Raw genomic sequence first — 56,484 nt, 5'->3', positions numbered from 1 at the left:
CTTCCTTCGAACCGATGGTGACGATGGCTTCGCTTTCCGGGTCGATGTCGACCTCGTAGCGGTCCTTGTACCAGCGCGAAATCGCCCGGCGCAGGCGCGGGATGCCCTTGGAGGTGGAATAACCATGGGTGTCTTCGCGCTGGGCGACGGTGACCATTTTTTCAACGATGTGCGGCGGGGTCGGGCCGTCGGGGTTGCCCATGCTCAAGTCGATGATGTCTTCGCCACGACGACGGGCGGCCATCTTCAGCTCGGCAGTGATATTGAATACGTAAGGGGGGAGTCGATCTATGCGCGCAAAGCGGCGCGGCGAACCTTGGTCGGCCATTGTTGCCTCGAATAACGTGAGCGCCCGGAACCGTCCGAGCGACGTTGGCCACTGCGGTGGCCTGCGGCGAAAGATAAAGGCGCGGATGACCGGTTGTCCAGTAGCGGCGTTCAACTATTTTCGACGACACTCAGCGTTTTACCTCGCCGATTTTGTCGCGTCGCCTGTGTGCGCACGCTTTTTGCTTGGGTCGGCGCTCACTCGAACGCGCGCCCTCAAACAGGATGAACCATGGAGTTTTCCAGCGGATTTTTGCTGAGCCTTTCACTGTGCCTGGACATCGGTGTGGCCAACATCGCGATGATTACCCTGGCCATGCAACGCGGCTACTTTCAGGGCTTCGCATTGGGACTTGGCACCTGCGTCGGGGACCTGGTTTACGCGGTGCTGGCGCTGGCAGGCATGACGGTGTTGTTGCAGTACTCGGCGGTGCGTTGGGTGCTGTGGGTGGGCGGCTCGGTGTTGTTGCTGTACTTCGCCGCGAAGATGATCTACTCGGCGATCCATCACAGTGCTGTGCTGGCTGAGGCCGGTGAGGTGAAGGGCGGTTCTCATCGCCGGGAGTTTTTTCGTGGGATTTTCCTGGCGATGTCGTCACCCAGTGCCATTTTGTGGTTCGCGGCGGTGGGCGGGACGCTGATCGCCCGCTCCGGTGGCGGCAGCCTGGCCAGCGCCGGGCTGTTTCTGGCAGGGTTCTTTTGCGCCGGGCTGCTGTGGTGTGTGGCACTGTGCCTGGCGGCGACCCAGGGCGGCAAGTTGCTGGGCGACAAGCTCCTACGCTACTCTTATCTGGTATCTGCAGCGATCTTCTGCTATTTCGCGGTGTACGTGATCATTAGCGGTTATCAGGAGTTTGTCGGAACGAGCGGTATGGTTGAACTTCCCGGTCTTTGACTGGGGGAATCCGGTTTGGCTTCTATACTCCCAGCCGAACCCTCTTTACTGTTGCAGGAGTTTATTCATGGATGAGCATAAAAAGGGCGCCGTCGCCGCGCCTCGCTTCGAAACAGGGCATTTTTTGCTGATCGCAGGCCTGGGCGGGCGGTTCAGTACCACGCAAGACATTCCCAAGCTCTGGGATAAATTCATCCCGCACATCGGCAAGGTGCCTGGGCAAAAAGGCGATGTGACCTACGGCATCTGCTGCAACCCTGATGGCAAGGGCGAGTTCGAGTACATCGCGGGTGTTGAAATCAGCAAGCTCGATGACCTGCCCGAACTTTACCGCTGGATCGAGGTGCAACCCCAGCACTACGCGGTGTTCACGCACCAGGGCTCGCTGGATAACCTGCCGCAGACCTTTCAGTACATCTGGAAAACCTGGTTGCCGGCGTCTGGTCATGAAGCGGCCGATGCACCGGAGTTCGAACGCTACAGCGAGGACTTCAACCCGCAAACCGGCGCTGGCGTGCTGGAAATCTGGCTGCCACTCAAGGAACGTTGATCGGCCGCAGTGGCGGGATTGGCTTATGCTACCCGCCCTTTGACCGTCGAGACGCCCAGCCATGATTACCCGCTGCACTCACCTCCAACAGACCGGTTGGCTGACGTTGCGTCAGGCGCTATGGTCCGACTGTTCCCAGGACAATCACCTTGGGGAAATGGCGAGCATTGTGTCCAGCCCCCAACGTTACATCGCCCTGACCTTCAGTGATCAGGCCGGACAGGTGCTGGGTTTCGCCGAAGCGTCGATTCGCAGTGAGTACGTTAACGGCACGCAGACGTCTCCGGTGGGGTTCCTGGAGGGGCTGTTCGTGACGCCGGCCAGCCGCGGGCAAGGTATCGCCCGTGCGCTGGTGGCGGCGGTGGAGCAGTGGTCGCAGGCGTTGGGCTGTACGGAGCTGGCCTCCGATGCCGCGCTGGACAATCAGGCCAGCCATGCCATGCACCAGGCGCTGGGGTTTGCAGAAACCGAGCGTGTGGTCTATTTCCGCAAGGCCATTGACTGAGCGTCGGGCTTTTTGCCTTTGTTCAATCGTCGTGCGCGCAGCAGGTCGACCGACAGGGTGATGAAGCCAAAGGCACTGATGGTGAACAACATAAGAAGGCCGATCTGAACGCTACTCATGATGAGTTTCCCTATTCATGGAAAAAGACAGGGAAACAAATAGTACGAACCGACGGCCAATGACAGCGCCTATACGCAAGCTTTACGCGGTGGGGGGTGATCGATATGCAGGCCTTATTCCTCTATCATCATGCCCCCTTTTACTCGCCGAACGTGCCTGCCATGAACTCATCCACGACCGTCATTCGCCAGGTGCTGCCCGCTGACCTGGACCGTTGTTTCGCCATCGAAACCCTGGCCTACGAAGGTGATGAAGCGGCGACGCGGGAAAAGATCGCCACGCGCATCGCCACCTGGCCTCAGGGCTTTATCGTTGCCGAGGTGGACGGGGTGGTTGCCGGGTTTATCAATTCCGGTGCGGCGTTTGTGGTGGAAATGGCCGATGAAGCCTTCAAGGAGTTGATCGGCCACGACCCGCAAGGCCCGCATGTGGTCATCATGTCGGTGGTGGTGCACCCGGACTTTCAAGGCCAGGGCCTGGCCAGGCGCCTGATGCACGCGTTCATCGCCCGGATGCGCGAGCAGGGCAAGGCGAGCATCCATTTGATGTGCAAGGAGCGGCATGTGACGCTCTACGCCGGGTTTGGTTTCGTCTACCTCAAGGCCTCGGATTCCGACCATGGCGGCATGGCCTGGCACGAAATGGCACTGACGCTCTGAACCAGGACAAGGGCTGCTTTGGCAGCCCTTTTTATTGCGCGCTCAATAGAGGCTGTTCAGTGCCCGGATCGGGGCTTCCCGGTCGTAGGCTTCGGCATCGAACTGGCCATCGTTCAGGCGTTTGTGAAAGGCCCCGGCCGTTGGCAGGGCGGACCGGTCCAGGTGTTTTTCCGGGTTCCACAAGTCTGAGCGGACGATGGCTTTGGAGCAGTGGAAATACGCCGCTTGCACGGTCACCAGAATCACCGTGCGTGCCGGTTTGCCGTTGACGGCAAAGCTCTCCAGCAGCTCGGGGTCATCGCTGATGGTCGCAGTGCCGTTGACTCGCAAGGTTTCGCCAATCCCCGGAATGATGAATAACAGCCCCACCCGCGAATCGACAATGAGGTTGCGCAGGGTGTCGATGCGGTTGTTGCCGGGGCGGTCCGGGATCGCCAGGGTCTGGTCGTCGATGATCCGCACAAAACCCGGAGCATCGCCCCGTGGCGATGCATCCATGCCCTCGGGGCTGACCGAACTCACAATCACCAGGGGCGAGGCGCGCACCATGGCCTGGTAGTCCTGGTTCAAAAAGGGGATTTGCTTGCGTACCGCGCGGTCGTGGGGCAGGCCGTAGATCGTTTCAAGTTGCTCAATGGTTGTCAGCATTGTTCACTTCATCCGTAAAGGTCGCTGTGGGTTCAGAAGGCCAGGGCCATGCGTCGCTCGTAGCCGATCCGGCCCTTGTAGGCTTCGCCGCGGTCGACCCAGCCTTGCTTGAGGTACAGCCCCAATGCCGATTCGTTGTGGGCATCCACCGACAATTCCAGCCCCTTGATCTGCGGCCAGGCCTGGCGGGCCACTCCGGGCAGGGCTTGCAGGCAGGCTTTGCCCAGGCCCTTGCCTTGCAGGCGATGGTCGACTTGCAGGGCATGCAGGGTGGCGGTGTCTTCGCTGGCCCAGTCCGGCAGGAACGGCGGACGCTTGAGCAGCAGAAACGCGACGGGAACGTCTTCGCGAAGGAGCGCGAAGCCCTTGATGCTGTCAGTGGGCGTGCCGCCCAGTGAGTGCAGGGCGCCGTGGATGTCACCGGAAAACTGCTTTTGTTGTGGATGGATTTCGATGGCTTCGACTTGCAGGCGCTGAACGGCGTTCAGGTGTTCGTAGGGAACGAGCTGGGTAGTCACTGGCGGTGTCCATGGTCCGACAAAGGTGAGGCCCGGATTCTAGCGAGTTTGATGCATTGAAATTTATTTTTTTGGGCTGTCGATGGGTCTGTTGGCCAGACGACTAAGGGTGTCTTCACGCTAAAACACTCGGAGTTGCATCATGAATGCACCAAGGATAAACACTGAAATCCAGGCCCTGATCGAGACCTGCCGTCAGGCGGTAATCAGCAAGGATGTGGAAAAAGTCATGGGCTTGTACGCCGACAAGCGCCGTATTGTTCGACCTGCACCCCTGATCGTCGGGATGTTCGCCAAACCTCCCATCTGCGGCCATAGTTGATCAGCCTGATCACGGAGAATTCCATGAAATACCTATGCCTGGTCTACAGCGACGAACACCTGCTGCACAGCTTGCCCGACAGCCCGAAAGACGCCGAGTGCATGGCCTATGCCGAGTCGGTCCAGGGCAGTGGACGGATGCTCGCCGCCGAGGCGCTGGAGTCGGTCCAGACGGCCACCACGGTGCGCATGCGCGGCGGCAAACTGTCGATCACCGATGGCCCGTTCGCCGAAACCAAGGAGCAGTTGGCCGGTTTCTACCTGATCGATGCCAAGGACTTGAACGAGGCGATTCAGGTGGCCGGCAAGATCCCGGCTGCCCGGGTCGGCAGTGTTGAAGTGCGCCCGGTTCGCACATTGAATCCCTGATAAAAATCATAAACAGGAGTATCGCCATGAGTCTTCCCGGAGCAGGCCACCCGCCTGCCGAGCATGAGTTGTCCATCAGCCGTTTGATTGATGCGCCGCGCCGCAAACTGTTCCGCGCCTGGACCGAGCCTGCGCTGCTCGCCCAGTGGTGGGGGCCTCACGGCATGACCACGCCGGAGTGTGAAATGGACCTGTGGGTCGGCGGTCAGTTTCGTACCCTGATGCGTGCGCCGGACGGCAGCGAGTACCCGACCTGCGGCGTCTTTCTGGAAATCGTCGCCCCGCAACGATTGGTCTTCACCGATGCGTTCACACCTGGCTGGGTTCCCTCGGGCAAGCCGTTCATGACCGCTGAAGTGACGTTTGAAGAGGTCGATGGCAAAACCCTCTACACCGCCCGCGCCATGCACTGGAGTGAAGAGGACCGCCAGGCCCACGAAGCCATGGGGTTCCATGAGGGGTGGGGGCAGAGCCTGGACCGCTTGGTGACCCTGGTGACCACAGGCATGCCGGACTGATGCCGGGCGATCCGGTCAAGGCGCTGGTCGAGGCGGTTTACCGCAACGAATCGCGGCGCATCCTGGCGACGTTGATTCGTTTGCTGGGCGATTTCGACCTCGCCGAAGAGGCCCTGCATGAAGCCTTCTTCGTTGCGGTCGAACGCTGGCAGCGCGATGGCGTGCCGGATAACCCGCGCGCCTGGCTGGTGTCCACCGGGCGCTTCAAGGCCATCGACGGTCTACGCCGTCGAGCGCGATTCACCGCCGCGCAACCGGCCCTGATCGCGCAGTTGGAGGCACTCGAGGAGACCGAGTGGAGTACCGAAGACGTGGAGGATGATCGCCTGCGGCTGATCTTTACCTGCTGCCATCCGGCGCTGGCGGCGGACGCGCAAGTGCCGTTGACGCTGCGGGAGGTCTGCGACCTGACCACCGAAGAAATCGCCCGGGCCTTTCTCTCGGCACCCGCCACCATCGCCCAGCGCATCGTGCGCGCCAAAGCCAAGATCCGCGACGCAAATATCCCTTATCAAGTACCGTCCATGGGCGAATTACCCGAGCGCCTGGACAGCGTGTTGCGGGTGATTTACCTGGTGTTCAACGAAGGCTATTCGGCGTCGGGCGGCAGTGAGTTGACCCGCGAAGACCTGACCCGCGAAGCGATTCGTCTGGGGCGACTGTTGCTGGAGTTGCTCCCCGAGCCCGAGGTGATGGGGCTGCTGGCGCTGATGCTGCTCAATGAGTCGCGGCGCCCGGCCCGGACGTCGGTCACCGGCGAGTTGATTGTGCTCGATCAGCAAGACCGTTCACTGTGGGTTGCCGAACTGATTGCCGAAGGCTGCGGGCTGCTCGAGCGGGCGTTGAGCACACGGGGTTTCGGCCCCTACTGCCTGCAAGCCGCAATCTCGGCGGTGCATGCCGAAGCGCCGAGTGCGCAGGAAACCGACTGGCCGCAAATCGTCGGGCTGTACGACGTCTTGTTACGAGCGGTGCCGTCGCCGGTGATCGAACTCAACCGCGCCGCTGCCCTGGCCCAGCGTGATGGACCGTTGGCAGGGCTACTGCTGATCGAAGGCATTCTGGCGCGGGGCGATTTGCTCGACTATCACCTGGCGCACTCGGCACGGGCCGAGTTTTGTCGACAGTTGGGGCGCACTGAAGAGGCCCGGGCGGCGTATCGGCGCGCCCTTGAGCTGACCCGGCAAGCGCCGGAGCGGCGGTTTATCGAGCGGCGGCTGAGTGAGTTGGCGTATGGCGCGAGGTTGCGACCGTGAGCGTCACTCCAGCATCTTGGCCAGCAACCAGCTCCCCGCGGGCCCCGGCGGGTGCAACCGTGACCAGAGCGCATCGACCGCCACCGGTTTCGGCCAGCCACGCACCTTGAGTTCCTGCAATGTTCCCGCACCGAAACGCCCCGCCAGCCAGCGTGGCAAGGGCGCCCAGCCGAAACCGCCCTGGGCCATTTCCAGCAGCATCAAGTAACTCGGCGCCGACCAGACTCGTCCCCGAGCGCGGGTTTCGTACGGGTTGACGATGGTCGCCAGACGCAACTCGCGGTGTTGTTGCAGGGCCTGTTGGTCGATCGTCGTCACGCTCGCCAGTGGATGTTCGCGGGAGACGAACAGCGCGATTTCCGTGCGTTCGTCGAGGGTCGCGCTGTTCAGGTCGGCGGGGTAATGGGCCTGCATTTCGGCAAAGGCAATATGCGCCCGGCCGCGCTGCACGAGCGCCACCAGGTCATCGCACTCGGCAATCAGGCATTCGAGTTCCAGATCCGGGTAACGCTGTTCGAAGGCGCTGAGTACGGATTCGAAACGGTTCGACTGATAGGTGTCGGATATCGCCACGGTCAGTTTGGGTTCGACCCCACCGGACAGTTGGGCGGCGGTCATTTCCAGGCGGCTGGTGGCGGCGAGGATGTCTTCGGCGCGTTGCAACATGACGTGGCCGGCCGGGGTCAGGCCGGGCTTGCGGCTGCTGCGGTCGAACAGCGTCACGTTCAGGTCGATTTCCAGGCTGGCAACGGCTGCGCTGATGGTCGACTGGCTTTTGCCCAGTTTGCGCGCCGCCGCTGAGAACGAGCCTTGGGTGGCTGCCTGGACGAATGCCAGCAGGACTTCATGTGAGGCCATGAACTATCGCCTTGATCGATGGTTATTGATTATGAAGTATCGGCAGGGTGACAGATGATGGCAACCACATTCACCCACGGAGCTTGATCATGAGCACCCAGAAATCTTTTTCCGAACGTGTTTTTCAGGCCATTGGTTTTGAGCTGCTGGCAGTCTTGCTGTGTACGCCGCTGCTGGCGTGGCTGATGGACAAACCGGTGGTCGACATGGGCGTTGCAACGATTGCCATTGGCTTGATCGCGCTGGCCTGGAACGTGGTGTTCAATGGTTTGTTCGACCGTCTGCTCAAACGCCTGGCCCTGGCCCCGAGTGCCTGGACGCGGGTCTTGCATGCCTTGCTGTTTGAAGGCGGGCTGGTGGCGGTCAGTGTGCCGCTGATTGCCTGGTGGTTGAACGTCAGCCTGATGCAGGCGTTGATTCTGGACATCGGCGTGCTGCTGTTTTTCCTGCCGTACACCTATGTCTATCACTGGGCGTATGACGTGCTGCGGGCGCGGATGCTGGAACGGCGGATGGCCTGAGGCGGGAGGGTTTGTACGAGGCAGGCAAGCGGAGCGGCGCCCGACCCGCTCCCATGACGGGAGGGGCGGGCGGCTCGGGTTCGATCAAACGTGGAAGTAGCCCACGCAGGAGTCGAATGGCAGGCGCTTGAGTTCGATTTTGTTCAGGTCGAACACTTCGCGCAGGGCTTTGGTTTCGCCCGGGAAGTTGCGGTACGCCACTTCGTCCAGTACCACGATGGCGCCTTTTGGCATGTACGGCAGGAAGGTTTCCAGCGCGACTTTAGTCGACTCGTACAGATCGGTGTCGAGGATCAGCATGGCCACGACCAGGTCCGGACGGGACTTGACCCACTCAGGTGCAGTCTTGCAGATGTCGCCCTTGACCAGTTCGCAACGCGGGATGCGGTTGACCGGACGCAGCAGGTCGTTGGCATCGATCATGTCCTGGATCAGCGACTGGTCGGTGTCAGAGAACATGGTCTCGTTGACGTCGGCCGGGTCTTCGTCCTTGTTGATGCTCTGGAAGCCTTCGAAGGTGTCGAAGCCGACGATCGAACGGTTGATCGCGTAGGGTTCCAGGATCATCGACAGGTGCATGTAGAGCATCAGCGAGTTGCCCTTGTACACGCCGCACTCGACGATGGCGCCCGGGATCTCGGCCACTTTCTTGAACAGTTCCATGCGCGACAGCGCGGCAGTCACGCCGATGCGGTTGGCGAACACGAAAGGCGCATCGGCCACGTACTCGGCGTCGACCCGCTTGAGAACGCCGGCGCGGGTTTCGTTGTATTGGGCCTCGGCAGGCGTAATGCGACGCTTGGTCATTATTTGATTCCTTGGAAATTCGAGAAGTCGTGGGCGTGGAAATAGTCTTTGAAACCGGCGCCGACATCCGGGCACGCGCTGTCGACGTTGATCGCGCCGCGCTTGTGCTTGAGGTCGTCCAGGTGCATCAGGCGGAAGTCCACGCTGAAGCGGGTGTTATCGGTGTAGTTGGGCACGGTGCCGTGCAGGTGCGAGCCAGAGAAAATCAGCATTTCACCGGTATTGCCGGCGATGCGGATTTCCGAGGCGCCGTTGATCTCTTCCTGAGGAACTGGATGTACCCGACGTTCTTCGGTGAGGTTGTCCTTGGCGCGATGGCGTTGAGTGTTGATCCACTCGGACAGACTCCAGTCGGCCGAGGTGTTCTTCACCGGCACGTCGAAGTACGCCGGGTTGATCATCATGGTCTGCTCGGGCTCGATGGTGTAGACCGGCATCCAGGTGTTGATCTGGCAATCGACGCTGCCGTACCAGGTGTCGCGGTGCGGTTTGTAGGCGTAACTGACACCGGCATGCAGGTAGTTGTAGTTGGGCACTACACGCACACGCGGCACGTCGAAAATGTACTCCTGGGGATCGACGCCGATTTCCAGGGTGAACGCGCGGATCAGGTCCTTGGCGCGTTGGCTGTTGGTGAACTGGCCCTTGAGACGGGTCACCAATGCAACGAATTCTTCGACCGGCATCATGCGGTGCAGGGCCTGGTGGTCGGTCTCGCCGTCAAACGCGGCGGTAATGCTCTCTTGGGCAAAGGCACAAAGCTCTTTGGCCGCGGTGAGCTGGGTGTTCAGGAAAATGTCACCGGCGTAGACGGCTTCTTTAAAGTCAGCTTTCTTCTGAAGCTGATTGATGTACAGATTCACGGTTCCCCTCCTGAGTGCATCGAGTCTTATCTAAGTCGGCATAAGGCTAACAAACTGAAGCCCGATTGCTTTTGCGTTGGGTCATTAACGGTCAGGGACAGCGAGTTTTCGATGAAAGGCCGGTTTTGGTTTTTCGAGGGTGCAAAAAAATCCCGGGGCGGTGCTCCTTCCCGGGATTTTCCAATGGTGCGCAGTTTAAAACAGTTGCGTGAACAACCAGTACAAACTTCCCGACAACACAATCGCCGCCGGCAGGGTCAGCACCCAGGCCATCAGCAGGTTGCGGATGGTCTTCATCTGCAGGCCGCCGCCGTTGGCGACCATGGTCCCGGCCACCCCCGATGAGAGCACGTGAGTGGTCGACACAGGCAAACCGAACATGTCCGCCGCGCCGATGGTCAGCATGGCCACGGTTTCCGCCGAGGCGCCCTGGGCGTAGGTCAGGTGGGTCTTGCCGATTTTCTCGCCGACCGTCACCACGATGCGTTTCCAGCCGACCATGGTGCCCAGCCCGAGCGCGATGGCCACGGCGATTTTCACCCACAGTGGAATGAAGCGCGTGGCGTTGTCGATCTGCTGCTTGAACAGTTGCAGTTTGCCGGTGGTATCGGCGTCGAAATGGCCGACCTGGTTCTTGTCCATCAACCGGATGGTTTCACTGGTCAGGTACATGTCGTTGCGCACGTTGCCCATGGCTTCGGCCGGGACCTTGGAGAGCGAACCGTAGCCCTTCACTTCGTTGCCGATGTTGCCGGTCAATGCGGCGAGGGCGGGGATCAACTGCGGCGTGGCTTCCTTGCTGCGCACGTAGTCGGACAGCACGGTGCGCGGGTCGGTCGGGGCTGGTTGCGGCGCATGCTTGACCAGCGCTTGCTGGGTCACCTCGGCCACCGCAGCGAACTGCAACGCCTGATCGGCCGGCATGGTGCGGTTCAACGCGTAGGCCATCGGCAAGGTGCCGACCAGGATCAACATGATCAGGCCCATGCCTTTCTGGCCGTCGTTGGAGCCGTGGGCGAAGGACACGCCAGTGCAGGTCAGGATCAGCATGCCGCGAATCCACCACGGCGGCGCAGTGTTGCCTTTCGGGGCTTTGTACAGGGCGCGGTTCTTGACGAAAGCACGCAATGCCAGCAACAGCAGTGCGGCAAAACCGAAGCCGATCAGCGGCGAGAGCAGCAGGGCATAACCGATCTTGGTCGCTTGCGCCCAGTCGACACCGCTGGTGCCGTCGCGCCCGTGCATCAGGGCGTTGGCCACACCGACGCCGATGATCGAACCGATCAGCGTGTGGGACGACGAGGCCGGCAAGCCCAGCCACCAGGTGCCGAGGTTCCACAGGATGGCGGCGATCAACAGGGCGAAGATCATCGCAAAACCGGCGGAGGAGCCGACTTGCAGAATCAGTTCCACCGGCAGCAGGGCGATGATGCCGAACGCCACGGCACCGCTGGACAACAGCACCCCGAGGAAGTTGAAGAACCCGGACCAGACCACCGCGAAATGCGGCGGCAGCGAATGGGTGTAAATCACCGTGGCTACCGCGTTGGCGGTGTCATGGAAGCCGTTGACGAACTCAAAGCCCAGGGCAATCAACAACGCCACGCCAAGCAGCAGAAACGGGGTCCAGGTGGTCACCGTGGTGCCGAGTTCGTGCATGTCGTGCATCAGGCTGTAGGCGGTGAACAGCAATCCCATGGCCAGTACCGCGAAAAACACCACGGTGGTGAACACACCGGTTTTTGCATCGAGTGCCGGCCGGGTGTCGCTGGCGGGGGAGGCGGCAGTCAAGGAAGGAGTAGCCATTGCCGGACAGTCCTGTGGAAGAAAGGAGTGCCCGCCATGATCGTTGCTAAATGTTACACAGAGGCTGCCTCAGATCAGGGTTTAGGTTTTTTCCGGGCCCATTGATCCGAATGCACTACCTGTGGTGAGGGAGCAAGCTCCCTCGCCACAGTGAATGGTTGGGCTGAAATGTGCTCAGTAATCCTGGCGCTTGCGAAACGCCCAGCGCCCCGCCAGCACGGTGAAAGTTGCCACCAGTGCTACCAGGATCCAGAAGCCTTGCGGGTCGCCGGAAAGCGGAATCCCGCCGACATTCATGCCGAAGAAACCGGCAATGATGTTGATCGGCAGCGCCAGTACGGTGACCACGGTCAGGGTAAACAGCGTGCGGTTGCTCTGTTCGTTGAGGTTGGCGGCGATTTCTTCCTGCAACAGCTTGATCCGCTCACCGAGGGCCGTGAGGTCGTTGATGATCAGCGCGAACTCCTCGGTGGACTTGCGCAGCTCCTTGACGTCGTCTTTCTGCAACCAGGGCGGCGGCCGGTTCAGCAGCCGCAGTAACGAACCGGGCTCCAGCGCCAGTAACCGCTGCAACCGCACCAGCACCCGGCGGTTGGCGCCCAGTTCGGCGCGGTTGGTGGACAGGCGCGAGGACAGCAACTCATCTTCGATCTGATCGACGCTCTGGCTGGTCTTGCGCACGATCTGCGTCAGCACTTCGCCCTGGTCGCGCAGCAAATGCACCAGCAATTCAAGCGGTGAGCGAAAGCACTCGCCGGCCTTGACCGAGGAACGCAGTTTGTCCACCGAGTGCAGCGGTTGCAGGCGCGCACTGACAATCAACCGACTGCGGGCGCAGACCCACAGGGTCGAGACGTCCGAGGACACCATGCTGCTGAGGTTGAACACCACATCGTTGACCACCGCGAGCAACGCGCTGTCGACGTGTTCAATGCGGGTTGAACGTGAGCCTTCGTGCAGCGCCTCGAAGAATTCGTCCGGCAGCGCCAGATGGCTTTTCATCCAGCGCTCGCACGCGGCGTGGGCCAGGTTCAAATGCAGCCAGAGGAACTGCTCGGGGTCGTCCGGTACCTGCAAATACTGCAACGCCTTGGCCGAATCGATCTCGCGGCCGCGTTCGCCGGGACGAAAGCTGAAGCCGTAGAGCAGGCCGAACAGGTCAGAATCACGGTGACGTTGGTCAATGCTGTGGTTCATTGAGTCTCGCTGGGGAGGCGCCTGTCAGAACGTTCACAGGCTCACTTGAGCCGCATCATTGCAAGGCTTTTTGACCGTTTTGTGACGATTTGACGGCGCCGGTAAATTGCCTTCGACCGGTGGTCGGATTGCCTCAAGAAAGCGCCCGTAGCGCCGATGGCATAAACGTTAACGTGCACGCTTCTGGCTGTGGGCCGAAGCGTTGCTGACAGGGATGTCCGGACACTTTGCATGCCCGTGCGGTGCGTGCCTCATCCCTGTCATGAGTATCACTCGATGTTTTTGCACAAATCCCTGAGAGCTCAAATCCTGGCACTGCTCAGCGGCAGCCTGTTTGCGATGCTGTTGATCGCATTGGCCTGCTTTCACTTCCTCTCCAACGGGGTGCAGAGCTATAGCAACCTGATCGAAGGCCCGCTGCATACCTCGCAACTGATCGATGAGGCCAACCTGCAGTTCAAGGCCCAGGTTCAGGAATGGAAAAACGTTCTGCTGCGCGGCAAGCAGCCGGCCGAGTTGGACAAGTACTGGAAACAATTTGAAGAGCGCCAGGCGGATGTCCAGAAAATCCTGGGTGAGCTGACCCACGAGCGGGGCATTGACGCTTCACTCAAGAATCGCCTGGAAAGCCTGCGTGAAGCCCATCGTGTATTGGGTGGCGCGTACCAGAAGGGCCGTGACGCTTACGTGGCCGCCGGTGCCGACGCAGCCGTCGGGGACAATGCCGTCAAAGGTGTGGACCGCGCCGCCAGTGAACAGATGAGCGAACTGGTCATCGACTTGCGCAAGCAAGGTGTCGAGCAATCGGCGCTGATCAGCGCCAGTGCCGACCGCACCGTGTTACTGGGGATCGTGGTGATGCTCGCTTCGGGTCTGTTGATTGGCTTGCTCAGCCTGTGGCTGGTCAACCGTCAATTGGTCGACCCGATTCGCAAGTTGATCGAGTACGTGGCGCAGTTGAGCCAGGGTCGTTTCTCCGAGCGCGTGAACAACGACCGTCAGGATGAACTGGGTCGGTTGGCCGTTGCGGCCAATACCTTGCGTGATTTCCTGGCAGAAACCTTCAGCCGTCTGCAACGCAGCGCCACTGACCTGAACAGCGCCAGCGGTGAACTGAACTCGATTGCCGGGCTGATGGCCAGCGGCACCAACGAGCAGTTCAACCGCACTGATCAGGTGGCCACGGCGATGAACGAGATGTCTGCCACCGCTCAGGAAGTGGCGCGGCATGCGGCCGACGCGGCGAAAGCGGCCGACGACGCCGACCAGTCGGCCCAGCAAGGCGAAAAGGTCATGCAGGGGACGATTTACACCATCACCCAGATGCGCGGCGAAATCGCCAACACCGCCACGGTCATCCGTCGTCTGGAAGCCGACAGCGGGCGCATCGGCAAGGTGTTGGAAGTGATTCGCGGCATTGCCGAGCAGACCAACTTGCTGGCACTGAACGCTGCCATCGAAGCGGCCCGGGCCGGTGAAGCCGGACGCGGGTTTGCCGTAGTGGCCGATGAAGTCCGTAGCCTGGCCCAGCGCACGGCGGCTTCGATCATCGAGATCAACCAGATCATCCAGAGCGTGCAGACCGGTGCAGTGGACGCGGCGCAGGCCATTGAAAGCGGCCAGTCGCGCAGCGAAGAAAGCGTCGAGCAGGTGACAGAGGCCGGCGCCATGCTGGAGCGCATCACCGCGTCGGTGGAAGCGATTCGCGACATGAACCGTCAGATCGCGACCGCGGCCGAAGAGCAGACCTCGGTCGCCGAAGACATTTCGCGCAACCTGACCGAGATCACCAGCATCGCCAGTACCAATATGGACAACGTGCAACGCACCGAGGCCGCCAGCCACAACCTGCAAGGGTTGTCGGGGCAGTTGAACGAAGTGACGGCGCGCCTGAGCGCCTGATTCAACCTGCCTGCCTCATCGTGTTGCGACCCGGTCACCGAGTTGCTACACGATGACTCTACAAGGGCGTAACCCTGCGGGCATTTACCGCCGAGGTGCAAAAAAGCCGCGAGACCCGAAGGTCTCGCGGCTTTTTGTTGGGTGCGTTACTTGTCTTGCTTGTTGCTCAGTACCTGGCCGGTCTTGGCGTCCAGTGTCACGTCCCACTTAACGTTCTTGGCGTCACGGATTTCGACTTCGTAAGCATAGGCGCCGGTCGTGGCATTGTGCTCAAGTTCGGTGTCGGTGATGTTTGCCGCTGTGGTGCCAGGGTGCTGGGCCAGGGCGGCCTCATTGAGCTTCTGCATGTCCATGATGGCGCCGTCCTTGAGCAGGCCCGGGATCAGGTCCGGACGCACATCCGCCATGGCGAAACCGGCGGTCAGGGTCAGGGCGGTAGCAGTGAGCAGGGTGGTCAACGTCTTCATGGGGTCAGTCCTTGTGTGAGCTGTTTAAGTGGCCTCAGGTTAGCCTGCGCAACTTAATTCATCCTTAATGGCAAACGGCTGCATGTTGCGCCGTTTGTTCAATCGTCGCACACGCCAGCGCTTCATGCTGGGGCCTGGATCAATGGAGGCCCGTATGAAACGAATGATGGCGACACTGTATGCCCCGCTGTTTCTGGGCGGCTTTTTGAGTCTCGGTGTGGGGATGGTGAGCGCGCAAGGGCTTTCTGCATGGTGGCTGTTGCCAGTGTTTCTCGGTGCATTGCTGGTGTCATTCCTGGCGGAGTGGTGGTTGCCCTATGAGCCTGCCTGGAACCAGTCTCAAGGGGATGGCCGACGCGATATCGCCCATGCGCTGGTCAACGAAACCCTGAACGCACTCGGCTTGCTGACACTGCCGGGGCTGGTGGCAGTGCTGTCGTTCGAGGGCATTTGGCCCAGTGGTTGGCCGCTATGGCTGCAACTGTCGATGGCGATCGTCATTGCCGATGCGGGCATCAGCCTGACCCACTATCTCAGTCACCAGGTGCCGTTCTTGTGGCGTTTGCACGCTGTGCATCACAGTGTCCAGCGGCTGTATGGCTTCAACGGACTCATGAAACATCCCCTGCACCAGATGTTGGAAGCGTTAGCGGGATTGCTGCCGTTGTTGCTGTTGGGGATCCCCGTGGACGTGGCGGCGTTGCTGGCGTTTGCCATCAGCATCGAGTTGCTGTTGCAGCATTCCAATGTCGACATGAAGCCTGGGTGGTTGCTGCGGGTGTTCGCCTGGGCACCGGTACACCGTTTCCATCACATGAAATACGGCGCGGCCGGCAATGTGAATTTCGGGTTGTTCTTCAATTTGTGGGACCGGTTGCTGGGCACGGCTTTTCAATGCGACAACTATCAGATCCGCCAGGGGGACCTGGGGATTGGCAGTCGACCGGACTTTCCTCAGGGTTACGTCGAGCAGTTGCTTGATCCGTTCACCCCCGAGCGATTGGTCGAGGAACCCGTTGTACCGCAGCCGTTGCGCCGCTGAGGCATCAGTCACGCAGTGCTATCTGGAGGCCGTTCAGCCCGTGGCTGGCGGTCACGCCGAAGATCTTTTTCAGTGTGCGGGACAAGTGCGCGGCATCGGCAAAACCCGCGTCATGGGCGGCTGATGTCACGTTGCTGCCGGCCAGTATCAGGGCCATGGCCAGGCGCAGGCGCCGCCAGAGCACCAGCCGCCGCACAGGCAAACCGACTTGCCGGGCGAACAGCCGTTCAAGCTGACTCAGAGAGACATGAGCTTCATTGGCCAGGCTGGCCGCCGAGACTTTATCGGTGAGCAGCCTGTCCAGGGCGGACAGTGCGCGTTCGATGCGGGGGTCATTGACGGCTCGGCGGGGGCAGAGGTTCATGGCGTGATCGATGCTGTGCAGGGACAGTTCGACGTCGGCCAGCATGCTCTGCAAGTGCGCACCATCGAAGATCAACGGTTCGGCGTAGACACTGAACACCGTGTCGGGCGCGTCGAGAATGGCGTGGCGGTGCAGCGAGGGGATAAACAGCCGATGACCCGTGCAAGGAATGCCTTCAAGGCTCACGGTGACCGGTTGCCTGGGGGCTAAAATCAGTTGATGGGCGTAATGAGCATGGGGCGCAGTGCGCCCCAGCTGACCGTGGATCAGGCCAAAATCACGCCCTAACCACAGGCGGCCTGTCCAATCAAAGGTCTTGCTCACTCAATAACCGTTCTTCTCAAGCAACTGCGCAACGCTGGCGGTGGCCGGGCGCTGGTAATACTTGAGCAACTCCGAGGCACGGTTGGTGAAGATGCCGTCGACGCCTGAGTCCATCACTTTCTTGTAATCCACGGCATCGTCGATGGTGTAGACGTGCACCAGCATGCCTTTGTCGTGGGTGTACTGGTTCATCCAGGGTTTTACCAGGTCAAAATAGCTTTGATCACCGCCATTGGTCAGCGCTGCCGAAGGACCAGTGCCGATGGCGCCCTGGGCCTTGGCGTAGTCGACCCACTGCTCGAACTCAGCCTTGTCCTTGGGTTCCTGCTTGGCGTAGTAGGCGGCTTTGTCCTTGTCGCCGGATTCGGCGAAGCTCACCTTGGACTTGGGTTCCATACCGCCTTCACCGACCCACAGCAGCAGGATTTTCGGCACTTGCGGCATTTCTTTTTGCAGCAGTTCCAGGCTGCTCTTCTCGAAGGTTTGCAGGATCACCTTGCCTTTGCCCTGGCCAACAGCCAGTTCACTCTTGGCCAGTTTGGAACCGGCCGGGCTCAGCCAGCCACGGTCCTGCAATTTGTCCTTGAGGTCACGTTCAAGACCAGGAAACTGCTTCGCTTCCTTGGTTTCGATGTACAGGCCAGGTTTGTGCTGCGGATTGCCTTGGGCGATGTCGATGATTTCGTCCAGGGTCAGGATTTGCAGGCCAACATACGCAGGGCGGGCACGGTCCGGGTGGGCGGCGTTGAACCAGCTGCCGGCGTCCAGGGTTTTGAGCTCTTTGATCGTGAACTCGTTGGCCGGGCTGTCCTTGCGCTCAGGGAATTTGGTCGCGACGTCGGTGGTGCGTTGCAGGTTGTTGTCGTGCAGGGCGAACAGCACGCCATCCTTGCTGCGTTGCAGGTCCATTTCCAGGTAATCGGCACCCAGGTCGCGAGCCAGTTTGTAGGCGGCGGCGGTGGACTCGGGGGCATCGAAGGACGCGCCACGGTGGGCAATCACCGCAGGGTGCGGGATGCCATTGAGGCTGGCCAGAGTATTCGGGGTCGGCTGGCTGGCGGCCTGTGCCTGGCCAAGGCCGAGCAACAGGCTCAGCAGCAGGGCGCTTTTGGTGTAGGTGACAGGCATGGTCGAGGTCCTTTTCTGGAGGGCGATTTTAAAGGAGTACCTTTTAACAATTGAGCGCCGCTTGTGCTATCGCCAGACCGACATAAACGTGCGTAATGCCTCTTTTTTCAGCACATTTGTGCGGTTCTTTGCAGTACTCTTGCCTCCAGCAGTTTCCCCGACAGAGGGAAACCCCAGAACAGTCGACATCCTGCCCTGCGTGTAAACCATCGATCCGCGGTCCCTTGGGACCCCACCGTGAGGTTTACCATGCGCATCACTTCCCAGCTTATCTGCCAGGCTGCCGACCAACTCAAGGGCTTCGTCGGCCTGAACCGCAAGACCGGCCAGTACATCGTACGTTTCAGCGAAGACTCCTTCGGCATGGACGTGGCCGATGACGGCATCATCCCCACCAGCGAGTTTGTCTGGGCCGCGCAGGACGGCCAGACCATGACCCTCAAGCGTGATCTGATCCAGTTGCTGCTGGATCAGAATATCGACGACCGCATCAACATCACCGAACCCTTGCGGGTGTACATGAATCGGCGGGAAGTGCCGGAGATTGCAGCGATGAGGAGTCTGGTGCAGAGCTGAATGTTCTGCGGTGCGCGTCAGGCGCTCCACACGGGTTATGGCTCAAGCCCGTTCGACCTTGCACTCGTGCGTATGGCCACGAGTGCGAGGTCGAACGTCGGCGTTCACGAATCGCGCTGTGCTCGGGAGGGTGTTTCCAGGCCAGAACCGCCGCTGTCCGGCTGTCCGAGTCACGTGGTCAAGCCTTGGGGGCATCCTTGCGTACAAAATGCTGATGCATCTCGCTTGTCAGGTTTTCGATGCGTTCGGTGAGGGTTTTGGTCATTTCGGTCAGGCGCGTATTTTGCTCAAGCAATGTCATTAGCTGCGCGGTGTTCTGCGCCGCCTGGGCCTGACGTTCGCTGTTGGCAACGGCCAGGGCTTCGCGGTGTTGCGCGTCGGCGTCGGACTGGGCTTTGTCGCGCGCGGCCTGACGGGTTTGCGCCAGTAGAATCAGTGGCGCCGCATAAGCCGATTGCAGGCTGAACGCCAGGTTGAGCAGGATGAACGGGTAAACGTCGAAGTGAGTCACGCCGAACAGGTTGAGGCAGACCCAGATCACCACGATCAGGGTTTGCGCGCCAAGAAAGGTCGGTGTGCCGAAGAACCGTGCAAACGCCTCGGCGCGCAGGGCAAACCGATCATTGCCGAAGGTCGGTGCGAGGTGGGCGTGAGGACGATGAAAGCGCAGGTGATCGACGGGGGCTGCCGGTTCGTTTTCAGGAGTGGTTGAAGTCATGGGGATCTCTGCAACAGGCTGGGACTGAACTTCACTATAGCCCTGCCAGCCTTTGCGCGACGTCGGTTCAGGCGTCGCGTGTGCGGCCCTTCAGCGCGGGGCGCGCTCGTTGGCGAACATACTGACGGCTTGCACCGCGTTGCTCGCGCCGTCACGAATCTGCACGATTACCGTTCCGGCTTTGTCCGCCAGCCTGACCCCTTCGGCGGCACGGTCGCGGGTGCTGTCCATGCTCCTGATGGCATCGCGTGTCTGGCTCTGGATCAGGCCGATCATCGTTGAGATTTCTGCCGTGGAACCACTGGTGCGTGCCGCCAGTTGCCGCACTTCATCGGCCACCACCGCGAAGCCACGTCCTTGTTCACCGGCACGCGCGGCTTCGATGGCGGCATTGAGGGCCAACAGGTTGGTCTGATCGGCAATGGCACAGATGGTGTTGACGATGGCCGTGATCTGCTCAGAGCGTTCGCCGAGTTCGGCGATCAAGGTAGAGGAGCCGTCAATGTTGGCGGCAATTTCGCGCATCTCACTGGCCGTGTTCTGAATCACTTCGGTGCCGTGCTCGGCGACTTTTCGGGTTTCAACCGAGATGTGGTACGCCTGCGTGGCACTGCGGGCGTCCTGTTCATGTTGCTCGACCATCGCGGTCACGTCAGAGGCAAACTTCACCACTTTGCACAGCCGACCGCTGGCGTCGTACACCGGGTTGTAGTTGGCTTCGAGCCACAAGGTACGGCCGTGCTTATCAATGCGCTCGAACTGGCCGTTGAAAAATTCGCCCTGATTGAGTCGGTGCCAGAAGTCCTGGTAAGCATCGCTGTTGGCCAGTTCCGGCTTACAGAACAGCCGGTGATGTTTGCCCTTGAGTTCGCTGAGGCTGTAGCCGAGGCGATTGAGGAAATTCTGATTGGCACTGATCACGCTGCCGTCGAGGTTGAATTCGATCACGGCCATCGCACGGTCAATGGCCTGGAGTTTGGCCTTGGATTCACTCTCCTGTTGCATATTGTCGGTCACGTCGAGTGCGTACTTGACCACTTTCATGACCTTGCCCGACGCATCCTTGATGGGGTTATAACTGGCTTCCAGCCAGACCGGCTGACCACTGCCGCTGACCCGTTCGAAGGTGCCCGAGACGAATTGTCCTTTTTTCAAGTCGTCCCATAGCTGTGTGTAGGCACTGCTGCGGGCAAAATCCGCTGTACAGAACCGGCGGTGGGATTGGCCGATGACCTGTTCGCGCCGAAAACCCATGGCCTTGAGAAAGTTGTCGTTGACGTGCAGCACCGTTCCATTGAGGTCGAATTCGACCACCGCCATCGAACGGTCGATGGCGTGCAGGAGGCTGGCCTGCCGGGCAACGGTGTCTTGCAGGGCTTCGATGGTTTTCTTTTGGCGGTTAAATAGCATGGTCGCGGGTGCTCTGGAGTGGGATAAACGCGGAGTCGGCTCCTGTGCCGCAGGTCGAGGGCAATCATAGCCTTCGACGATGTCTGCTTAGTGCCGGGCAACCCCTGTCTGACAGCTAACGTTCGGGGAACAAGTTCTTTATGCGGTGACCGCCAGGGTCGGCCCGGTAAATGGTTCGCTGAGTGCGATGTTGATTTTGTTGCGGCCGGAATTCTTGGCGGTGTACAGCGCCTTATCCGCCTCATTGAGCCAACTGGCGGCGTCCTTGAAGGTAGGCCGGCAGGTGGCCAGGCCTATGCTCAAACTGACTCGCAGCTGCGGCACGTCCGGGTTGCGATAGTTGCTGAACACGTGACGCAAGCGTTCCATCACGTCCCTGGCCTGTTCGAGGGGCATGTCTGGCAGGATCACGCAGAACTCATCGCCGCCGTAACGCCCGGCCAGGTCGCTTTCGCGCAGGTTGCGCTTGAGCTCGGCACTCAACTTACGCAGTACCGAGTCGCCCACGATGTGCCCGTAGGTGTCATTGATGGCTTTGAAGTGATCAATGTCGATCAGCGCGATGGTCGCTTGAATCTGTTGCTGCTGGCACAGGTGAAACTTGATGTGCAGCAGGTCTTTCCAGGAGCCGTGGTTGAGCAGGCCGGTCAGGCTGTCGGTTCGACTCAACGCACTCAGTGCCCGTTTGTGTTCCGAAAGTTTGATCGCCAGTTGATAACAGACCATGCCCACAGCCAGTGGATATAGCGTGAGCATTGGCAGGCACGCGTACACCTGAATCTGGGTGACCGTGCTCGTAAACGCCGCACCGAACAGCAGCCATGAAAGCAGCACGCCGCCGAACTGGGCGAGGATGCCGCGAATAAAGAGTCGGTAGCCACCCGCAGCGACGTTGTTCATGGCCATCATCGAAATGATCGTGACCGTCGTGAGCGGCGTGAACTGCATGGTCGCGACCCAGAAGCCACCCAACAGCGAATCGTAAAGCAGGTTTCGACGCTCGGCCTGGTAGGGGAAGGTTGCGCGGGTCGACATCTGGTAGGCCACGTGTGGCCAGATAAAACCGTGGAACAGCAACAGTGCCCAAATCCACAGGGGCATTTGCAATGGGAACAGCGCCGCAAACACGCTGATGCAGCCAATACCCAGGCCGATAATCCTTGGCATGTAAATACGTTTGGCAAAGGACAGCCCTTTGCCGCGTTTGTTTTCCATATATCCCTGCACCAAATGGGTTCCGAACACTTCGTTGTGTTTTTTTATCGCCGTTCATCGGATCAATTGCGTGAATATTGTCATTTATTCCACGCGCAATAATCAGTGTCCTTCGAAGCCATTTATTGGGAACAGAGGGATTTAGCCGTCGGGGCGACAGTGCGTTGCAGCACTTTCAGGCAGGTTTCAACAGCCGCAGAGGTTCAGGGCTTGAGCTGGTAGCAGCCCAGGAACATGTCCAGTGCCGACTCGATCACCTGGGCCTGTTGGTCGGCATCAAGGGCGGCCTGGCCCATGGAAACTTGCGGCCAGAACGCAAAGGCTTTGAGCAGCCCCTGCATCTGCTGGGCGGCGAAACCGGGGTCTACGGCCTTGAGTTTTCCGTCGACCTGGGCGGCGCGAATCCAGAGGGCGAGGCCTTCTTCACGTTCGCCCAATCGGGCGACCATATCCTGGGCGCGTTCCGGTGAGTGGATCGTGGCGGCAATAGCAACGCGGGCCAGGTCGAGAAAGTTGTCGTCTGCCAGCATCTGTAGCTTGGCCAGCAGCACCTGTTGAAGCTGCTCGCGCAGCGGCAGGTCACTGCGGTAGGTGCTTTCCTGCTGGGCGGTGATGCTGCACCAGAGTTTGTTGAGGATCTCGGCGAACAACTCTTCCTTGCTGGGAAAGTGGTTGTAGACCGTGCGCTTGGACACACCCGCGGTCGCCGCAATCTTGTCCATGCTGGCAACGTCGAAGCCGCAGGCGCGGAATTCAGTGATTGCCGCCTGGACAATGGCGTGGCGTTTGCGGTCGGTCAGGCGCTGTGGAGCTGTCATAAATAGGCTTCGGTAAAGTGGGCAGGAATTACACTCGGAAGTTTACTTGTTCGAGGATTTGTTGCAATCTCGGAACTACACTGTGCAGTGTAGTTGTTCGGTGCTCAAAAAATATGTTCCCGGCTGATGCGTGCGTGCCTTGGCCATTTATTGTCCCGATAACAAAGCCGCGACCTCAGCGGTTTTGCTGGAGCCTCTCAATCATGGCCACTTACTTGACCGGCGCTGATCGCGCCCCAGAGCTTGAATCGTCCCGACAGGAGCAAGGGCATTTTCGTAATCATGCCGCCGTTCGGCGAGAGGGACTGGGCAAGACCCTGCGAATTTTCTGGAATATGATCTTCCACAAACCGCGTAGCACCCGGCCGAGCGGGGTGATTCCGGTTCAGGCGCTGACTCGTGAGCAACTGTTGGCGGCGGCTGATGGCAGCGTGTTTCGCCTGGGCCATTCCACGGTGTTGCTAAAGTTGCGTAACACGTTCTGGCTGACCGATCCGGTCTTCGCTGAGCGTGCGTCGCCGGTGCAGTGGGCCGGGCCCAAACGTTTCCATCAGCCGCCGATCAGCCTGGAGGCATTGCCGCCCATCGAGGCGGTGATTCTGTCCCACGATCATTACGATCACCTGGACCACGAGTCCATTCTCAAACTTGCCGACAAGACCCGTTTTTTCCTCGCGCCGCTAGGTGTCGGCGATACCTTGATCAAGTGGGGAGTGGATGCTGGCAAGGTTCGGCAACTCGACTGGTGGCAAGGCACCGAGGTGGAGGGCATTCGTTTCATCGCCACGCCGTCGCAGCACTTTTCCGGCCGGGGTCTGTTCGATGGCAACAGCACGTTGTGGGCCTCCTGGGTGATGATTGATGGAGACAGGCGAATCTTTTTCAGCGGTGATACCGGCTATTTCGATGGCTTCAAGCGGATCGGCGAGCGCTATGGCCCCTTTGACCTGACGCTCATGGAAACAGGCGCCTACAACGTCGACTGGCCTCATGTTCACATGCAACCGGAACAGACCCTGCAAGCGCACATCGACCTGAAAGGGCACTGGTTGCTGCCGATCCATAACGGTACGTTCGACCTGGCGATGCATGCCTGGCATGAACCGTTCGACCGCATCCTGGCGTTGGCCTGGGAGCGAAATGTTTCCATCACCACGCCACAGATGGGAGAGGCGTTCAACCTGATGCAACCTCTGCGTGGTGGTGCCTGGTGGTTCGACGTCGAGCAGGAGGTGTCCGTAGGGCATCAGAGCGTTGGGTAATACGACTACAGAGTCAGTTGAATAATCATGCACGGTGGATCGGCATGTGATGACGGACGTTTCCTGCACGTTCTATAGGCTGAAAAACGGGATGAATTGAGTCATCCGTTATCAGCCAAGACTAGGATGTCGTCATATGGATACAACGTTAAAGGGCCGCATAAACCGGCTAGCTCAGATCGTTCTGCTGTCGATTACAGGTTCTGCTTATGCCGATACACCATCGCCGCCTATGGGGCTGGAGTACTTCAGCGTCAGTACCCTCAAGGAAAAAATGGCCAGTAATCAACTCAGTTCGGTAGAGCTGGTGCACTTCTTTCGAAACCGCATCGATGCACTGGACAGGCTGGGGCCGGCGATCAATGCGATCATCGAACTCAACCCGGATGCACTGACCATTGCCGCGGAGCGAGATGCGGAGCGCCGGCAAGGCCGTATTCGGGGGCCTCTGCATGGTGTCCCAGTATTGTTAAAAGACAATATCGACACCGCCGATCAGATGCAGACCAGCGCAGGTTCGCTGGCTTTGCTCGGTGAGCCAGCTGCGAACGATGCATTTATCGTGCGACAGCTCAGAGCATCCGGAGCAGTCATTCTGGGGAAAACCAATCTCAGTGAGTGGGCGTACTTTAGAGACCCGGTAATCCCAAGTGGCTGGAGTGGCAGAGGTGGGCAGACGAAAAATCCGCATGTGCTGAGTGGTGATCCCTGCGGGTCCAGTTCCGGCTCGGCGGCAGGTGTCGCGGCAGGTTTTGCGCCGCTGGCGGTGGGAACGGAGACCGTTGGTTCGATCATCTGTCCGGCGTCGATGAATGGTGTGGTGGGTCTCAAACCAACGGTGGGGCTGCTGAGCCGCAGCGGTGTTATCCCGGTCACTCAAAAACTCGATACGCCCGGTCCAATGGCGCGGAGTGTTGAGGATGCGGCGCAGTTGTTGAATGCCATGGCTGGCAATGATCCGGCAGACCCGGCGACCCAGCCGCCCACGGTTATTGGCAGGGACTACACCACGCTGCTGGCCTACGACGCCTTGAGGGGACAGCGCATTGGTTACCCAGCCACATTTGAGCCCGCGCAGGGCGACCCGCAGTTTTTCGAGGCTCTGCAAGTCATGCGGACCGCGGGCGCTACGCTGATCCCGGTAGAGATCGCTGACCCTCATTCGCAACGTGTGGACGAGGGGTTGTGGATGGGCATCAAACGAGATCTCTCCGGCTATCTGGAAAACCGCGCGGGGGTTGCCGTGAGCAGCCTTCAGGACTTGCTTGCCTTCAATGAGACAAACCCTGGTCCAGAGCGGTACGGACAGCTCACGTTGAGTGAGGCCAATGCCGTTGTCTTTGACGAAACTGCCTACAACGAGGTCTGGCGAACCATCCAGGACGAGAATGGTGCTGTCATCGAGAACCTGCTGGCAGAACACAGCCTGGACGCGTTGGTGTCCGATGTAGCATCGCCTGCGATGAACATTGTGCCGTTGGCGGGTTATCCTGGGATCATGGTGCCCTCTGGCATGGGCGATGATGGTTTGCCTACCTCTGTTTTTTTCTTCGGCGCGCGCTGGGATGAAGCCCGTCTTCTGGCGCTGGCTTACAGCTATGAACACGCGTCTCAGGCGCGAAGGTTTCCAGACTTCAAGCCTGAGTAACTACCCTGCATGAACCTGTGGGTCAAGGCTGACAGGTTCACGAACATCAGCCATTGGCATGAGCCCGATTCCTTCGTTATGACGCGCCTCTCTTGGGCTCACTCGATCATGGCGTAATCAGCTCGTTCAAGAGGGCTGGGTGTGGAGCCTCGGACGTTCATGCCTCTACCCGGCGCAAAGCCCGGAAAGAACACCAGCCCCTCGGCCTCAAGCCGAAACGCGAGGGCCAGGCGGGTGACATCGAGTAAATCGCCTCCTGCTTCAAATCGCGCAATGGCCTTCACTGAAACGCCCGACTCTTCGGAAAAGCGTTCCAGGCTCCAGCCCAGCAGCTCACGGGCCTGTGCACTGTGAGTGGAGGTGAATTGAAAAAGGGCGATACGTTCCAGGGTGATTTTCATCGCGAGAGAGGCCATGGTTTTCTCCGGGCTCGAGAGTGGAAATTCAAATTACTGTGTTTTTGTACAGTTGTTTTGTGCCCGGATCAAACTCATTTTTTGATTGGTTCGGCAGGGTTTCTGTCTGGTAGGTTGTCAGTGCATCCACAGGGGTATCACGACCCAATACTTCAGGGCGGGCTTCACTTGGCTGGCGCAGCAACTTCCGTGCGCGGCTTGTCGATTCCCGTCATCAACCTCGTCATAATCCGCCACCGTTTCCACTCAAGGACTGTTCAATGTTCAAAGGATTGTTGCGTCTGGTGTGCTCGGTTGCACTGTTGTTCAGCGTGTTGTCGAGTGCGGCGTTTGGCGAGGGTGACCGTGTGTTCACTGGTACCCTGGGCAAGATGCCGATTGTGCTGGAGATGAATTTGAGTGCGCCGAGCAATGTCAGCGGTCGCTATCTCTACCAAAAGTATCACCGCGATATTCCGGTCTCGGGCACGCTTGATGGCCAGACACTGGTACTCAACGAGGGCGAAGAACGCTACGGTGAAAACACGCCGCGAGCGCAGCTACGCCTGCAAGAAACCCCCAACGGCTGGCAAGGCGAGTGGCGCAACCCCAAAGGTAAAACCCTCAAAGTCAGCCTGGTCAACGCCCATTTTCCTCCCGTACCTGCGGACGCCGTGCCTTACATCGCCTCGCTGCGTAACACCGCGCCCTACGACTATTTACGCTTGCAAGGCCTGACACTCAAACCGGGCAAAAAACAGGATTTCATGGGCTATACGCTGCAATGGTGGTCTGAGCCTGAGTCGAAGATCTCACTGTTCGAGATCGTTTCAGGGTATTCGCCTCAGGAGCGAAAACGGCTGAATCAGCAACTGATGGGGCGGTTGTGGCAGGAGGTGACGAGTTATCACGATTGCCTGTTGGGCAGCGCTCAATGGGCGTATGTCAATTTGGTTGCTCAGCCGCAGTTGCTGACCCCCAGCGTCGTCAGCATCAACCTCAGCATGGAATACAGTTGCGGTGGCCAGCACCCGGACTACAGCGAAAAGCCACTTAACCTGGATGCCAAGACAGGCAAAGTCTTGACCCTGGAAGACGTGCTTTGGGTAGGGCAGGGTAAACCGCTGCATTACGAGGCGAGTATTGGCGACGCCGATGAACAAGGCCCGGAGTTACGCGAGGCTTATTCCACGTATCGTCAGCAAGCATTCGCGCCCTGGTTGATCCAGCAGTTCACAACCCTGCATCCGACAGAGATGCAGGCGGCCGGTACAGACGATGGCATGTGTGTCTATGCCAATGCAGAACCTTGGCAGTACGCGTCCTGGTACTTCACTGTGCAAGGTATTTACCTGAACCCTTACTTTCCCCATGCCCTCGCACCGTGCAGCGGCACTGAATGGAGCGTCCTGCCTTATAACCTCATCAAGCAGCATCCGGGCGGTGTGAAACTGCAATTGCCTTGAGTGGGTCAGTCAGCGCGAGGCGCGCAGGTCACTGCACCTCCAGCCCTGGCACTTCACGGATGATGAAGTGATCCAGGTTCTCGATATCCCCACTGAACACCCCGAACGTCTGTTCGGGATTCTTCTTGCTTGGCACCTGTTTCAACTCGGGTGTCACGCCATAGAAGAAACAATAGAGTTCCCGCTCGCTACCAATGGCGCTTTTGATCTCTTCCAGGAACGCTTTGCGCTTGCGGTAGTTCTCGATCAGGTTTTTGCTCAGGTAGACATTGACTGAGTAAGGCTTCTTGTCGAGCCAGACCTTCCTCTCGAAATCAATGCGGAAGCTGGTTTTGTAATCCTTGATCTCTTTGATCTTGCCCCAGTAAATCAACCCCTTGTTGTCTTGCAGGTATTCGATTTTCTTGAAGAACGAACCGTAAGATGCCGTGTGCTCGCCGATCTTCAGTGGCATGCGCTTGAGCAAGTCCTTGTTGTCGAAATTCGACACGAAGCATTCCACCGGGTGGGCAAAGACGCAGGTTGTGTCCGGTGCCGATTCGCGGGGCGGGGCCTCAACGATTGTGGTTGCTGTTGCAGGTTTTGGTTCTTCCCGAGGTGCATCAACCTGCGGGGCCGGGGTAGGCGGCTTGCGCACATACTCACGCCGGGTCAGCAAAAACTCCGACGGGAAATGCTCCTCTGGTCCGCCATCCGCTTCTGTGCCCCCTGGCGCCGCAGCCCTGAGGCTGACATAAGGGCAGCCCTCGACATGCCGGGTGCCGGGCAGGTTCTTGAAGTGCGGTGTACGCACATAGTTGACGTTCTTGGCATTGAAGGTGCCCAGCCCGTTGGTTTCATCGAAGGCTGCCCGGCAATCATCGTTGGGGCACTGGAAACGTTCCTTGGCCGAATCGAAGTCCATGGTTTCGTCGAAGTTCAGATCGCGCACGTCATAGATCGACAGTTTGTCGTCGAGGCTGATGCAGTAGGCGGTGTCGAATTTCATAAACGCTCGGGTCCTTGAGAGTTGGGTGGCGTATTAATAGCCGGTGACGCGCTCTGGCGCACGCACTCATTCACGTTCGTCGCTTGATCACACCCCAGCGTTGGACAAGTGTCCAGAGCCTGACTAGCGTTGTGGGACGGGTCGTGTGAGGTGCCGTTCTTGCCGTTCACCGCGTGTACAAGGAGGTCAGGGTGTTTGGATCGGTCGTCCTGGACGCGATTATCGGAATGCTGGCGCTTTTCACAGTGCTGGGCATCTGCGTCACCACACTCACCGAGATCGTTCTGTCGTTCTTTCAGAAAGTCAGGGCGCGTTATCTGTACGAAGCACTTGAGTTGCTGTTTGTCGGCAAGTTGAAAACGCTGGGCACCCACGACGCTGAGTTCCTGCAACAGGTGCTCGATCACCCGGTGATCAAGGCCATGGCCCCCCCTGGTCAGCGCCCCAGCTACCTGGACCCGGCCATGCTGGCGCAGGTCGTGATTAATCTGCTCTTGCACAAGGACGACATTGCTACCCTCGACATTCCTCTTGAAGAACTCAATGCGGCCTTGGCCAAGGGCATTGCGCAGATCCCCTCCGAGCACCTGCGCCGCGCGCTCTCAAGCCTGCTGGCCGCCGCCCAGGCCAAGGTCACCACGACTCAGGACTTGCTCTGCGCGTTCAAAACCCGGCTGGAGCGCTGGATCAACGCGGTCATGGACCGCGCCGAAGGCTGGACGCGGCGCCATGCCAAGGCCGTGTCACTGGGGTGTTCACTGCTGTTGTGTCTTGCCCTCAACGTCAACGGTTTCGACCTCATGAAAGGCATGGTGCGAGGCGATGCCTTGCACGAGGTGAGCATGAAGATGGCCGCGGACCTGGTGAAAAACGGTCCGGGACTGAATCAGGGGCAAGCCTGCGCCGACAATAGCGACAAGTCCCAATGTCAATTCAACGCAGCCTTGAACAGTTTGCAGGCGTTGCCTCAAGGCGCCATCGGCTGGAACACCCTGCCGATGTTCTTGCAGAAGGATCAGCTCAACAGGCCAGCGTGGTTTCTGTATTGGTTGTTTGGGGTCATGGCGGCGGCGCTGGCCGCCTCGTTGGGCGGCGACTACTGGTTCAAGATGCTGAGCCAGGTCATTCGCTTGACGGGCAGTAAAACACCACCGGACCCCAAGCCATGAGGTGCTGCTTCCCCATCCCGTCCCGTCAACCACCGTTAGCTCTTGCATAGGCCTCTTGGGCCATGGAGGCAAACATGTCCAACAATTGGCCTGCCGATATCAAGCACGTCGTTGTGCTGATGATGGAAAACCGTTCGTTCGATCATTTGCTGGGCGACTATAGAAACAAGGTCGACAGGGCCTGCGAAGGCATCGGTTCGGTGCCCACACCCAGCAACTCGGTGACGCTGGCCAGCGGCGGAACCGTTGTAATCACCCAGCAGCAAGAGAGCCCCGACGGCTTCAGTTTATGGGCGCCACCACCGCCGCCACTCCCGGCCAAACCCGCCAAGAACAGTGAAGGCTTCGACCTGGGCCACGAGTTCGACGACGTAGTGATACAGCTGGACGTGACCGGCGTTGACAGCCTCACCGCACCATTGATGAACGGCTTTGCGCAAAACGCCTACACCAAGGCGCGCACAGACCTGAAAACCTACAAGACCTACGCCCAATCCATGGCCCAGCGGGCGATGAACTACATCCCTTTCGGCGAGACGCCTGAGGGGGATCCGTTGCCGGCGATTCAGGGGTTGGCCCGTCATTACACGGTATGCGATCGCTGGTTTTCCTCGGTGCCGGGGCCGACCTGGCCGAACCGTTTTTTTGCCATGCTCGGCAGTTGCAACGGGCATCTGCTGATGCCCGATGTCAAAAACAAAACCGTGGTTTCCGGGATCAAAAGCCTGATTGCCCAGTTCACCAGCGAGAGTATTTTCTCGCTGCTCAGAAGCCACGGCCACGATGTGCGGATCTACTCCGACGGCGCCATTCCACTGGCTGCGCTGGTCAGGGGAGGGCGACAACACTCCCGCATCAAGGACTTCAAACAGGACGTTCACGATCAGACTCTGCCGGCGCTGTCCTGGATCGAGCCTAGCTACGGCTTGCTCAACGGGACCCTGGGGCCAAACGTGTCCCATCATCCACCGGAGGACATTCGCTTTGGCGATCAGTTTGTCGGTGATGTGTTCAATGCGTTGTCCGCCAACAAAGCGGTGTGGGACAAGACTCTGTTCGTGTTGCTCTATGACGAGCATGGCGGTTTCCACGATCACGTTGTGCCACCGGCCGCGGTGCAAACCGACACGACATCGGATGTGCACTGGCCTAATCCATTTACCCTGTTGGGCGTTCGCGTACCGGCGATCTTTGCTTCGCCCTGGCTCAAGCCCGGGCTGGTGCCTTGGGCATCAAGCTCTATCAACCAGCAACATTACGACCACACCAGCCTGCTGGCTTTTCTCTGCGACCACTTTAACGTGCCGCGCAGTGCCCTTGGCCCACGGGTGGTGGCGGCCCAGCACTTCGGCAACGCGCCTATCTGGCGGAACGCGCCACTCACGGCCCCGATACAACTCGACGCCACTGCCGTACCTTCGCGTGATGGACTGCCGTTGATGGAGTCCGGGCTGGCCACCCTCAGTCGGCAAGTGGTGGACACGGCCACAGGCTACCTCAATGGCCTGGACCCGGTGCAGATCTGGCAAAACAGTGCTCACAACGTCAGCGCCTTCCTGGCTGAGCACATGCGAGGTCTCGCGGCGCCCGCCGATGCCGTGACGCTTGCAGCCCCTGGCGAGGACAACCTCGAAGCCAAACTGCGCAACCTGCAAGACCTGATGGACACGGCCTATCCGTTGCCGGCCGCCACCACGTTGCCGAGAGCGACGAGGGCCTTGTTGGCTGCCCCTGAGCAAGCCGCTACACGCCTGAAAGTGCTGTGCTTGCCCGGCGTGGGCTATACGCAGACATTCAATGAGCAGGGCGGTACGGACGCGAATTGGCAGGAGCAATGGCGTTCGCTGATTCGCAGTCAGTTGGCACAGAACGGTCGTAATGTTGAAGGTGACGACATCGAGTTTCTGTCCTTCGATGATCAGCTCAAGGGGGGACCAGACTTCGCCCAGATCACCCGTGGTCTTGCGATTTTGCGCGCAGACGCCACCGACAAGGACGATCAGGCCTTCGGCAGTTGGGGCTTGCCGGTCAATCAGATGCTGCGCGCCACGGTTGGCGCCACCGTGCAGTGGATCGAAGACCCCGACTTGCGCACCGATCTGGTCCAGCATTTGTTGGAAAAAATCGATGAGTTCGACCCACAGATCATCTTTGCCCAAGGGCTGGGTAGCCTCATCGGTTATGACGCCTTGCGTCGTTCGGTGGCTAAAAAAGGCTCGGCGCTCAAGCGCATCGACGGTCGGGTGTTCGTCAGCTTTGGCTCACCCATCGCGCTGCCGTTGGTGATGCGCGAAGTGTGGGGCGGGCGCGTCATGCGCTTGAACGATAACGGCCGGGGCATCCGCCGCTGGTTCCACTTGTACAACCCCAACGACGGCTTGCTGACCCGGCCGATCACCTCGCCGGACTCGGCGCGTATCGACCTGCAAACCGAGTTCACTGTGCCGCTGCGTGATGACCTGCTGGACCTCAATCATGCGGCCCAGGCCTACTTGTCGTCGCCCACCAGCCAGACCGGCCTCTGGCCACAACTGGCCCGTGACGTGGTGGCGGCGCGGATTCTTGAAGTCCCGGCGTTCCTGTCCCGCACCGGTCAACGCAAACGCCGTGCACTGGTGGTGGGCATCAATGATTACCCGGATCCGGGCGCGCGCCTGGAGGGTTGCATCAACGACACCTACCTCATCAGCCGCATGCTTCAGGAAAGCGGCTACGACGCCGGGGACATACGCCTGCTGCACAATGACCGAGCGACGCGGGCAAACTTCGTCGAACGTCTGGAGTGGTTGGTGGATGGCGCCAGAGCGGGTGATGAACGGGTGCTGTTCTATTCTGGCCACGGCACCCAACTGCCAGCCTACGGCGCAAGCCAGGAAGCTGACCACATGGACGAAACCCTGGTGCTCTACGACTTTGACTGGGATGACGAAAACACCCACTTCACCGACAAACTGTTCCGACAGTTCTACAGCCACTTGCCCTTCGACCCGGACGGCCACGGCGCCAAACTTACCGTCATGCTCGACTGCTGCAACGCCGGTGGCATGACCCGCGGCGCGGGCCGCGTGCGCGGCATCACCCCACCCAGCGACATCCGCCACCGTCTGCTGCGTTGGGACCCTTATGCCGGCGACTGGGACCGCCGCCCTTACGCCGCCGACAGCGACGGCCGCGACTTCAGCGCCCAAGCCGACCACAGCAAACCCCAGGCACTCACCCGAACCCGCCGCACCCAAGGCGCCTGCATCGGCCTACGCCCCGACAGCTCTGCCCAACTGCAGCGCCAAGGCAAACTCTACGGCCACCACGGCCCGTACATGCCCTTGATGCTCTACGCTGCACGGGAAAACGAAAAAGCCAGCGAATACCAGGTCGGCGCCAATAGCTATGGCGCGTTCACCTACGCCATGGTCGAACAACTGCGCAAACTGCAACAGGAGGAGGCGAAGCTGGGTTTTGACGAACTGATCAAACGAATTGGCGGCGTACTGAACGCCCGGTCACTGGGCCAAACCCCAGAAATCGTCGGGCCGAGCGGGGTGAGGGAAGCGGTGTGCCCATGGCGGATCAGTGGGTTGGGGAAATGACCTCGTAACCCTTGCGACAGCCAAAGAAAAGGGCCGCAGGATATTCCTGCGGCCCTATGTTTTACCTTCCTGAGAGACCGAGTCGCTGCCTTCGCGAGCAAGCCCGCTCCCACACTGGATCGCAGTCGTACACAAATAATATGTCCACTGAGAATCTAATGTGGGAGCGGGCTTGCTCGCGAAGGCGTCAGTGAATGGACCACATAAATAAAATCCGCCACCTGAACTTCAGGCAGCGGATTTCTTCATTTCAGCAACGAACAATCAAAACCCTCGCAGCACCCGTGACGCCTTTCGCCACCAGGATTGACGTTGATTGAACGGATCATGCACCAGCACACAAGGCATATCCCGCAACCGAATCCACGGCTCATCCTGCCAGTGCAGCATGCAAAGCGACATCTTCGGCCAGTCCAGCACGCTCAAGGTCGGCCGCTCGACCGCCCGCGAAGAGCGCGCATCACGCAACGTAGGCACCACCTGATGCGTCAGCCATTCGCGTAGCAGTCGATAATCCGGGCAGTAGTGATAAACCAACAGAGCGTACACACCTGACTCGCTCAACATCAGTCGCTCTTCCGCTGCGCCGTGGGCGTACACCAGCATCATTTGCCACTGGTCTGCATCGAGCTTGCGCGACATACGCTCGTCAAGGTACTTGCCCATCAAACGCCCCAGATCATGAGCACAGAATCAGGCTTGGTTCTCCACAAGGAGGGCATGACGGTGGATGTTGTGACGGGTGGGGATGAGAGGTTAAGACATGACGGGCCTCCAGATCTGAAAGCGTCGGGAGGAGTACGTGAATACGGTGGTTCACCTTCATCGTGAAGGTTAGATGCTTAGGCATATCCGTTACCTCTGGCTGCTTTCTTAGGGCATTCGTTATGGGTGTCGGGAGCTAAGAAACCCACCAGAGACGGGCCGGACATATTCCCCTTTCGGGTCTTGTATTCGCCCACTCCCGACATAACGGGGATTTTTTCACAGGCGTCGAAAAACCGCTGGCGAAAAAATGCCGCATGGCTGTCGGGTGCGGAGGACCGCTCTGGTTGAGGCGTTTCTTAGGCGCCGAATTGAGAGCCTATGGGGTCAACGCAACACGGTCAACCCCTCAAAATCGTTCATCATTTTTCAGCCAGAAAATGTGTAGGTCCTAAGCATCCAAGCCCAGCGCTTTGTGGATTTCATCGCGTAAGAACTCTCTGTTTTTTGTGTGGCATTCCCAGATGATCACCACGCGCCATCCGAGCGCTAGCAAGGCTTGTTGAGCATCCAGATCTCTTTCAACATTTCTTGCTAGTTTTGGCAGCCAAAATTCAAGTCTGCTTTTGGGCGTGTATGCATATTTGCAGTCGGGATGTCGGTGCCAAAAGCAGCCGTGAACGAATACGCACAATCGATGCTTGGGGAACACCAAATCAGGTGTTCCCGGCAGATCCTTCCTATGCAGACGATAGCGAAGCCCCATCTCATGACACACCGATCGCACGACCATTTCCGGCTTCGTGTTTTTCCCCTTGATCATCGACATGATCCTGGAGCGATGTTCTGGGGTGACTATGTCTGCACTCATTCAAGTCTCGCTTAACGGAAAACTCGCCTTCAGCCATGTCAGGACGGCAACGCTGTCGTGCAACCCTGTTTCGCGAAGAAGCTCAACAATGTCCTTGCCTGCGAGAATCATCACAGGATGGCCATCTTCAACGATTTCTTTATAGGCTTGGTCGTGAAGCCATGATGTCGTGATTATCACCCCGAATTGTCGATGCCGCAGGCGAGAGATCAGCCTCGAGACCTCCCGCACACCTACAGAGTTGTTCGTGCCATAACACTTGGCCTCGATTGCGAAATCCACAAGGACTGAAGTCTCAGGCCTTCCTATTCTTAGTTTGCCAATACCATCGCGACCGCCATCTCGATAACGCCTCGTCAAGTCAAGGTCGACTGTGTCTGGTAGACACACCCTTACCAAATGAGCGGCACAGGCTTCAAATGCATAAGGATCTGACTCAAAGTGTTTGTGCAGGATGGCGAGCATCTTTATGTCCTCTTTCGAGGATGGAAGCTGATCCTTTTTTGAACGTATAGGCTGTGAGCGCTTGGCTATGAGAGGAGTGTATTGACCAGATTTGATCCACTTTAGCCACTCCAACGGCGCATGCTCGCTATCACTTGCTCGAGTCCCATTGATGATGTCTGTCAGCCAAACTCTCGGTATTTCTGGTAAATCGAGGATGGTGAATGTGGCTCTGTAGTTCTGAAAGCGTTGACCTTTGCTCGTGTGCCAGACAGCTACCAAATCATCGTTGTGAGTGCTTCCTATTCGGCCGGGTACTGCCAAGCCTCTGAAAATCACATCACGATAGACTCCGGCTTTGGTGAAAACAAAAATTGGGGGTATTTCGGCCCGTAAACCAGAATGCTGGCGCTCAAAAATTAGCTCCAAAAGGTTGTTGCCATACCGGTTGGTTTCGTCCAATTTACGCCCCGGCTTCTTGTTATCACCGTAATAGGTGAACACGCCTGTGGATAGGTCCAGTTCATCGGGCCAGTCAAGATCCTCCATGCTCGATAACAGCGCTATCAGGCGCGGATCATCACGCTTTCCTCTGATTCTGAAGCCACCTTGGTTGCTGAGGTTCAGTAGCTTCGTCAGAGGATCGTCACTGGAATTGCCATTTCGGCTTCCAGAATAGCGAGCGTCAATCATCAAATCTGAGCTTGACAGCTCGTCAACAGAGTAAACCAGGTTGTCTGTCATAGTGGTGTCCTAATGCCATCAGAGTTGAATGGTGCCGGGAACCTGGTAACCTGGCTAGAAGATTAATTTAAAGGCTTTGAAATGGATCAGATTCGTACGTTTGACATGTTCTGTGGCGCGGGGGGCAGCAGCCTTGGCGCGCGCGAGGGCGGTGCCAAAATCGTTGGTGGTGTTGATCTGTGGGGGCCGGCAGTTGAGTCCTTCAAACTAAATTTTCCTGAAGCGCATGTATTTCAAGAAGATTTGCGAATTTTGACGCCAGAGAGAGTTTTGGAAAAAACTGGGCCAATAGATCTTTTAATCTCATCACCTGAGTGCACTCATCACACTTGCGCTAGAGGGAGTAAACCACGATCTGAGGAAAGTAAGGATACAGCCTTTCAGGTAATTCGATATGCTGAGGTTATGAAGCCTCGATGGATTACATTGGAAAATGTAGTCCATATGAAGCCGTGGGGAAGGTATAAAGAATTAATGGCGGAGTTAATTCGTCTGAAATATAACGTTCGAGAACAAGTTATAGATGCCTCCGGATTTGGCGTTGCCCAGCGGAGACGTAGGCTTTTCATGATTGCTGATTTGATGGAAATGCCTAGTCAGATTTCACCGTTAAATACCCTATACAAGAATGTATGGGATATTTTGGATGATAGTGGTAGGTATAAAATGTCACCCCTACGAAGGGCGAATCGTGCCAAAGAAACACTAGCGCGTGCTGAGCGCGCAATAGCGGAGTTAGGAACTAATAAGCCGTTTTTAATTGTGTACTACGGTACGGATGGCGGAGGTGGCTGGCAGCGTATGGACGCCCCATTGAGAACAATTACGACGGTAGATCGATTTGCATACGTTAAACCTACTCCAGAAGGGCATATGATGCGTATGCTTCAACCTGAGGAGTTGCGTAAGGCGATGGGCTTTCCTAATGATTATATTTTCCCAAACGTTACTAGACGCGAGAAAGTAAAACTTATGGGAAATGCAGTTTGCTCTCCCGTAATGGAATCTATTGTACAAGGGTTGAGTTCAGCGAAAAAATGTAAAAATGCTGCTTAAAAAAAGGCCTCCCATGGGGGAGGCCAATTTTATCGAATCTCAACTATCCCCGGTCGAGTAGTCTGTCTGATTAGCCAACTATTAATATCTGAAAGAATTTGTTCTCTTAAACGACCCAAAACATGGCGTGTTAGGTGTTCGTTGGGGAAGGAACTGCTCAGCGAAAATGTAAGTTTGGAATTGAACACAAAGTGATAGTGCTCGTCTCTTTTGTTTATCATCTCTGGGAGTTTTATTAAGTATTCGCCAAGGAGCTTGTTGGTCCTGTCTTGTCCATTGATGTGATTGCAAAAATGAGAGTGTTCTTTCGGTATTTTAATGCCGACTAAATATTTACTCCAGGGTGACTTGTTTTGCGCGTGGTCACATGGAGGTGTTATATCGAGAGCAATAAGAGAACAAGCAGCGGTAACAGCCTCTTTTTGACGGTTCTCAGTTCGCAGAAACTGCAGAAAGTTGCAGCGTAAAAATTTTCCAAACTCTCCTGCGGTAATATCACCACTTGGTAAAATTTGATAATGCTCGGAAATATCTATCACGCTGCCGGGGGGGAGTGGTGATCCAACGGCTATTTCTTCAAAATGTATGATTCTATTTGTTTTTGCCTTCCAATTTTCCAGTCTTGTATGCCGCTCCGCATCTACGGTATTGAAATTCTCAAGGCCATCAATTGTTGCCCCTATTTTATCTCGTAGAATCGACGAAAGTACTTCTTTAATTCCCTTTTTCATGTTTTCAGGTGCGACGTTTTTTCCTATGTCGGCTAAAGCCATTTCGTATAAAATATTTCCAAGGTCAGGGTCAAAAAACTCACCTGGTTTAATAAAGCTGGTAATTTCTGAAATGGTTTCCGATATAGCTCGAAAGACTTCAGTCTCCCAAGATAGTAAGGATTTGGTTGCAGGAAATGCGTTTGATTTTTCAAAAATATGTATAGTAAGTTCGTCTATTTCAGAGGGGGCAATGGTTTCGATTTTTTTTACTTCGCTGTGAATGCCATGCGATGTAAAATTTGGTTTTGTGTCAAGTGAAACATAAGTGTATGGCGCTTGTGTTGGCTTTAGGTTTTCTCTCAAATGATTGAACATTTCTTCGGCTTTGCTTGTACCAAAACCGCTTTCTGCTCCAGCCCATGTGGACCAAGTCACCAAAAGCCATGGCCCATTATTCTCGGAAATTACGGATTCAATAGTTGCAACTGCGGCTTCGTAGTCATTTCTTCCTGGCTCACCAGCTGAGATTAATGCTAAATCTTGAAAGATGACTCTTATGCCATTTAGCTTTGCAGGATTTTGAGCTATGCGGTCTGCAAGAAGTTTTTCGTCAAACTGAAAAAAATAACAAGGGGTTAAACTTTTAAGCAGAATCGTACAGATCAGCATTCCGTCGTCATACTTATCATCGATAACTAACGCGTGCCCCATAGCAGACATCTTAATTTTCCTTCTTAAATACCAGTCCGACTTGCGCACCTGTTAAAACTGCAGGGGCGTCTATAAAGTTTTTCTCGGGGAAGGAAAGTCTCCCACCATGAGATTTCATAACCATATCGGTGTAATACAGTCCTATTCCCATTCCAGCAGGCTTTCGCGTATAAAAGGGTTGAATGATATCGGCTGCTTCATCAATAAAACCGGGGCCGTTATCCGCAATTATAATTGCAGGTGACTCCATCTCTGCAGTTGGTGCGATCCAGATGAAACGCTCCGTATCAACCTCATCTAACCAATATATTGCGTTGTCGATTACATTGACAAGTGCTGAAGTCAGCATTCGTCTCATTCCCTTGATTGTGAAATCTAGCTCAGGGCGATTTTTGAAGCCGTCCAGGAAAGTTATTTTATGCCTAGTGAATCTTCTTTGTTGTGTGAGTAATGCATATCTTACCAAGTCAGAAGCATTGATTTCTTCCATCTTTTTATTGCTTACCATATACATGGCACCCTGCAAGATGGAAACTAGCTCGTTTGACATTTTCTGCAGTTGTTCGATAGGTGCACGCTCTATGATACTTGCATTAAGTCCTTTGACGCCTCTTTCCAACTCATGGAAGACCGTTACTAATCCTAGTCCAGCTCCAGCTGCTGATAACATTACATCTCGGGTTTCGCGATAGCTCTTTCCGACGCCTCTGACGATTTCACCAATTTGAAGGTCTAGTTCCTTGTTTTTTAGAACCGATTGCTCTAATTCGGTTAATAATTCTTCAATTCCCTTTTTGTGCATAACTCCTGAAGAAAATCCAGGTGAGGTGCTAAGTGCGTTTTTAAGCAATCGTTTGTCTTTGTTTCTTTCCGCTTCAAATTGCGAAATGATACAGAGCATCGCATACACGAGTTCATTATAGGCATCATTTTCAACGAAGCCTTCTCGGTTAGTTTTTTCTTTTAAAGCTGGGCTTCCCTCAAGCTCTAGATGAATTTCGCCGATTATTTGCTTGCTACCGAATTTTCTAGTGGGGCCTTGAATGCGCCTATGATCAAGCCCTAGCCAATCATCTCCGGGTTCCCCATAGTTATATACGCGAAGACCATCTCGGTAAACCTTAATGCCTCCTTGCTGTTTGACATAGTCTTCGAGGCCCCCTTTTTCATCTTTTATATAGCGTAAGATGTCTTTATCGAAGTCAAAACCGATGATTTTTCCTTTAAGTGTGCCTATTCCCAATCCGTGATTTTCCGGATCTGTAGTGTGGTAAAGATCTGGCCTTTGAGGTCGCTTTTTTCTTTCTCTCCAATTTTCCCCGTCTTCTGGGAATTTAAATCGGAAGAACTCAAAATTCTCGGACGTTAATTCTATAGTGCGCTCGAATATGACTTCACTATAATCGGCCTTGATTGCGGTGTAAGGAGTGAAGCTGTAGTTATAATAAAAGCCTTTGTTCGAAAGCTCGAAATTGAAACTAAATAGGCTCTGGCTCTCGGCAAGTTCTGGGTCGAAAAGATCGTCCAGCCAAGTTTTTTTAGGTGTAAGTTTAAATAAAACCTCAAATTTATCTTTGTAGTCTGGCGAGTTTTCTTCATTTTTATATGATAGCGAAGCCGGAGTCATGGACTTTACAGATCTATAAAGTTTTCGGATTTCTCCTCTGCGCCATTTCTGTTTGAGATTTGAGATTTTAATGTATGTGCCAGTTGTCCCAGATTTAAATATTTCGGCTTCGCGCTCACCAATATGTACCTTGGCCTCATCTAAATACTCAGATTTTGCAAATTCCGACCAGTCTATGTCTACAACAACTTCTGGAGTATCTTTTGCCTTCGTAACCATTAATATTTTTGTGCCAAGACGGTGTACAGCAAATCGACCTACCCCTTTCTCTCCGACTTGAAGCCGGCCCTTGGTGGTTCTTTCTCCTTTAATTCTTTTTTCCAACTTATGCCCGTTGGCAGGCTCCATCCATACATTGGTTACGGTTGCAAAACTCATGCCGTAACCATTATCGATAATTGTTATTTCGCCGTTATCTTCATCGATATTGGTGAGTTCAAGATTTACTTCACTTGCGTCTGCATCATATGAGTTTTTTACAATCTCAAAGAGTGCAAGTGTATGATTCTTAATCAGCTGTTCACCCAAAAGCTCCATGATTCTTGCTTTTGGTCTGAATGATGCAATTGCCTTTTGCATTATGCTCCCTCATTACATTGTGAGATTTTTATGAATTTTAGATTCATTGAGCACTTATCACACAAAATTAATGTATCTTGAAGGTTTACGTAAAATATTTGGCGAAGCGTAGATTTTTTTCATCTGTGATTTTCCTTGCGCCGCAGTTGTAGCTAAAAAATCATGCTTTCTGCTGAGCCGCACACCCTCGATCATTTTCGCCTCGAAGTTGCGAGATTACTTTGCCATCAAAAAACAAAAAAGTGTAGTGGCTGAATGTCTGTACGGGAAGAGGATCGGCGGGATGGCTTGGCTTTTTCACTCTATTGAGCCTAACGTCTGTGTATCGCTAGTAAATTTAGCATTTGCGCCGCTTTCCCACTGCATTGGTCTCTAGTCTTAATAAAGCGACTCCATAATTTAGGGCGAAATCTATCGGTTCTACCGTTTTTTATAGCGTCTATAAGTGCTATTTAATTGCCAATTAGTTTGCGTAGGCCCTTGTTTATAAGTGTATTTTTCTTGTGTTTGAACAAATAATTGGTAAAAAAAAGCCCTGAAAAAATCAGGGCTTTCGTGTGTTTAACTGCGAACAGCAGGATTTTTGCTCAATCAATTCGAGCTGAGAAATCAATCCCAGCTCAACGCCCCACCAGTCTGATACTCAATAACCCGCGTCTCAAAGAAGTTCTTCTCTTTCTTCAAGTCCATGATCTCGCTCATCCAAGGGAACGGGTTAGTCGTCCCTGGATACTCTTCCTTCAGACCGATCTGGCTCAGGCGACGGTTAGCGATGAACTTGAGGTAGTCCTCCATCATCGCTGCGTTCATGCCCAGTACGCCGCGAGGCATGGTGTCGCGGGCGTATTCGATTTCCAGTTGGGTGCCTTGCAGGATCATCTGCGACGCTTCTTCCTTCATTTCGGCGTCCCACAGGTGTGGGTTTTCGATTTTGATCTGGTTGATCACGTCGATGCCGAAGTTCAGGTGCATGGATTCGTCGCGCAGGATGTACTGGAACTGCTCGGCGACGCCGGTCATTTTGTTGCGCCGGCCCATGGAGAGGATTTGGGTGAAGCCGCAGTAGAAGAAGATGCCTTCCAGTACGCAGTAGTAGGCGATCAGGTTGCGCAGCAACTCTTTGTCGGTTTCGACGGTGCCGGTTTCGAACTTCGGATCGGAGATCGAACGGGTGTATTTCAGGCCCCAGGTGGCTTTTTTAGCGACCGACGGGATCTCGTGGTACATGTTGAAGATCTCGCCTTCATCCATGGCCAACGATTCGATGCAGTACTGGTAGGCGTGGGTGTGGATCGCCTCTTCGAATGCCTGGCGCAGGATGTACTGGCGGCATTCCGGGTTGGTGATCAGGCGGTACACGGCCAGGACCAGGTTGTTGGCAACCAGGGAGTCGGCAGTGGAGAAGAAGCCCAGGTTGCGCATCACGATGCGGCGCTCATCGTCGGTCAGGCCTTCCGGGTCTTTCCAGAGGGCGATGTCGGCGGTCATGTTGACTTCTTGCGGCATCCAGTGGTTTGCGCAGCCGTCCAGGTACTTCTGCCAGGCCCAGTCGTACTTGAACGGGACGAGTTGGTTGAGGTCGGCGCGGCAGTTGATCATGCGCTTTTCGTCAACGGCCACACGGGCGGAGGCGCCTTCGAGTTCAGCCAGGCCTTCGGCGATGTCGAGGTTGTCCAGGGCAGCCTTGGCGCGGATGATCGCGGCGGAGTCGCTGGCGGTTACGGCACGTGCTTCCAGTGCAGCGGCACCGCCAGCGGTGTCGAGGCGGTCCATGTTGGCTTCGGTCGCGTGACCGGCATTGGCGCCTTTGGCGACAACTTCGCCGTCTTCTTTGTCGAATTCGTCCCAGCTCAGCATGACGTGTCGTCTCCTGCGTGAGGGCCAGTCGCCCGTGTGAAAACTCTGAAAGTCGGTTTTTCACACGGCCTGGTGGCCGCGTTGGATCTAAAGGAATCGTTTTGATGCGTAAAACGCAGGCAAAAAACAGAAATGTCTACGGGTGTCCTGAAGTCGCTGAAGGGCGGAGTTGACGTGGTCAGCTCCTGCGGAGACTTCAGCATGGCTTTCATCCTCCTGTAAGGGGATGTTGCAGGCCCGATTTACCGGCGCATTATAGGTGTTTTTTCATGCTTGTGGTGCGGCGAAATGGCTCAGAGAACCCTTCGCAGGGGACGTTTTCGCGGCGGACCAAGGGTTTGCAGGGCTTTGGCGGATGAAGATTTTTTTTGTACTGGCTTGGGTGATTTTGGGCGGCGGGGGAGAGGTGATGCGCTCGAGGTTTCCATGCAAAACGGTGTAACCCTGATGGGGCGGGACTTGCAGCGGTATTGAGGCGGTTTTGTCTGCAGAATTGTGTTCAGTTTCAGGCGGAAATTGTCGATGGGCTTTTTTGTTCAAAAAATAGTCAAAAAACGGGTTTTTCACTACATCTTGTGTTTTGTGTCGCGTTTCGATGCTTGTGGACACAACGGAGTGTTGACCTGACGAGGTGGTCGACGTGGGGGCAAAAGGGATGGTTTGGCGGGGCGTCGGGTGCTGTGAGGTGATGATCCCTGTGGGCATCATTGCCGCAAGAATGATTTCTTGCGGCCGGCAATGAGAGAGGTTTGAGCGTTGGGTATCAACCGTTAGAGCAGCCGTTACCCATGATGCTGTAACGCAGAATGTGCCGTTGCCCTGTCGAGTCCTCGTATTCCATTCGCGCCGGTACAACTTCACATACATTGGGAACTTCGCTCATGGAGATCACTTTGGCGATGTCCAGGTGGGTGGAGTAAGTGTATTCCTCTACCGGTACTGTTTTGCTGGCGACATCAGTCGGGACCTCGTCTGCCATGGCGGTTGCGCACAGACTGCTGAGGGCCAGAACCAATAAAGCTTTCATTTCAAATTTACCTTTCTGAGGTCGAGTAGGGGCACGCAACCTTTTTGGGGTTGCGTGTGGAACTTGAGTAAAGAGTCTTGGATTACTGCCTTCGTGGGGGCTGCAACTGGGTTAATCACATTGCCTGGTTGGCGAGACAGATTTTAGGCCTCGGGGTGACACGCATATAGGCGTGCTTTTGATAAAGACTATTGGCATATCTTGTAACAATCCCTCAAAAACGACCTTCCACGCTTCAAAATCACCTTTCCTGAAACAGCTAAAACCCGCTGAAACCGCCGCGTCTGAGCCATTTGGCCGGTAATTGCAGCGTTTTGTAGGGGCTTGTTACTACCATCGTCGAATGGTTCTATAGCCCCGGCCCGGCTACAACGAGGTCATACAAAAACAACTATTTCACCGAGGTAAGAAAGATGAGTGCGGCTTCTCTGTATCCCGTTCGTCCCGAGGTTGCGGCTACCACGCTGACTGATGAGGCGACCTACAAAGCCATGTACCAGCAGTCGGTCGTCAACCCGGACGGCTTCTGGCGCGAACAAGCCAAGCGCCTCGACTGGATCAAGCCTTTCACCACGGTGAAGCAGACGTCTTTCGACGATCATCATGTCGACATCAAATGGTTTGCCGACGGCACCCTGAACGTTTCCTACAACTGCCTCGACCGCCACCTCGCCGAGCGCGGCGATCAACTCGCGATCATTTGGGAAGGCGACGACCCTGCCGAGAGCCGCAACATCACCTACCGCGAGTTGCATGAAGAAGTCTGCAAGTTCGCCAACGCCTTGCGCGGCCAGGATGTGCATCGCGGCGACGTGGTGACTATCTATATGCCGATGATTCCCGAAGCCGTGGTCGCCATGCTGGCCTGTACCCGGATCGGTGCTATTCACTCGGTGGTGTTCGGCGGTTTCTCGCCGGAAGCCCTGGCCGGTCGGATCATCGACTGCAAATCGAAAGTGGTGATCACTGCGGACGAAGGCCTGCGTGCCGGCAAGCGCATCCCGCTCAAGGCCAACGTCGACGACGCACTGACCAACCCGGAAACCAATAGCATTCAAAAGGTCATCGTGTGCAAGCGCACCGGTGGCGACATCAAGTGGAACCAGCATCGCGACATCTGGTACGAAGACCTGATGAAAGTGGCGGGCGCCGTGTGTGCGCCGAAAGAGATGGGCGCCGAAGAAGCGTTGTTCATCCTCTATACCTCCGGCTCCACTGGCAAGCCCAAGGGTGTGCAGCACACCACGGGCGGTTACCTGCTGTACGCCGCGCTGACTCACGAGCGCGTGTTCGACTACCGTCCGGGCGAAATCTACTGGTGCACCGCCGACGTTGGCTGGGTCACCGGCCACACTTATATCGTCTATGGCCCGCTGGCCAATGGCGCGACCACTTTGCTGTTCGAAGGGGTGCCGAACTACCCGGACATCACGCGGGTGGCGAAGATCGTCGACAAGCACAAGGTCAACATCCTCTACACCGCACCGACGGCGATCCGCGCCATGATGGCGTCGGGCACCGCAGCCTGTGAAGGCGCTGATGGCAGCAGCCTGCGTCTGCTGGGTTCGGTGGGTGAGCCGATTAACCCGGAAGCGTGGGACTGGTACTACAAGAATGTCGGCCAATCCCGTTGCCCGATCGTCGACACCTGGTGGCAGACCGAAACCGGCGCCACGCTGATGAGTCCGCTGCCGGGCGCTCATGCGCTCAAGCCAGGCTCGGCGGCGCGGCCGTTCTTCGGGGTGGTGCCGGCGTTGGTGGACAACCTGGGCAACATCATCGAGGGCGTCGCCGAGGGCAACCTGGTGATTCTCGATTCGTGGCCAGGCCAGGCGCGTACGCTGTATCGCGATCACGACCGTTTCGTCGACACCTACTTCAAGACGTTCCGTGGCATGTATTTCACCGGTGACGGTGCCCGTCGCGATGAAGACGGTTACTACTGGATCACCGGGCGCGTGGATGACGTGCTCAACGTTTCCGGCCACCGCATGGGCACGGCCGAGATCGAAAGCGCGATGGTTGCGCACCCGAAAGTCGCCGAGGCGGCGGTGGTTGGTGTGCCGCATGACATCAAGGGGCAGGGCATTTATGTCTACGTCACCCTCAACGGTGGCGAAGAGCCGAACGAGGCGCTGCGCCTGGAACTGAAAAACTGGGTGCGCAAAGAGATAGGCCCGATTGCTTCGCCGGATGTCATTCAGTGGGCGCCGGGCCTGCCGAAAACCCGCTCGGGCAAAATCATGCGCCGCATCCTGCGCAAGATTGCCACCGCTGAATATGACGGGCTGGGGGATATCTCCACCCTGGCTGATCCGGGCGTGGTGCAACATCTGATTGATACGCACAAGACCATGAATGTCGCTTAACAGCGGTTCTTGAGTCATCGAAAGCCCCATCCGGTGTTGAGCCTGGTGGGGCTTTTTTGGTGGTGATCGGATTGAGATCACTGGCGTCAGTGCGGGCCTCTTCGCGAGCAAGCCCGCTCCCACATTTGATTGTTGTCATAGGCAAGATTTGTGATCGACGCAGATCTAAGGTGGGAGCGGGCTTGCTCGCGAAAGCGATCTGACAGGCACCACATAAATAAAGCACCAACCAATATTTATCGGCTTCCCCTGTACGACGCTTCCCACTGTTACCCGGCCCGTCTCAAGTAACTAAATGTGTAACCGCTCGCCCGCTTTCGAGGCATTGGGAAACGCAAAGCCCCGTTCCAGGGCCTGTTCAGGCTACCTAAAAAATAAGACACGACGCTGCGCTTGCCGGATTAGAAGGGTTTGCGAATAATAGGCCCGCAATTTGCAGCATAGATCGGTTCATCGTCTTTTGCTCTTGCATGAATTTCAAGGGCTGTCAATGTGCTTGGTCGGGTTTCTCGGTGCTTCTGTAATTTGTTGTCGCATTGAAGAAATATCGGCTCCGGGCCTGTCGTTAGAATGCCGATCACTCGCTCGTCGTTGCCTGCTTTGAAATCCGTGTTGAATTCAACGCAAGAGTCCTGGGACGCTGCGCCGCTTTCCGGTTTCACCCATTCGCATATTGGGCTGTCGCTCACTCTGCCGTTTTCGCCCTTTACCGATGGAGTCCTAAGATGAAGAAACTCGTGCTTCTTGGCGCCCTGGCACTGTCCGTGCTGTCCCTGCCGACATTTGCCGATGAAAAGCCTCTGAAAATTGGTATCGAAGCGGCGTACCCTCCGTTCGCCTCCAAGGCCCCGGACGGCAGCATCGTTGGTTTCGACTACGACATCGGCAACGCCCTGTGCGAAGAGATGAAGGTCAAGTGCGTGTGGGTCGAGCAAGAGTTCGACGGTCTGATCCCGGCACTCAAAGTGCGTAAGATCGACGCAATCCTGTCGTCCATGTCGATCACCGATGATCGCAAGAAGTCCGTGGACTTCACCAACAAGTACTACAACACCCCGGCGCGTCTGGTGATGAAGGCCGGCACGTCGGTCAGCGATAACCTGAGCGAACTCAAGGGCAAGAAAATCGGCGTACAGCGTGGCTCGATCCACAACCGTTTCGCTGAAGAAGTCCTGAAGCCGTTGGGTGCTGAAATCAAGCCGTACGGCTCGCAGAACGAAATCTACCTGGATGTGGCTGCCGGTCGCCTCGATGGCACCGTGGCTGACGCCACCCTGCTGGACGACGGCTTCCTGAAAACCGACGCCGGCAAAGGTTTCGCGTTCGTCGGCCCTGCGTTCACCGACGTCAAATACTTCGGCGACGGCGTAGGCATCGCAGTGCGTAAAGGCGACAAGGCCGAACTGGACAAAATCAACGCTGCCATCGCGGCCATCCGCGAAAACGGCAAGTACAAGCAAATCCAGGACAAGTACTTCAACTTCGATATTTACGGCAAGTAAATCGTCGAAGCTGTCTGTCCGAAATGGCGCAAGCAACAGGATCTCTGAGGTTTGCGCCATTTTTTCATCCCAATTTTCGAGGACCTGAATCATGTTGAAAGGCTACGGGGCTGTCATCCTCGATGGCGCATGGCTGACGCTTCAGCTCGCCTTGTCGTCCATGGCCCTGGCCATTGTTCTGGGTCTGATCGGGGTCGCGTTGCGCCTGTCGCCGGTACGTTGGCTGGCCTGGCTGGGCGACCTGTATTCCACGGTCATTCGCGGTATTCCTGACCTGGTGCTGATCCTGCTGATTTTCTACGGCGGTCAGGACCTGCTCAACCGCGTGGCGCCGTTGCTGGGCTATGACGACTACATCGACCTGAACCCGTTGGTCGCCGGTATTGGCACCTTGGGCTTCATCTTTGGTGCGTACCTCTCGGAAACCTTCCGCGGGGCGTTCATGGCGATTCCCAAAGGCCAGGCCGAAGCGGGCGTGGCGTATGGCATGAGCAGTTTTCAGGTGTTCTTCCGGGTATTGGTGCCGCAGATGATTCGCCTGGCGATTCCGGGCTTCACCAACAACTGGCTGGTACTGACCAAGGCGACCGCGCTGATTTCGGTGGTCGGTCTGCAAGACATGATGTTCAAGGCCAAGCAGGCGGCAGATGCCACCCGCGAGCCTTTCACCTTCTTCCTCGCAGTGGCGGCGATGTACCTGGTCATCACCAGTGTCTCGTTGCTGGCATTGCGTCACCTTGAGAAGCGCTACTCGGTAGGCGTAAGGGCGGCTGATCTATGATCTTCGACTACAACGTCATTTTCGACAGCCTGCCGCTGTACTTCGGCGGTTTGCTGACGACTCTGAAACTGCTCGCGCTGTCGCTGTTTTTCGGGTTGCTGGCGGCCCTGCCGCTGGGGCTGATGCGCGTCTCCAAGCAGCCGATCGTCAACATGAGCGCCTGGCTGTTCACCTACGTGATCCGCGGCACGCCGATGCTGGTGCAGCTGTTTTTGATCTACTACGGCCTGGCGCAATTCGAAGCGGTACGCGAAAGCTTCCTCTGGCCATGGCTGTCCAGCGCGACCTTCTGTGCGTGCCTGGCGTTTGCGATCAACACCAGCGCCTACACCGCTGAAATCATCGCCGGCAGCCTGCGGGCCACGCCGAACGGTGAGATCGAAGCGGCCAAGGCCATGGGCATGTCGCGCTACAAGATGTACAAGCGCATCCTGCTGCCGTCGGCCCTGCGCCGGGCGCTGCCGCAGTACAGCAACGAAGTGATCATGATGCTGCAGACCACCAGTCTGGCGTCCATCGTGACCTTGATCGACATCACCGGTGCCGCACGTACCGTGAACGCGCAGTACTACTTGCCGTTCGAGGCGTACATCACCGCTGGCGTGTTCTACCTGTGCCTGACGTTCATTCTGGTGCGCCTGTTCAAGTTGGCCGAGCGCCGCTGGCTGGGCTACATGGCCCCGCGGAAGCACTGATATGGAACGCATCGATCACGTCTTGCCGTGGAGCCACTTGGGTAGCGAACGCCGGGTTTCGGTGTTCCGCTTCGGCCAGGGCGAGCGCAAGGCCTACATTCAGGCGAGTTTGCACGCCGATGAGCTGCCGGGGATGCGCACGGCCTGGGAGCTGAAAAAGCGCCTGGCCGAACTCGAAGCCCAGGGCGCCCTGAACGGCGTGATCGAGCTGGTGCCGGTGGCCAACCCGATGGGCCTTGGGCAATTGCTGCAAGGCAATCACCAGGGCCGTTTCGAGGCGGGCAGCGGCAAGAATTTCAACCGTGATTTCGTCGAGTTGAGCGAACCGGTGGCGGCGCAACTGGAAGGGCGGTTGGGCGACGATGCTCACGCCAATGTCCAGTTGATTCGTCAGGCGATGAGCGATGTGCTGGCGGCATTGCCGCCCGCCGCCAGTCAGTTGCAAGGCATGCAGCGTGTGCTGCTGAGCCACGCGTGTACGGCGGATGTGGTGCTTGACCTGCATTGCGATGCAGAGGCGGCGCTGCACATGTACGCCTTGCCGCAACACTGGCCGCAGTGGCGTTCGCTGGCCGGGCATTTGGGTGTGCGGGTCGGGCTGCTGGCGGAAGACTCCGGTGGCAGTTCCTTTGATGAGGCATGTTCGTTGCCATGGCTGCGCTTGTCGCGCCTGTTCCCGGACGCGCAGATCCCGTTGGCCTGCCTGGCGACTACGCTGGAACTGGGCGGTCAAGCGGACACCACGCGCCCGCAGGCCGAGGCTCACGCCGAAGGTATTCTGGCATTCCTCGCCGAGCAGGGATTGATCGGCGGCGAATGGCCAAAACCTGTGCAGGAGCCTTGCGAAGGCGTGCCGTTCGAAGGCACCGAGTTGCTGTTTGCACCGCACCCAGGCGTAGTGAGTTTTCTGCGCGAGGTGGGCAGTTGGGTGGAACCCGGCGAGCCGATTTTTGAAGTGATTGATCCTTTGGCTGATCGGGTCAGCACCGTGTGTGCTGGTACGGCCGGCGTACTGTTTGCCGTGGAGCGGCTGCGGTATGCCCAACCCGGTTTCTGGCTGGCCAAGGTGGCGGGGCGCGAAGCGCTGCGTCACGGGCGCTTGCTCAACGACTGACTGACTGTTTTTGTGAGAACCGACCGCATGTACAAACTTGAAGTCCAAGACCTGCATAAACGCTATGGCAGTCACGAAGTGCTCAAGGGCGTGTCCCTGGCAGCAGCAGCGGGTGATGTGATCAGCATCATCGGCTCCAGTGGCTCCGGCAAAAGTACCTTCTTGCGTTGCATCAACCTGCTTGAGCAGCCGCACGCGGGCAAGATTCTGCTGAACAACGAAGAACTCAAGCTGATCCCGAACAAGGACGGCGCGCTGAAGGCTGCCGACCCGAAACAGCTGCAACGCATGCGTTCGCGCCTGTCGATGGTGTTCCAGCACTTCAACCTGTGGTCGCACATGACCGCGCTGGAAAACATCATGGAAGCACCGGTCCACGTACTGGGCATGTCCAAGGCTGAAGCACGCGAGAAAGCCGAGCATTACCTGGCCAAAGTGGGCGTGTCCCATCGTAAGGATGCATACCCTGGGCACATGTCCGGCGGTGAGCAACAGCGTGTGGCGATTGCCCGTGCGCTGGCGATGGAGCCAGAGGTGATGTTGTTCGACGAACCGACCTCGGCACTCGACCCGGAGCTGGTGGGCGACGTGCTCAAAGTGATGCAGGCCCTGGCCCAGGAAGGTCGGACCATGGTGGTGGTGACGCACGAAATGGGCTTCGCCCGTGAAGTGTCCAACCAACTGGTGTTCCTGCACCAGGGTGTCGTCGAAGAGAGCGGCAACCCGCGTGAAGTGCTGGTCAACCCGCAATCCGAACGCCTGCAACAATTCCTGTCGGGCAGCTTGAAGTAATCGCTCCCGTTGTGCACCAAATTAGGTCATGCTGCGCACCGTGCGCCAGATGGTCTAATTTGGTTGCAGCCGCTTTCGGCTCTAACACTGTTTTCGTTTCGGATTGCTCGCCATGACTGCCCATCGAATTGGTTTCCTGATTTGGCCCAGCACTAAAGCCTTGACGCTGGCGCTGGCCGAGGAGGCCTTGCGTGTTGCTCAGCGCGTGCATCCAGACGTTGTCTACGAACTGTCGTTCTTGCAGGCCGAAGCGCCTGGTGAAGGGGCCTGGCAGTTGCCGGGCGAGCCCTGGGCCGGCAAGCTCGAAGGTTTGCAGAAGCTGTTTTTGCTGGCCGACGAGCCACCGGCAGCGCTGGCGCCGGCCCTGAGCAGCGCGCTCAAGCAACTGGTTCGCGCCGGTTGCGTGATTGGCGGTTTGTCGGCGGGTGTCTATCCGCTGGCCCAGTTGGGTCTGCTCGACGGTTACCGCGCTGCGGTGCACTGGCGCTGGCAGGACGACTTTGCCGAGCGCTTCCCGAAAGTCATTGCCACCAGCCACCTGTTCGATTGGGATCGCGACCGCCTGACGGCTTGCGGCGGGATGTCGGTACTCGACTTGCTGCTGGCAGTGCTGGCCCGTGATCACGGCGCTGAACTCGCTGGTGCGGTGTCCGAAGAGTTGGTGGTGGAGCGCATTCGCGAAGGTGGCGAGCGTCAGCGGATTCCGTTGCAGAACCGCCTCGGCTCCAGTCACCCGAAGCTCACGCAAGCCGTGTTGCTGATGGAAGCCAACATCGAAGAACCGCTGACCACCGACGAAATTGCCCAGCACGTGTGCGTGTCCCGTCGGCAGTTGGAACGAATTTTCAAGCAGTACCTCAATCGTGTACCGAGCCAGTACTACCTCGAGCTGCGCCTGAACAAGGCCCGGCAGATGTTGATGCAGACCAGCAAGTCGATCATTCAGATCGGCCTGTCCTGCGGTTTCTCCTCGGGGCCACACTTCTCCAGTGCCTACCGCAACTTCTTCGGTGCCACGCCGCGTGAAGACCGTAATCAACGGCGCAGCAGCAGCCCGTTCGAATTGTCCTCAGTCCCTTCAGAGCGTGGTTGATCGAGCCCCATCATCGGGGTGATGAGCGCTTCAATGCCAAAATGCACGCCTGTGCGTTCGAAGTAGGCGATCAACGTTTGCAGGCTGTGCCCTGAAAAGCGATTGCCGCTGAAGTTGAAGCCTTCAGCCCTCTCCAAAGGCAGTTCCAGCAGCATGTTGGGGATTTTGGTGAGGGCGTTGTCACTGAGGTCGACCCATTCCAGTTCCGCCAGTTGAAACACCCCGTGCGGGACTTCCCTGATTCCGGTGTCATTGAGCCGCACGGTGACGAGTGTCGCCATTTGGCTGAGGTCGGGTGCCTGCCCCAAAGGGTTTGAGCCCAGATCGAGCGTATCGAGCTGTTCCATTTGCGCGAGTGCGGCCGACGTGCGGGATGACAGGTTGATACGGCAGTGCGCCAGTGACAGCGCCCGCAACTGACTCATCGTGAATAGGGCGTCGGGGAGGTTGCCCAGGTTGCAGTCGCGCAGGGTAAGGCTTCTGAGGTTGGGAAAAGCCTCCAGGAAGCGTCCGATACCCGTCACGCCTTCGGCACTGTGCACCGCCAGCGCAGAGACATGGCTGAAGTCGCCCCTCAGGGTTGGCAGGTCGCCATGGATGACGGTGTTGACGACGAGCTCATAGGTCGGCTCAAGCACGTCATTGAAGTCGTCCTGCCCGGTTTCGCGCCGCCAGCAGCGCTCCAGCTTTTGCTTGAGGGCGTTGCGGTGTTCGCGCTCGATTCGCTGTTGTGGTGCATCGAAGGGTTCGCCACTGCGCGGGTGCAGGGCCGGCAGGTCGGCGGCCCAGGCGGACAGGTCATCGCTGAGTCGGGCGAGTTCTGTTTCCAGTCGTTCCAGCTCGAACCGACCGTCTTCCAGGGTGCCGGGCAAGTCGTACACAAAGTCGCTCGCCTGCCGGGGTTCAGTGTTCGGGTACAGCACGGTGACGCGTTCGATGTCCGCTTCGGGGGCGCAGACTCCCAAGTCATAAGCGCTGCTGAAATAGTGGTGTTTGATGAGTTCCCGCGCAGTGCTGGAGAGCGGGTTGTGCGCAAGCTGCACGCCGTGTTTGTGATAGGCGGGGCTGTCGAACAGTTCGCTGGGGAGCTGACTGATCCTGTTGCCCGACAGCTTGGCGGCGTCGAGCTTGGGGTGGTGCATGACACCTGTGGGGATTTCGGTCAGGCCGCAGTGGCTCAGGTCCAGATGAACGAGTTCGGGCAGCGATTCAAGGTTTGGCACTGTCGTGAGGGGGTTGCCGGACAGGTCCAGCGTGACCAGGGTGTTCAAAGAGGCCAGTTTCGCCCTGTCGGTCGCATCGAACCGGATGCCGCACTCGCTGAGAATCAGTGTGTCCAGATCAGGCATTCGGGGCACGGCGTCGGGGAGGCGGGTCAGGCAAAAACGTCGTAGCTCCAGACGCTGCAGCCCCTTGAAGGACTGGAGGAATTTGGGGGAGCCCTGCATTGCCCGGCTCCCTACCAGGGACAGTCGCGACACATGGCTGAAATCGGCACTCAGCGTCGGCAAGTCGCCGAGTATCGGTGAGGTGAAACCGAGCGTGTATCGGTCGGCGTTGTCCGGGGTATTTAAATCCCGTTCGGATTGCCGCCGCCAACTGCGCAGGATTTCCTGAGCCAGTAACCGGCGGTTGCGTTGCGCGGTTTGTTGTTCCAGATCACTCAGCGGGGCCTGCGTTTGGGGGTGAACGAGGGGCGTCTCGGTTAGCCAGGTGCTCAGGTCTTCGCGCAGTCGGGTGAGTTCGCAGGCCCGGCGCGAGAGTGCTGCGTGTGTGCCGTCGGGCGCGCGTTGCAGTTCAAGGGCAATGCGTTGGCGTTCATCCGGCGCAAGGCTGGGGTAAACCTCACGGATTCTGCTGTCGAGGGTGGGAGGCGTGACGTGATTGCGGTGGTAACCCTGATTGCCGCCCGGCAGGCGCAGGGTCGTGGGGTCGTAGAACGGTTTTCGACGGGGATGCCTGGCAAACAGTCGGCGCACTGTCGGTTGATCCGCGATGTGTTGTGCGATGCGCTGTTTGAAGATTTGCCCTTCGTTGATGGCAAGGCCCGGCTCCACGTGCTGCGCGTCTGGTAACGCCTGAAGCAGGGCTGCATAAAAGTCGCCAGGGGGCTGCTGGGGTGTGTTGTCGCCATAAACCTGGTAGGTGGCGTCTTCAGCGCGTATCAGAACGCCAAGGGCTGGCGCGTCAACAGGGCCGATGCTATCGCGCAGCGCGCCGTCATGGGACACGTCTCTGACTTCGATTCGCAGGTCGACGGGCCAGCCTGGCAGCGAGGCAAGGCTGTGCAAGGCCAGTCGGTGGGTGTCTGCGGTTTCCAGCGAGGCTCGATAAAAACCCTCACAGGCTCGTGCGGCGCGCACCGCTTCCATGGCTTTCAGTGCGGCTTCCTTGAGGCGCTGGGGCACTCGGCCATCGTGCAGTTGCAGCCATTCGCTGCTGGTGGCATTGCTCAGCAGTTCTTGCGCGATGTCTGTCGGTAATCCCTGGACTTCGACGAGTAGCGGCTGAACCAGAAGGTCGTGCGTGTTCTCAAGTGCCCGGTAACGGGATTCAAACAGCGACTTGCGCTTGTTCGGGACGACTTCCGGGTGAAGGTCGCGCTCGAGCCTGAAGCGTTTGATGCAGTCGGTCAGCAGTGAGGGCGGGGGCAGATTCTCGACATGCATTTCGCGCAACACGTTGTCGTGGTAGCCGCTGATACACAATATTTGCTCGCGTTCGGCGTTGGAAAATGACTCGACGCTGTGGCCGAGGCGCCGCATGACGGTCTCGCGATCCCAGTCCAGCGGTTGCTCGAACGCTGTCTGCCAGGCGCCATGCTGGTTATGCCGCAGTAGAGGTTGATAGGCGTCGGCGCGGCCGGGGTGCTCAATGTGAAACTGGCCGGTGCGATTATTCAGGCGTACGGCGTAGAGGTTGCCTTCCAGAGGCAGGAAGTGTTTGCCCAGATGTTGATACAAGCCCAGGGCATCGGGCTTGGCGTCTGTCGGCAAGGTGAAGCGATGGTTATATTCATGCAGATTCATGCGCGTGTTCCTTGGTGTGTGGAGTAGCCCAAGGAAAACAGGCGCTGATGGGCGCTGTGCGGTACATAGTTGCCGTGTGGCGGTGCGCGTAATGCAGCAAACCCGGCCGGTGCCGGGTCTGCGCGATCAAACGTTAACGTTGGGCAGTCAGGCCGGGGGGCAACTGCCTTGGCCATGCGGGATCATTCGTCGACTTCACTGCCCTCGGAAGATGAAGTCGCCAGTTCTGCGTTGTCGATGACGTGATCGATACCGAAGTCTTCTCCGGTTCGCTGAAAGTAGGCGATGAACAATTGCAGGCTTTCCTGGGAGAACGGATTGCCTCGAAAGTTGATCGCTTGAGCCGTATCGACCGGCAGTTCCAGAATGTCGCTGGGTATGTCGGTGATGACGTTATCGCTCAGGTTGGCGACCTCCAGTTTCGTTCGGCTCAGCAGGCCGGGTGGAATCGCTGAAATACCGGTGTCGTGGATAATCAGGTGCTTGAGTTTCGGCATTTGGCTGACGTCGACAGGCAGCCCCAGCGGGTTGCCGCTCAGGATCAGGCGCTCAAGATGCTCCATGCCGGCCAATGCAGCCTGTGTCTGTGTGGTCAGGGTGATGTCGCAGTCGGGCAACTCCAGTGTGCTCAGCTCACCCAAGTGGAACACCGCGTCGGGAATGGCGCGCAGCCGATAGTCGCTGATGGTCAGGTGCAGCAGGTTGGGGAAGCAGCGTAGAAATCCATCGACGTCTGATGCGCCCGCCTCTTCGCCATCCAGATAAAGGCGCGACACATGACTGAAATCCGCCGTCAGTGTCGGTAACGGTCCATTGATGATCTCGTCGGTGTACAGCTCGTAGCGGGCTTCACCCGCTTCAGTAAACCCTTCCAGATCGGACTCGCGCCGCCAGCACTGCTCTACGGTTTGCTTGAAGGCGTCGCGAGCAAAGTGTTCTTCTGTCAGTTGCGTATCGGTAAAGGGCTGTCCCGTTCTTGGGTGGATGGCGGGAACGTTGCCAGTCCACGCGGCCAGATCGTTGCCCAGCTTGGTGTACTCGGTTTCCAGGCGCGTTAGTTCGGTTCTGCCGGTTTCCAGGTTTCCGGGCAGTTGGTAGATGAAATCGCTGGCTTCCTCCCTGTCCAGAAGCGGGTACAACACCTGGACCCGCTCAATCTCGGCGGGGGCGGCCATGACACCGAAGTCCTGGCGGTTTGTTCCAAAGTAGGCCTTGATCTGTTCGCGGCAGGCCAGCGAGAGCGGGTTGTTACCAACGTCCATGCCTTTGCTGGTGCGGGCGGGCAGATTGAAAAAGCCCGGTTCCAGATCGGTGATCAGGTTGTCATTGAGAATCGCCGTATGCAGACTCGGGTGGCCGAGCAAGCCTTCCGGCATGCTGCTGATACCTGTGTTGGAGAGGTCGACAAAGCTGAGTTCAGGCATCCCCCGCAGGTTGGGTGATAACCCCAGCGGGTTGTTGTAGAGGTCCAGCGTTACCAGGTTGCTGAAGGATGAAAGCGTTGCCTGTGTCTGCTGCGTGAGAACGATGCCGCAGTCGCTCAGCAGCAGTTGATTGA

Annotated in this window: 50 protein-coding genes and 4 pseudogenes (2 of these 54 running past the window's edge); 25 read left to right on the top strand and 29 right to left on the bottom strand. The window is 57.4% G+C overall.

Annotated features, from left to right (window positions below; genetic code table 11):
* Positions 1–328, bottom strand: partial view of an alanine transaminase gene (gene alaC / locus AC1Z1G_RS20085; RefSeq protein ID WP_483622045.1) — the start only. Its footprint begins 890 nt before the window's first position; only the first 328 of its 1,218 coding nucleotides appear in the window; the start codon lies at positions 326–328; its stop codon lies beyond the left edge, outside the window.
* A gap of 231 nt (positions 329–559) precedes the next feature.
* Here alaC and AC1Z1G_RS20080 point away from each other — a divergent pair, with 231 nt between their 5' ends.
* From AC1Z1G_RS20080 to aac(6'), 3 genes are all read left to right on the top strand, one after another.
* Entirely contained in the window at positions 560–1,222 is a 663-nt protein-coding gene (locus tag AC1Z1G_RS20080) for a LysE family translocator (protein WP_483622043.1), read from the top strand.
* 67 nt (positions 1,223–1,289) lie between these two features.
* On the top strand, positions 1,290–1,772 hold the full coding sequence (locus AC1Z1G_RS20075) for a GyrI-like domain-containing protein (protein WP_483622042.1): 483 nt from the start codon (positions 1,290–1,292) through the stop codon (positions 1,770–1,772).
* A 61-nt stretch (positions 1,773–1,833) separates the two neighbouring features.
* Positions 1,834–2,277 (top strand): aminoglycoside 6'-N-acetyltransferase, encoded by a 444-nt coding sequence (gene aac(6'), locus AC1Z1G_RS20070; RefSeq protein ID WP_483622040.1) that lies wholly within the window; start codon positions 1,834–1,836, stop codon positions 2,275–2,277.
* Here aac(6') and AC1Z1G_RS20065 read toward each other — a convergent pair.
* Positions 2,253–2,396: a hypothetical protein gene (locus tag AC1Z1G_RS20065; RefSeq protein ID WP_483628011.1), complete on the bottom strand. Its 144-nt coding sequence runs from the start codon at positions 2,394–2,396 to the stop codon at positions 2,253–2,255. The two genes, aac(6') and AC1Z1G_RS20065, sit on opposite strands and share 25 nt — an antisense overlap.
* 162 nt (positions 2,397–2,558) lie before the next feature.
* On the opposite strand from AC1Z1G_RS20065, the gene AC1Z1G_RS20060 reads away from it, so the two are divergent.
* On the top strand, positions 2,559–3,056 hold the full coding sequence (locus tag AC1Z1G_RS20060) for a GNAT family N-acetyltransferase (protein WP_483622038.1): 498 nt from the start codon (positions 2,559–2,561) through the stop codon (positions 3,054–3,056).
* A 42-nt stretch (positions 3,057–3,098) separates the two neighbouring features.
* On the opposite strand, the gene AC1Z1G_RS20055 is transcribed toward AC1Z1G_RS20060, so the two are convergent.
* The gene (locus tag AC1Z1G_RS20055; RefSeq protein ID WP_483622037.1) at positions 3,099–3,704 is read right to left on the bottom strand and encodes a pyridoxamine 5'-phosphate oxidase family protein; all 606 of its coding nucleotides are present in this window, start codon (positions 3,702–3,704) and stop codon (positions 3,099–3,101) included.
* Positions 3,705–3,736: 32 nt separating this feature from the next.
* Positions 3,737–4,222, bottom strand: coding sequence for a GNAT family N-acetyltransferase (locus AC1Z1G_RS20050; protein WP_483622035.1), 486 nt, complete (start codon positions 4,220–4,222; stop codon positions 3,737–3,739).
* Positions 4,223–4,364: 142 nt separating this feature from the next.
* Here AC1Z1G_RS20050 and AC1Z1G_RS20045 point away from each other — a divergent pair.
* The 4 genes and pseudogenes from AC1Z1G_RS20045 to AC1Z1G_RS20030 all read left to right on the top strand — a co-directional run.
* Positions 4,365–4,463: pseudogene (locus AC1Z1G_RS20045) on the top strand (YybH family protein); the annotation flags it as partial.
* 104 nt (positions 4,464–4,567) lie between these two features.
* Positions 4,568–4,912 carry a YciI family protein gene (locus tag AC1Z1G_RS20040; protein WP_483622034.1) on the top strand — a complete coding sequence of 115 codons (345 nt, stop codon included), beginning with the start codon at positions 4,568–4,570 and terminating at the stop codon, positions 4,910–4,912.
* Positions 4,913–4,938: 26 nt separating this feature from the next.
* Positions 4,939–5,430 carry an SRPBCC family protein gene (locus AC1Z1G_RS20035; protein ID WP_483622032.1) on the top strand — a complete coding sequence of 164 codons (492 nt, stop codon included), beginning with the start codon at positions 4,939–4,941 and terminating at the stop codon, positions 5,428–5,430.
* A complete protein-coding gene (locus AC1Z1G_RS20030) occupies positions 5,430–6,686 on the top strand; it encodes an RNA polymerase sigma factor (protein WP_483622031.1) in 1,257 nt (418 codons plus the stop codon). Before AC1Z1G_RS20035 ends, AC1Z1G_RS20030 begins: the two co-directional genes overlap by 1 nt.
* A 3-nt stretch (positions 6,687–6,689) precedes the next feature.
* Here the strand turns inward: AC1Z1G_RS20030 and AC1Z1G_RS20025 are convergent, their stop codons facing one another.
* Positions 6,690–7,544, bottom strand: a complete 855-nt coding sequence (locus AC1Z1G_RS20025) for a LysR family transcriptional regulator (RefSeq protein ID WP_483622029.1) — start codon at positions 7,542–7,544, stop codon at positions 6,690–6,692.
* 89 nt (positions 7,545–7,633) lie between these two features.
* Here AC1Z1G_RS20025 and AC1Z1G_RS20020 point away from each other — a divergent pair, with 89 nt between their 5' ends.
* A complete protein-coding gene (locus AC1Z1G_RS20020; protein WP_483622027.1) occupies positions 7,634–8,065 on the top strand; it encodes a multidrug/biocide efflux PACE transporter in 432 nt (143 codons plus the stop codon).
* 84 nt (positions 8,066–8,149) lie between these two features.
* Here the strand turns inward: AC1Z1G_RS20020 and AC1Z1G_RS20015 are convergent, their stop codons facing one another.
* The 4 genes from AC1Z1G_RS20015 to AC1Z1G_RS20000 form a co-directional block, all read right to left on the bottom strand.
* Positions 8,150–8,872, bottom strand: coding sequence for a TylF/MycF/NovP-related O-methyltransferase (locus tag AC1Z1G_RS20015; protein WP_347901574.1), 723 nt, complete (start codon positions 8,870–8,872; stop codon positions 8,150–8,152).
* On the bottom strand, positions 8,872–9,735 hold the full coding sequence (locus AC1Z1G_RS20010) for a hypothetical protein (protein ID WP_483622025.1): 864 nt from the start codon (positions 9,733–9,735) through the stop codon (positions 8,872–8,874). The genes AC1Z1G_RS20015 and AC1Z1G_RS20010 overlap by 1 nt, the downstream gene beginning before the upstream one ends.
* Before the next feature lie 195 nt (positions 9,736–9,930).
* Positions 9,931–11,541 carry an inorganic phosphate transporter gene (locus tag AC1Z1G_RS20005; protein ID WP_483622024.1) on the bottom strand — a complete coding sequence of 537 codons (1,611 nt, stop codon included), beginning with the start codon at positions 11,539–11,541 and terminating at the stop codon, positions 9,931–9,933.
* A gap of 174 nt (positions 11,542–11,715) precedes the next feature.
* A complete protein-coding gene (locus AC1Z1G_RS20000; RefSeq protein ID WP_483622023.1) occupies positions 11,716–12,738 on the bottom strand; it encodes a transporter in 1,023 nt (340 codons plus the stop codon).
* Between the two features lie 276 nt (positions 12,739–13,014).
* Here AC1Z1G_RS20000 and AC1Z1G_RS19995 point away from each other — a divergent pair, with 276 nt between their 5' ends.
* Positions 13,015–14,640: a methyl-accepting chemotaxis protein gene (locus tag AC1Z1G_RS19995; RefSeq protein ID WP_483622022.1), complete on the top strand. Its 1,626-nt coding sequence runs from the start codon at positions 13,015–13,017 to the stop codon at positions 14,638–14,640.
* A gap of 146 nt (positions 14,641–14,786) precedes the next feature.
* On the opposite strand, the gene AC1Z1G_RS19990 is transcribed toward AC1Z1G_RS19995, so the two are convergent.
* A complete protein-coding gene (locus AC1Z1G_RS19990; protein WP_483622020.1) occupies positions 14,787–15,107 on the bottom strand; it encodes a PepSY domain-containing protein in 321 nt (106 codons plus the stop codon).
* Positions 15,108–15,261: 154 nt separating this feature from the next.
* On the opposite strand from AC1Z1G_RS19990, the gene AC1Z1G_RS19985 reads away from it, so the two are divergent.
* The gene (locus AC1Z1G_RS19985; protein WP_483622018.1) at positions 15,262–16,149 is read left to right on the top strand and encodes a sterol desaturase family protein; all 888 of its coding nucleotides are present in this window, start codon (positions 15,262–15,264) and stop codon (positions 16,147–16,149) included.
* A gap of 4 nt (positions 16,150–16,153) precedes the next feature.
* Here the strand turns inward: AC1Z1G_RS19985 and AC1Z1G_RS19980 are convergent, their stop codons facing one another.
* On the bottom strand, positions 16,154–16,837 hold the full coding sequence (locus AC1Z1G_RS19980; RefSeq protein WP_483622016.1) for a helix-turn-helix transcriptional regulator: 684 nt from the start codon (positions 16,835–16,837) through the stop codon (positions 16,154–16,156).
* Positions 16,838–17,965: a glycerophosphodiester phosphodiesterase gene (locus tag AC1Z1G_RS19975; protein ID WP_483622014.1), complete on the bottom strand. Its 1,128-nt coding sequence runs from the start codon at positions 17,963–17,965 to the stop codon at positions 16,838–16,840. It abuts the gene before it with no gap.
* Positions 17,966–18,214: 249 nt separating this feature from the next.
* Between AC1Z1G_RS19975 and AC1Z1G_RS19970 the strand changes: the two genes are divergently transcribed.
* Positions 18,215–18,541 (top strand): DUF2025 family protein, encoded by a 327-nt coding sequence (locus tag AC1Z1G_RS19970; RefSeq protein WP_347901568.1) that lies wholly within the window; start codon positions 18,215–18,217, stop codon positions 18,539–18,541.
* Positions 18,542–18,583: 42 nt separating this feature from the next.
* Here AC1Z1G_RS19970 and AC1Z1G_RS19965 read toward each other — a convergent pair.
* The 5 genes and pseudogenes from AC1Z1G_RS19965 to AC1Z1G_RS19945 form a co-directional block, all read right to left on the bottom strand.
* Positions 18,584–18,695 (bottom strand): annotated as a pseudogene (locus AC1Z1G_RS19965) (antibiotic biosynthesis monooxygenase); the annotation flags it as partial.
* A 24-nt stretch (positions 18,696–18,719) separates the two neighbouring features.
* Entirely contained in the window at positions 18,720–19,259 is a 540-nt protein-coding gene (locus tag AC1Z1G_RS19960) for a DUF1003 domain-containing protein (RefSeq protein ID WP_483622012.1), read from the bottom strand.
* Between the two features lie 90 nt (positions 19,260–19,349).
* Entirely contained in the window at positions 19,350–20,669 is a 1,320-nt protein-coding gene (locus AC1Z1G_RS19955) for a methyl-accepting chemotaxis protein (RefSeq protein ID WP_483622010.1), read from the bottom strand.
* 138 nt (positions 20,670–20,807) lie between these two features.
* The gene (locus AC1Z1G_RS19950; protein ID WP_483622008.1) at positions 20,808–21,884 is read right to left on the bottom strand and encodes a diguanylate cyclase; all 1,077 of its coding nucleotides are present in this window, start codon (positions 21,882–21,884) and stop codon (positions 20,808–20,810) included.
* A gap of 203 nt (positions 21,885–22,087) precedes the next feature.
* Positions 22,088–22,702: a TetR/AcrR family transcriptional regulator gene (locus AC1Z1G_RS19945; RefSeq protein ID WP_483622006.1), complete on the bottom strand. Its 615-nt coding sequence runs from the start codon at positions 22,700–22,702 to the stop codon at positions 22,088–22,090.
* Positions 22,703–22,905: 203 nt separating this feature from the next.
* Between AC1Z1G_RS19945 and AC1Z1G_RS19940 the strand changes: the two genes are divergently transcribed.
* Complete coding sequence (locus AC1Z1G_RS19940) at positions 22,906–23,964, top strand: MBL fold metallo-hydrolase (RefSeq protein WP_483622005.1); 1,059 nt, start codon at positions 22,906–22,908, stop codon at positions 23,962–23,964.
* A gap of 136 nt (positions 23,965–24,100) precedes the next feature.
* Positions 24,101–25,612: an amidase family protein gene (locus AC1Z1G_RS19935; protein WP_483622003.1), complete on the top strand. Its 1,512-nt coding sequence runs from the start codon at positions 24,101–24,103 to the stop codon at positions 25,610–25,612.
* 98 nt (positions 25,613–25,710) lie between these two features.
* On the opposite strand, the gene AC1Z1G_RS19930 is transcribed toward AC1Z1G_RS19935, so the two are convergent.
* A complete protein-coding gene (locus AC1Z1G_RS19930; protein WP_483622001.1) occupies positions 25,711–26,028 on the bottom strand; it encodes a helix-turn-helix domain-containing protein in 318 nt (105 codons plus the stop codon).
* A 260-nt stretch (positions 26,029–26,288) separates the two neighbouring features.
* Here AC1Z1G_RS19930 and AC1Z1G_RS19925 point away from each other — a divergent pair, with 260 nt between their 5' ends.
* On the top strand, positions 26,289–27,473 hold the full coding sequence (locus AC1Z1G_RS19925) for a hypothetical protein (protein WP_483621999.1): 1,185 nt from the start codon (positions 26,289–26,291) through the stop codon (positions 27,471–27,473).
* Between the two features lie 28 nt (positions 27,474–27,501).
* On the opposite strand, the gene AC1Z1G_RS19920 is transcribed toward AC1Z1G_RS19925, so the two are convergent.
* Complete coding sequence (locus tag AC1Z1G_RS19920; protein WP_483621997.1) at positions 27,502–28,461, bottom strand: hypothetical protein; 960 nt, start codon at positions 28,459–28,461, stop codon at positions 27,502–27,504.
* A gap of 191 nt (positions 28,462–28,652) precedes the next feature.
* On the opposite strand from AC1Z1G_RS19920, the gene AC1Z1G_RS19915 reads away from it, so the two are divergent.
* Positions 28,653–29,630: a hypothetical protein gene (locus AC1Z1G_RS19915; protein WP_483621995.1), complete on the top strand. Its 978-nt coding sequence runs from the start codon at positions 28,653–28,655 to the stop codon at positions 29,628–29,630.
* A 74-nt stretch (positions 29,631–29,704) separates the two neighbouring features.
* Complete coding sequence (locus AC1Z1G_RS19910; protein WP_483621994.1) at positions 29,705–33,217, top strand: alkaline phosphatase family protein; 3,513 nt, start codon at positions 29,705–29,707, stop codon at positions 33,215–33,217.
* Between the two features lie 264 nt (positions 33,218–33,481).
* On the opposite strand, the pseudogene AC1Z1G_RS19905 reads toward AC1Z1G_RS19910, so the two are convergent.
* From AC1Z1G_RS19905 to AC1Z1G_RS19895, 3 genes and pseudogenes are all read right to left on the bottom strand, one after another.
* Positions 33,482–33,967 (bottom strand): annotated as a pseudogene (locus AC1Z1G_RS19905) (BRO-N domain-containing protein).
* Positions 33,968–34,373: 406 nt separating this feature from the next.
* Complete coding sequence (locus tag AC1Z1G_RS19900; RefSeq protein WP_483621992.1) at positions 34,374–34,793, bottom strand: very short patch repair endonuclease; 420 nt, start codon at positions 34,791–34,793, stop codon at positions 34,374–34,376.
* Positions 34,794–35,981 carry a restriction endonuclease gene (locus tag AC1Z1G_RS19895; protein ID WP_483621990.1) on the bottom strand — a complete coding sequence of 396 codons (1,188 nt, stop codon included), beginning with the start codon at positions 35,979–35,981 and terminating at the stop codon, positions 34,794–34,796.
* An 81-nt stretch (positions 35,982–36,062) separates the two neighbouring features.
* On the opposite strand from AC1Z1G_RS19895, the gene AC1Z1G_RS19890 reads away from it, so the two are divergent.
* A complete protein-coding gene (locus tag AC1Z1G_RS19890) occupies positions 36,063–37,037 on the top strand; it encodes a DNA cytosine methyltransferase (protein ID WP_483621988.1) in 975 nt (324 codons plus the stop codon).
* 29 nt (positions 37,038–37,066) lie between these two features.
* Here AC1Z1G_RS19890 and AC1Z1G_RS19885 read toward each other — a convergent pair whose 3' ends face one another.
* From AC1Z1G_RS19885 to AC1Z1G_RS19865, 5 genes are all read right to left on the bottom strand, one after another.
* Positions 37,067–38,470, bottom strand: coding sequence for a hypothetical protein (locus AC1Z1G_RS19885; protein ID WP_483621986.1), 1,404 nt, complete (start codon positions 38,468–38,470; stop codon positions 37,067–37,069).
* A 1-nt stretch (position 38,471) separates the two neighbouring features.
* Positions 38,472–40,667, bottom strand: coding sequence for an ATP-binding protein (locus AC1Z1G_RS19880; RefSeq protein ID WP_483621984.1), 2,196 nt, complete (start codon positions 40,665–40,667; stop codon positions 38,472–38,474).
* Between the two features lie 609 nt (positions 40,668–41,276).
* On the bottom strand, positions 41,277–42,524 hold the full coding sequence (locus AC1Z1G_RS19875; RefSeq protein WP_483621982.1) for a ribonucleotide-diphosphate reductase subunit beta: 1,248 nt from the start codon (positions 42,522–42,524) through the stop codon (positions 41,277–41,279).
* 267 nt (positions 42,525–42,791) lie between these two features.
* Positions 42,792–43,133: a hypothetical protein gene (locus AC1Z1G_RS19870; protein WP_483621980.1), complete on the bottom strand. Its 342-nt coding sequence runs from the start codon at positions 43,131–43,133 to the stop codon at positions 42,792–42,794.
* A gap of 154 nt (positions 43,134–43,287) precedes the next feature.
* Positions 43,288–43,551, bottom strand: coding sequence for a DUF2790 domain-containing protein (locus AC1Z1G_RS19865; RefSeq protein ID WP_483621978.1), 264 nt, complete (start codon positions 43,549–43,551; stop codon positions 43,288–43,290).
* A gap of 413 nt (positions 43,552–43,964) precedes the next feature.
* On the opposite strand from AC1Z1G_RS19865, the gene acs reads away from it, so the two are divergent.
* The 7 genes from acs (at position 43,965) to argR (ending at position 51,897) form a co-directional block, all read left to right on the top strand.
* The gene (gene acs, locus AC1Z1G_RS19860) at positions 43,965–45,920 is read left to right on the top strand and encodes an acetate--CoA ligase (RefSeq protein ID WP_483621976.1); all 1,956 of its coding nucleotides are present in this window, start codon (positions 43,965–43,967) and stop codon (positions 45,918–45,920) included.
* 725 nt (positions 45,921–46,645) lie between these two features.
* Entirely contained in the window at positions 46,646–47,422 is a 777-nt protein-coding gene (locus AC1Z1G_RS19855) for an ABC transporter substrate-binding protein (protein WP_347901550.1), read from the top strand.
* 91 nt (positions 47,423–47,513) lie between these two features.
* A complete protein-coding gene (locus AC1Z1G_RS19850) occupies positions 47,514–48,203 on the top strand; it encodes an ABC transporter permease (RefSeq protein WP_347901549.1) in 690 nt (229 codons plus the stop codon).
* Positions 48,200–48,898, top strand: a complete 699-nt coding sequence (locus AC1Z1G_RS19845; RefSeq protein ID WP_347901548.1) for an ABC transporter permease — start codon at positions 48,200–48,202, stop codon at positions 48,896–48,898. Before AC1Z1G_RS19850 ends, AC1Z1G_RS19845 begins: the two co-directional genes overlap by 4 nt.
* Before the next feature lies 1 nt (position 48,899).
* Complete coding sequence (locus AC1Z1G_RS19840; RefSeq protein ID WP_483621974.1) at positions 48,900–50,012, top strand: succinylglutamate desuccinylase/aspartoacylase family protein; 1,113 nt, start codon at positions 48,900–48,902, stop codon at positions 50,010–50,012.
* Between the two features lie 27 nt (positions 50,013–50,039).
* A complete protein-coding gene (locus tag AC1Z1G_RS19835; protein WP_347901546.1) occupies positions 50,040–50,804 on the top strand; it encodes an ABC transporter ATP-binding protein in 765 nt (254 codons plus the stop codon).
* 112 nt (positions 50,805–50,916) lie between these two features.
* Positions 50,917–51,897: a transcriptional regulator ArgR gene (gene argR, locus AC1Z1G_RS19830; protein ID WP_483621973.1), complete on the top strand. Its 981-nt coding sequence runs from the start codon at positions 50,917–50,919 to the stop codon at positions 51,895–51,897.
* Here the strand turns inward: argR and AC1Z1G_RS19825 are convergent.
* Both AC1Z1G_RS19825 and AC1Z1G_RS19820 read right to left on the bottom strand, forming a co-directional pair.
* A pseudogene (locus tag AC1Z1G_RS19825) lies at positions 51,840–54,938 on the bottom strand (leucine-rich repeat domain-containing protein); the annotation flags it as partial. The gene argR and the pseudogene AC1Z1G_RS19825 overlap by 58 nt on opposite strands.
* A 170-nt stretch (positions 54,939–55,108) precedes the next feature.
* Positions 55,109–56,484: the 3' end of a dermonecrotic toxin domain-containing protein gene (locus tag AC1Z1G_RS19820; protein WP_483621971.1), read on the bottom strand. The gene runs 3,682 nt beyond the window's last position; only the last 1,376 of its 5,058 coding nucleotides appear in the window; its start codon lies off the right edge, out of view; the stop codon is at positions 55,109–55,111.

The organism is Pseudomonas sp. JL27(2026) (genome assembly GCF_056933555.1).
Note: the sequence above shows the minus strand (reverse complement) of the source record. Positions and strands in the feature narration are given on the sequence as shown.

Excerpts from the sequence above, each read along its gene's own strand:
- AC1Z1G_RS19875 (WP_483621982.1), bottom strand. The coding sequence starts at position 42,524 with ATGCTGAGCTGGGACGAATTCGACAAAGAAGACGGCGAAGTTGTCGCC.
- AC1Z1G_RS19910 (WP_483621994.1), top strand. The coding sequence starts at position 29,705 with ATGTCCAACAATTGGCCTGCCGATATCAAGCACGTCGTTGTGCTGATG.
- AC1Z1G_RS19835 (WP_347901546.1), top strand. The coding sequence starts at position 50,040 with ATGTACAAACTTGAAGTCCAAGACCTGCATAAACGCTATGGCAGTCAC.
- AC1Z1G_RS19975 (WP_483622014.1), bottom strand. The coding sequence starts at position 17,965 with ATGCCTGTCACCTACACCAAAAGCGCCCTGCTGCTGAGCCTGTTGCTC.
- AC1Z1G_RS19845 (WP_347901548.1), top strand. The coding sequence starts at position 48,200 with ATGATCTTCGACTACAACGTCATTTTCGACAGCCTGCCGCTGTACTTC.
- argR (WP_483621973.1), top strand. The coding sequence starts at position 50,917 with ATGACTGCCCATCGAATTGGTTTCCTGATTTGGCCCAGCACTAAAGCC.
- AC1Z1G_RS19940 (WP_483622005.1), top strand. The coding sequence starts at position 22,906 with ATGGCCACTTACTTGACCGGCGCTGATCGCGCCCCAGAGCTTGAATCG.
- AC1Z1G_RS20040 (WP_483622034.1), top strand. The coding sequence starts at position 4,568 with ATGAAATACCTATGCCTGGTCTACAGCGACGAACACCTGCTGCACAGC.
- AC1Z1G_RS19900 (WP_483621992.1), bottom strand. The coding sequence starts at position 34,793 with ATGAGTGCAGACATAGTCACCCCAGAACATCGCTCCAGGATCATGTCG.
- AC1Z1G_RS19855 (WP_347901550.1), top strand. The coding sequence starts at position 46,646 with ATGAAGAAACTCGTGCTTCTTGGCGCCCTGGCACTGTCCGTGCTGTCC.
- AC1Z1G_RS19960 (WP_483622012.1), bottom strand. The coding sequence starts at position 19,259 with ATGACTTCAACCACTCCTGAAAACGAACCGGCAGCCCCCGTCGATCAC.
- AC1Z1G_RS19885 (WP_483621986.1), bottom strand. The coding sequence starts at position 38,470 with ATGTCTGCTATGGGGCACGCGTTAGTTATCGATGATAAGTATGACGAC.
- AC1Z1G_RS20080 (WP_483622043.1), top strand. The coding sequence starts at position 560 with ATGGAGTTTTCCAGCGGATTTTTGCTGAGCCTTTCACTGTGCCTGGAC.
- AC1Z1G_RS19935 (WP_483622003.1), top strand. The coding sequence starts at position 24,101 with ATGGATACAACGTTAAAGGGCCGCATAAACCGGCTAGCTCAGATCGTT.
- AC1Z1G_RS20035 (WP_483622032.1), top strand. The coding sequence starts at position 4,939 with ATGAGTCTTCCCGGAGCAGGCCACCCGCCTGCCGAGCATGAGTTGTCC.
- AC1Z1G_RS19985 (WP_483622018.1), top strand. The coding sequence starts at position 15,262 with ATGAAACGAATGATGGCGACACTGTATGCCCCGCTGTTTCTGGGCGGC.
- AC1Z1G_RS19955 (WP_483622010.1), bottom strand. The coding sequence starts at position 20,669 with ATGCTATTTAACCGCCAAAAGAAAACCATCGAAGCCCTGCAAGACACC.
- AC1Z1G_RS19850 (WP_347901549.1), top strand. The coding sequence starts at position 47,514 with ATGTTGAAAGGCTACGGGGCTGTCATCCTCGATGGCGCATGGCTGACG.
- AC1Z1G_RS19945 (WP_483622006.1), bottom strand. The coding sequence starts at position 22,702 with ATGACAGCTCCACAGCGCCTGACCGACCGCAAACGCCACGCCATTGTC.
- AC1Z1G_RS20030 (WP_483622031.1), top strand. The coding sequence starts at position 5,430 with ATGCCGGGCGATCCGGTCAAGGCGCTGGTCGAGGCGGTTTACCGCAAC.
- AC1Z1G_RS20015 (WP_347901574.1), bottom strand. The coding sequence starts at position 8,872 with ATGACCAAGCGTCGCATTACGCCTGCCGAGGCCCAATACAACGAAACC.
- AC1Z1G_RS19990 (WP_483622020.1), bottom strand. The coding sequence starts at position 15,107 with ATGAAGACGTTGACCACCCTGCTCACTGCTACCGCCCTGACCCTGACC.
- AC1Z1G_RS20055 (WP_483622037.1), bottom strand. The coding sequence starts at position 3,704 with ATGCTGACAACCATTGAGCAACTTGAAACGATCTACGGCCTGCCCCAC.
- AC1Z1G_RS19880 (WP_483621984.1), bottom strand. The coding sequence starts at position 40,667 with ATGCAAAAGGCAATTGCATCATTCAGACCAAAAGCAAGAATCATGGAG.
- AC1Z1G_RS19930 (WP_483622001.1), bottom strand. The coding sequence starts at position 26,028 with ATGGCCTCTCTCGCGATGAAAATCACCCTGGAACGTATCGCCCTTTTT.
- AC1Z1G_RS19895 (WP_483621990.1), bottom strand. The coding sequence starts at position 35,981 with ATGACAGACAACCTGGTTTACTCTGTTGACGAGCTGTCAAGCTCAGAT.
- AC1Z1G_RS20060 (WP_483622038.1), top strand. The coding sequence starts at position 2,559 with ATGAACTCATCCACGACCGTCATTCGCCAGGTGCTGCCCGCTGACCTG.
- AC1Z1G_RS20025 (WP_483622029.1), bottom strand. The coding sequence starts at position 7,544 with ATGGCCTCACATGAAGTCCTGCTGGCATTCGTCCAGGCAGCCACCCAA.
- AC1Z1G_RS19920 (WP_483621997.1), bottom strand. The coding sequence starts at position 28,461 with ATGAAATTCGACACCGCCTACTGCATCAGCCTCGACGACAAACTGTCG.
- AC1Z1G_RS20020 (WP_483622027.1), top strand. The coding sequence starts at position 7,634 with ATGAGCACCCAGAAATCTTTTTCCGAACGTGTTTTTCAGGCCATTGGT.
- AC1Z1G_RS20005 (WP_483622024.1), bottom strand. The coding sequence starts at position 11,541 with ATGGCTACTCCTTCCTTGACTGCCGCCTCCCCCGCCAGCGACACCCGG.
- AC1Z1G_RS19925 (WP_483621999.1), top strand. The coding sequence starts at position 26,289 with ATGTTCAAAGGATTGTTGCGTCTGGTGTGCTCGGTTGCACTGTTGTTC.
- AC1Z1G_RS20000 (WP_483622023.1), bottom strand. The coding sequence starts at position 12,738 with ATGAACCACAGCATTGACCAACGTCACCGTGATTCTGACCTGTTCGGC.
- acs (WP_483621976.1), top strand. The coding sequence starts at position 43,965 with ATGAGTGCGGCTTCTCTGTATCCCGTTCGTCCCGAGGTTGCGGCTACC.
- AC1Z1G_RS19865 (WP_483621978.1), bottom strand. The coding sequence starts at position 43,551 with ATGAAAGCTTTATTGGTTCTGGCCCTCAGCAGTCTGTGCGCAACCGCC.
- AC1Z1G_RS20075 (WP_483622042.1), top strand. The coding sequence starts at position 1,290 with ATGGATGAGCATAAAAAGGGCGCCGTCGCCGCGCCTCGCTTCGAAACA.
- AC1Z1G_RS19890 (WP_483621988.1), top strand. The coding sequence starts at position 36,063 with ATGGATCAGATTCGTACGTTTGACATGTTCTGTGGCGCGGGGGGCAGC.
- AC1Z1G_RS19995 (WP_483622022.1), top strand. The coding sequence starts at position 13,015 with ATGTTTTTGCACAAATCCCTGAGAGCTCAAATCCTGGCACTGCTCAGC.
- AC1Z1G_RS20065 (WP_483628011.1), bottom strand. The coding sequence starts at position 2,396 with ATGAGTAGCGTTCAGATCGGCCTTCTTATGTTGTTCACCATCAGTGCC.
- AC1Z1G_RS19970 (WP_347901568.1), top strand. The coding sequence starts at position 18,215 with ATGCGCATCACTTCCCAGCTTATCTGCCAGGCTGCCGACCAACTCAAG.
- AC1Z1G_RS19950 (WP_483622008.1), bottom strand. The coding sequence starts at position 21,884 with ATGGAAAACAAACGCGGCAAAGGGCTGTCCTTTGCCAAACGTATTTAC.
- AC1Z1G_RS19840 (WP_483621974.1), top strand. The coding sequence starts at position 48,900 with ATGGAACGCATCGATCACGTCTTGCCGTGGAGCCACTTGGGTAGCGAA.